We start from the raw sequence: 55,196 nt of genomic DNA on the forward strand, positions 1-55,196 counted from the left end.
GGGAACCAAGTACCACGTGGTCGTTTCGACGGATGGGCTTCCGCTAGCGGCGTTGCCCTCCGCGGCCAACGTGCATGACACCCGGCTCTTCCCCGACCTGCTCCGGTTGGCCATGGTGGTCTGCGCCAGGATCGCGCGCCTGTATGCGGACGCCGGATACGACAGCGCCGACAACCGATGGCTCTGCCTGCGTGAAGGCATCCAACCCATCATCCGCAAGATCGGCCAGCCGCACGGCTCCGGCCTCGGCCAGGTCCGCTGTATCGTCGAGCACGCCAATGCTTGGTTGCTCAACAACAAACGCCTGGATCGCCGCCATGACAGGAAGGGCGCCATCGTCGATGCGCTGCTCACAGCAGCCTGCATATTTGTGGTCGCGGCTCGCCTCGTGGAGTTCTGAAAACGGCCCCTTAATGGATCAGGCCGGAATAGCGTTGATCGCCCGGCAGCGGCCTTCGAAATCCGCCGTCACGAAGTCGGGCTTCTTGAGAAGCCCCCTCAGCCAAGCCGACAGCGTGCACAGGTCTTCCAGGCGCACGGCTTCGTGCAGGGTGCCTTCCGGAAAATGGATCTCGAAGGTTTCGGCGATGTGGTCGAGCACCTGTTCGAGCTGTTCGGCGCTGAGCCCGATGCCGCCGTCCAGAAGCGCGGCGCGCGTGAGGGTTTTTTCATCGACGCCGTATTCGTCGCGAATCAGCTTCACGATCCAGCGGAAGAGATGCATCCAATTGGTGATCCCGAGGATCGCGTCCGACATGCCCGGTTCCTCATTGCGCGAAAAGCCATGATAATCTGGCACGCATTCTTTGCAAATTCATTGCGTGAAAATGACGCTTCCGGCCGGCCCGGGGCGGGCTGGTAGAGTGCGGCGCATGCGTGCACCGTCCCTGAACCTCGCCCTCTCCATGACCCTGGTCGGCCTGTCGGTTCCGGCGTCGAAGGTGGTCGTGGCCCATGTCCCGCCGCTGCTGACCGCCGAACTGCGCTTCGCCATGGTGGCCTTGCTGCTGGCTCCCTTCGCCTTGCGGGGCGGGCGCGGGTCCCTGCCCGCCTCGGCACGGGATTGGACGAGCCTGTCGCTGCTGGCGCTGTTCGGCATGGTGCTGTTCAACCTGTTCCTGCTGTACGGCCTGCGCGCGACCAGCGCGGTCGCCGCCGGCATCATCACCAGCACCATTCCGGCGATGACCGCCCTGTCCGCCGCCGTGATCCTGCGCGAGCGGGTGTCGGGCGGCAGCATCGCCGCCATCGCGCTGGCGGTGCTGGGCATGACGGCGCTGAACCTGCGGCCGGGCGGCGGAGCCGAGCCACATGATTCGTTGGCGGGCGACACGCTGGCGGGCAACGCGCTGGTGGTGGGAGCGGTGGTGTCGGAGGCGCTCTACGGCGTCTTCGCGCGGCGACTCGGCGGGCGGGTGCCGCCGCTGACCCTGACCTTCCTGGCCAACGCCCTGTCGGCCGTGATGATGGCGCCGGGGGCGCTCGCCACGTCAGGTGGGTTCGAGCCCGCGCAGGTTCCGGCCTGGGTCTGGGTGCTGTTCGTGGCGTCGGGGCTGGCGAGCGGCTTGGTCGCCGTGGTCCTGTGGATGCGCGGGATCGCCCATGTGCCGGCCAGCCGGGCCGGCCTGTTCACCGGCCTGATCCCCGCCGCCGGCGTGCTGGCCGCGGTGCTGTTCCTCGGCGAGGAGTTCACCATCGCCCACGCCGCCGGGCTGCTGTGCGTGCTGTTCGGCATCGCGCTGGGCACCGGAGCGCTGCGGCTGCCTGCGCGGCCGGGCTTTACAGCGGGTCGTTCCGGTCGCGGCGATCGTGCGGGACCGCGTGGCCGATGATCGCGCTGAAGCCGAACAGCAGGAGCAGCACGCCCGTCACGATCTCGATCCCGCAGACCAGCCGGACCGCCCCCGTCACTGGGTGGATGTCGCCGTAGCCGACCGTCGCGAATGTGACGAGCGAGAAGTACAGGCCTTCCGGGAAGGTGAGGTCGCGCCGCACGCCGTCGACGATGAAGTTCGGCTCGATCATGAAACGGTCCATGATGGTGTAGAGCGCGCCGAACATGATGATGCAGAGCGAATAGAAAGTCAGGAAGGCGAAGGCCGGGAGCACCAGCCGCGACGCCTGCTGGAAGAATCCTTCGAACAGCAGACCGGCGTCGAGCAGGAAGATCGCGATGTCCCGCGCGACGAAGGCCACGATCGCGCCGATCGCCGTCATGGACAGCAGGAAGACGAATGTCAGCGTCTCCGGTGAGACGTCCCGGCCGGGGAGCAGGAAGGTCAGCGCGCCGACGCCCCAGACCGGAGCCATCCACAGGAAGATGCGGTCAAAATGCCCGCCGTCGCGCAGGCGGCGCGACATCACGATGGTCCGGATCGTGCCGGCCCGCCACCAAGCGCCGCTGAGGAAGCAAGCGAGCGGAATCACGAAGGCGATGGCCTGGACGTGCGGCTGGATGTCGTGGAAGTTGCTTTCCAGGAAGAAGACGAAGACGCAGGCGTAGACGCCGATGAAGTTCGCCAGCGCCAGGCTGAAGAACTGGCTGCCGGGAAAGAGATAGTGGAACGCCCCGACCACCAGGCCAACCGACCCCAGGAGAACGAAGGCGAGGTCGCCCGACACCGAACGGATCGACAAGGCGATCATGCCCAGCAGCAGCGCGGTCAGGACCGCCCCGCTGACCCAGGAATGGTGCGCGGCGTTGCGCGGCATGTGCGCCGGGCCGGCGGTCTTGGTCCGGCGGTCGGGTACGATCTGGTCCATGGGCGAATCGGGCTGGGGGCGAATCGGCTTGCGGCGGTTTATCCTTTATAGCGCCATGGGCTTTCCGTTTGGCAGGATTTTCGCGCGACGGGAGGCGGTTGCGCGCATGGTCACAAGCCGGCGGCGCAGTTTCTCCGCCTCAGGTTGAGCGCACCGCCACAGCCCTTTCCCATACCGGGCATCGCCCCCCGTCATGTCGCCGTCACGCCGCCGCCGGGCGGCTTGGCGCGGCCCCCGCGACCCGCCCAGCGCTGCCGGCCGGGACCGTCCCGTACCACGCCTTCCAATAGACGCCGAACCGGTCGATGACGTCGGACGGCCGGTCGGCGTAGAGGCGCATCCCGATGGGCATCGCCTCAAGGCGAAGCTCCCGGCAGCGACGGTCGACCAGGGCGGCCAGCGCCTCCGCCGTCGTGGTATCCAGGTCGCTGGAAGAGGCGATGTCGCGGAGCACCACCAGGTCGTGGTCATGCCCGACCAAGTCGCTCACCCGCTCCAGCTCGTCCGACAGGGCGTCGAGCGGCCCCGGCCAGAGCGGGCACAGGATGCGGGTGTGGTACCAGAAATACTTCACCTGCTTGCGCCAGTCGTGCCAAGCGTGGGCGTCGGATTCGGAATCGAGCGCGCGGAACAGGCGGCGGCCTTCGCGGTAGACCCGGTGCAGGCCGGGACGGAGCATGGCCATGCCCTTGCCGTTGCTTTTGCCGGAGAAGTGCCAAGCGGCGATCTGCTCCCGCGCGCCGTCCAGGCGCTTGGCGACATGGGCGGGCATGTCGCCCCGGTCCATCTGCTCCGCCTCGATGGCGCGGCAGCGCTCCACCAGGATGGCGCGCAGGCGGGCGAAGGCTTGGCCGTCGAGCTGGTCCGCGAAGTGGGCGGTCAGCTTGTCGAGCGACTCGATGATGGCTGCGGTGTCGCGGACGGCGGACAGTTCCCTCTGCGCGTCGCGGACGAACAGGTTCTCGCGCCGGTAGGCCTCCGCGCCGAGCGCGCCGCGCGCCAGCCGGAGCAGCGCGCGCAGCTTCTTGCAGGCCTTGCGCGCCTCATGCACGCCCTTGTGCCGGCCCATTTGCCGGCCCTCGCCGGACTCCGTCAGGGAGCGCGCCGCCTTGTCGAGCTGTTCGAGCGCGATGCGGCGGACGCCGTCGGCGACGGGTTCGTCCCGCCTGATGCAATAGCCCATGATCGTCCCCTCCGAATGACTGCGGCTGTACGACAGCCGCGGCCAATCGGAGGTTCCGCAAGAGCCCCGCCGCTCACCAGCCCCCGGTCGCGAGCCAGCGGTCGACCATGTCCAGCCGGTCCCAGCCCCAGAAGGGTTCCTCGTCCACGATGATGAAGGGGGAGCCGAAGACGCCGCGGTCGACGGCGGCCTCGTTTTCCGCGCGCAGGCGGTCCTTCACGTCCTGGTCCTGGAGCGCCGCAGCGATGGCCGTGCGGTCGAGTCCCTGGGCGCCGGCGATCTCCACGATGGTCGCAGCGGGGCCGATGTCGCGCCCCTCCCCCCAATGGGCGTGGAAGATGTTGCGGGCCAGCAGCTTCGCCTGCTCCGGGTGCTCGTCGGTCATCCAGTAGAAGGCGCGCGACGCCGCCACGCTGCTGGCGGGGGCCGAGTCGGGGTAGGTGAAGGGCGCGTTGGTCAGCCGCGCGATCCGGCCGACGTCGTGGACCAGATACTCGCCGCGCAGGGGCTGTTCGAGGTTCGGTTTCATTCCCGTCACTTTGAAGATCGCGCCGAGCAAGATGGGGCGCCATGTGACGGTGCGGCCATGCGCCGCAGCCAACTCCTCAATGCGGCGGCTGGCGAAATAGCCGTAGGGCGAGGAGAAGTCGAAATAGAAGTCGATGGGTTCGGGCATCCACGGTCCTCCCGGAAATGGCTTTCCGGAAAGGCTATCCCGCGGCGGCGGCCCCGTCCATCCGGCGGGAGGTAGGAACGATGCCTCCGAAGGGGCAGAGGTCGGTCAGACCGTCTTCACCTTGGCGTCGAAGACGTAGCCCGCCCCGCGTTCCGTCTTGATGATGCGCGGCTCCTTCGGATTCGCCTCGATCTTGCGGCGCAGGCGCAGGATCAGCACGTCGATGGAACGGTCGAACACCTCCGCCCCGTCCGCGCGCGTCAGGTCGAGGAGCTGGTCGCGCGTCAGCACGCGCTGCGGGCGCTTCACGAAGGCGGCCAGCAGGCCGAATTCCGCCTTGGTCAGTTCAACCTCGCGCCCGTCCTGGCCGCGCAGGCGCTGGGCGGTCAGGTCCAGCTCCCAGTTCGCGAACTGCACCACGGCGCGCAACTCGTCCGGGCTGCGGGGCGGCCGCCCCTCCCCCGACACGCGGCGCAGCACGGCCTTGATGCGGGCCAGCAGCTCCCGCGGGTTGAAGGGCTTGGTCAGGTAATCGTCGGCGCCAAGCTCCAGCCCGACGATGCGGTCCACGTCCTGGTCCTTGGAGGACAGGATGATGACGGGAATGTGCGATTCGGTGCGGATTTGGCGCACGAGCCCCAGCCCATCGCCGTCCGGCAGGCGCAGGTCGCAGACGACAAGGTCGATGGGGTCGCCTTCCAGCGCCACCTTCGCCGTCGCGGTGTCGGGGGCAGTCGTGACGCGATAGCCTTCCGACGCCAAATACGACGCCAGAAGCTCCCTAATGGGTTCGTCATCATCGACCGCGAGAATATGCATGCCCGATACCTCCCGACCCCTTCTTAACCCACTGTAGAGGCTACACGCAATCGGTTACAACCCCGTAACAGGCACGCGTCCTGCGACCCATGGGTGAATCGGTTGAAACATCCTGCACGTCGACCGAAACGAAACAGCAGGGTTCTTGAAATCTCGCGTTCACACGAATGGGTTTTACTCCGCCCCGCACCGAAACGCCGCAAACTCGCGGGAACGCCGGGGAATTGACACCATGTCCGTGATCGACCAGTGCCTGGAGCGGATGGCTCATCTCGATCGGGCCGATCGCCTTCTGAACGAGATGCGCGTCTATAACGCGCGCCAGCCCGTCCGCGAAGCGATGGCGCAGCACCGCGCGCTGCTGAACGAGGCGCGTCGCCACATCGAATCGGCCCGGTCGCTGACCGGCGAGGCCTGATCCCCGCATCCGGCGAAGCAAGACGTCGAAGGCAGTCCGCGCATGCACCCGGTCCACACTCCGCTGGCCCACACCCCTTGCCAAGGCTGCGATTGCGAGCGGCACGCCGACCGTCCGGCGCGGCGCTCCGTGCGCCGCCGGGCGCGGGAGCGATTCGGCATCGGGCAGCGGCGGGGCGGCGACGCCGGCCGGCCGGTGCCGGCCTGCCCGTCCCTGCACTCTTCCCTGCCCCCACTCCGGCCATCGACGCGCCCGGCCGCCGCCCAGTCCGCCGCCCGCCCCGAGGACTCGAACGGGCTCTGGCGTGCGATGATGAACCGCTGGCTGCCGGTGGACCCGGCTGACTGATCGGGCCATTGCCATTGCGGTCATCGCCGCGCGGTGACCTCGATCTCGATCTTCATGCGCGGATCAGCCAGCGGGCACTCGATGGTGGTGCTGGCCGGCTGGATGTCGCGGAACTGTTCCGCCAGGATCGGGGCGACCCGCGCGAAATCGGCGGCGTCCGCCAGATACACCCGCACCCGCACCACGTCGGCCAAGTCCGCATCCGCCCGGCGCAGGATCGCGCGGATGTTGCGCATGGTCTGGCGGGTCTGCTCCGCCACGTCGTCCGGCATGGCCCCGCCGTCCTGGTCGTATCCGGCCGTGCCGGGAATGAACACCCACCGCCCATTCACCAACGTTCGGGCCACCAAAGCGCGGGCGAATCCGCCGGCAACCCCGAAGGCACCGTCAAGAGGCGCGGTACCGGATGGATCCTTGAATTGCCCCATGCTGTTTCCCCCCGAATGCGGCACCGGGTGCGGCGTTATCGTTTTTGTCGCTTACGAACAGCATGACACAATCGTCGGCGCGGGCCAGCGTCCATTCGCCCTCTCTTTCGGCGAATTCCACGGAGTCACCGCAGCTTTCGGCCGTGCGGACCTTCCGGAACGTCATAGGCCCCCACCGCCCCATTCTTTCCCAATTGGGAGCGTAAGCCGGGCCTTGGAGGAGTTCTGTCCATCACGGGAGTACCCGCATGTCCGGGATCACCAAAGCCGCCGCTGCCCTGGCCGCCCCGCTGCTCGTCGCGTCCTACGCGGCCCTGCCCGCTTTCGCCGCGGATCCGCCCGCAAATGGGCTGACGTTGAAGCGCGTGCTGCTGTCCACCGGCGGCGTCGGCTATTTCGAGCATGAGGCGCGGGTGAGCGGCGACGCCGCCCTGACGCTGGAAGTGCGCCGCGACCAGGTGGACGACGTGCTGAAGAGCATCGTCGTCTACGACGACCGCGGCGGCGTCGGCACGGTCGACCTCGCCGGGCAGGAGCCGCTGGAGACCGCCTTCCGCGAGCTGCCCTTCACGCCGGACGACCTGACCTCCCCCACCGCGCTGCTGAACGCGCTGAAGGGGGCGGAGGTGCGCGCCGCCGGATCGCGGGAGCTGTCCGGGCGCCTGCTGTCGGTGACCGAGGAGGCCGTCCAGCTGCCGAACGGCGGCGGCGTGACGACGCGGCACCGCGTCAGCCTGATGACGGCGGAAGGGCTGCGCCAGCTGGTCCTGGAGGACACCGACTCGCTGCGCTTCGCCGACCCACGCGTGCAGGCGCAGCTCGACAAGGCGCTCGCCGCCGTAGCCGACTCGGCGGGCAAGGAGCGCCGGCGCCTGACCATCCGCACCACCGCGCCGAAGGACAACGCCGGTGCGGAGCGCACGGTGCGAGTCGCCTATGTGGTTGCCGCTCCGCTGTGGAAGGCCACCTACCGGCTGACGTTGCCGGAGGTTGGGGCCGGAGCGAAGACCGGCAACCTCCAGGGCTGGGCCGTGCTGGAGAACCTGAGCGGCGACGATTGGAATGGCGTGGAACTGTCGGTCGCCTCCGGCAACCCGGTGACCTTCCGGCAGGCGCTCTACTCCGCCTATTTCGTGAACCGGCCGGAGGTGCCGGTGGAGGTGCTGGGCCGCGTGTTGCCCAAGCCCGACGAGGGCGCCGTCGCCGCCGACCGCATGGCCAAGGCCGAAGCCCCGGCGCCCCGCGCCCGCACGGGCGGGGAGATGGCGCCGCCAGTCGCCATGGCCGCGCCGATGGCGCCCAGCATGGGCGCGGGCGCACCGCCGCCGCCGGCCCCAATGCCGATGCCGACCCCAACGCTGATGCCGCAGCGCGCGGCCGAGCCCTTCGCCGCCGAGAGCAGCGAGGCCACGGCGCAGGTGCTGTTCCGCTACCCGCAGCCGGTCACGCTGGCCAACGGCGGTACGCTGATGATGCCGATCGTTGCACGCGCGGTGCCGGCTGAGCGGCTGTCGCTGTACCAGCCCGGCACCCAGCCGCGGAATCCGCTGGCTGCGCTGCGGCTGACCAACGACTCCGCGGCCGACTCGGCGACTGATGCGCCAACGGGTTCCAACGGAAGCGGCCTGCCGCCCGGCGTGCTGACGCTGTACGAGATGGTTGGTGGCGCCCCAGCCTATGTGGGCGACGCGCGGCTGGCCGCCCTGCCCGCGGGCGAGAGCCGCCTGCTGAGCTTCGCGGTGGACCAAGCGGTGACCGTCGACCGGTCCGACCAGCCGAGCCGCACGCTCTCCCGCGCCAGCCTCGCCGACGGCGTGCTGCAGCTGACGGTGACGGAGCGGCAGACGACCACCTACCGGATCGCCGGCGCCGCCCGCGAGGACCGCACGGTGATCGTCGAACACCCGCGCCGCGCCGGCTGGGATCTGGTGGAGCCGGCGAAGGCCGCGCCGGACACGACGGCTGACGCCTACCGCCTGCCGGTCTCCGTATCGGCCGGCAAGACGGCAACGCTGGCCGTGGCGCTGGAGCGCCCGCGGTTGGAGCGAATCGGCCTCGCCGACCTGGCGCCGGAGCAGGTACTGGCCTACGCCGCCTCCGCCGAACTGCCGCCCCCGGTGCGCGAGGCGCTGGGCAAGGTGGCCGCCCTGCGCATGACCGTCGGCGAGAAGGAGCGCCGCGTCGCCGATGTGGAACGCGAGCAGGCCAACATCGCCAAGGAGCAGGAACGGCTGCGCCAGAACCTGTCCACGCTGCCGCGCGACAGCGACCTGTTCAAGCGGACCATCGGCAAGATGGGCGAGCAGGAAACCCGACTCGATGCCCTGTCGCGCGACCTCGGCGTTGCCCGGAAGGAGGCTGAGGCGGCGCGGACAACCCTGCGGGATCAGGTGCGGGGGATGAAGTTCTGAGGGTGGGTGTGGTTGTGTTGGGTGGGAAGTCGTCGCGTTGGGCCCCATCCTAACCCTCCCCCACCTTCGGCTCTCAGTGAACGCCAAAGGCGTTCGCCTGACGCCGTCAGCGCATGCAAGCATGCGCGAGAGGCGAGGGAGGGAACTCCGCCGCGCTTCCCTCAAAGCCCTCCCCCGCGAAGTGGGGGAGGGTTGGGTGGGAGCCCAGCGCAACCACTTTTCGCGCCCAACTCAACCACTCCCCCTCACACCGGCAACGGCGACACCCCGAACACCCACTGGTGCAGGTGCAGGAAGGCGGCGTAAAGCACCAGCGCCAGGATAACGCGCCACCAGCCGATCTCACGCCACACGAAAGTCTGACGGCCGGCCATAATGGCGGCGAAGGGAATGTTGGAGGTGCGGGCGGCGAAGCGGTCCCAGGCGGGGCCGAGGCGACGCGCCAGCTTGGCGTCGATCAGCGCGCTGCCGGCCAGCGCCAGGACGGCCAGCGTGCCGAACAGGATCAGCGCGGCGAGGTCGCCGTTGGGGACGATGTGGGCCAGCGCCCACAGGCCGACACCCCACAGGAAGGGGTTGCGCGTCACGCGCAGGATTCCCCGCACCGGGTCCTTCTCCCCAGCCAGCAACGCCTCCTGCCCGACGGCGGTCGGGTTCGGGGTGGAGAAGCCGGCGACGAGCAGCAGGAGCGACAGCGGGACGACCAGCAGCGGCACCCAGGCCTGCCAGCCGGCCACAGACCACAGCGGTTCGTAGGGGGCGTTGTTGTAGGCGGCACCCAGCCACCAGAAGGCCAGCGCGGAAATCAGCGAATAGAGGCCGAGGTAGGGCTTCTCCCCCAGCCGTGACGTCAGGGCACCGCGCAGCGGCGTGCTGGAGATGCCGAAATGCGTGATCAGCAGGAACAGGCCTGCCGCGGCGACGTGGGCGATGCTGCCGGTCATACGGGGCTCCCCGGTGGAGACGAACCCGCCCAGCTTACGCCAATCGCCGCCGCGGCACGCGGTCAGCGTCGGGTCACGCGCCCTTTTCGACCGTGGTGGCGCTGCAATAGGCCCAGTCCTCGCCCTGCAGGCCGAAGAACATGGCCACCGGCTGCTTGCCGGACCGGTCGATGACGACGCGGAAGCGGCTGCCAGTGCAGGCGCCGGCGGCCTGCTTCTGGTAGGGCAGCTTGACGTGCTTGGACTTTAGGCAGCCGTCGGCGACCTTCGGCGGGTTCGCCGGGCCGTCAACCTTCTTGCCGTTCAGGACCATGTAATAGTTGGTCGCCTGCCCGCCCTTCACGTCGGCCTTGATCTCGATCTTGCCGAATCGGGACTTGTAGAGCCCGGCGTCCTGCTCCCCGTCCGGCGCGCCCGGCGGGATGGTGCGGAAGGAGATGGCGGCGCAGGACGGCGGCTCCTTCTTCTGGGCGTGGGCCGGGCCGGCGAGGGTGAGGGTGGCGAGCCCGGCGACCAGCACGGCCCCGCAAAGACGCGACAGCGACATTCGAACCTCTTGTTCATCGGAAGACGGGACGGTAGACGCGACGGAAGACGCGACCGGATTACCCCATACAGCGGAACACTCAGGCGGGCGACTGACAAAAGACGGTCTGCTGCATGATCGCACAGTCCTTCTCCACCCCACCGTCGAGCATCGACACCTCGACACTGGTGACGGCCAGGGTGCGGCCGGCCTTCAGCACGCGGGCGCGGGCGATCATCACCTCCCCCTTGGCGGGGGACATCAGGTTGATCTTGAACTCCACGGCCAGCACTTCGCTGCCCGGCGACGTCAGCGACAGGGCGGCGTAGCCCCCGGCGTTGTCGGCCAGCGTGGACACCATGCCCGCGTGGAAATAGCCGTGCTGCTGCGTCAGCAGTGGGTTGAAAGGCATCCGCATCTCGCAGAAGCCGGGCTCCACGCGGGTCAGCTCGATGCCCAGGGTGCGGCAGATCGGCTGGCGTTCGAAGCTGGCGCGGCAGCGCGCCTCCCATTTGGGATCGCGTGGTTCGAGGCGCTTGGTCACGGAAGGGGCCTTTCCGGTTGTGGAAACGGGTGCGGCCCCTACCCTGCGCCAGCCTTACGTCCCGATCAAGCCAAGCTGAGGGCTGGACGGCTCCGCGAAGGCCCGCTTCGGCATCCGCCCGGCGAGGTGCGCCCCGCGGCCGGCGACCACCGCGTCGCGCATCGCCGCCGCCATGCGGACCGGGTCGCGCGCCTTCGACACGGCGGTGTTCAGCAGCACCGCGGCGCAGCCCAACTCCATCGCCAACGCGGCGTCGGACGCCGTGCCGATGCCGGCGTCCAGCACCACCGGCACCGGGCTGCGCGTGCAGATGGTCTCGATCGCGTGCGGGTTGCGGATGCCGAGGCCGGAGCCGATGAAGGCCCCCAGCGGCATCACCGCCGCAGCGCCCAGGTCGGCCAGCTTGCGGCAGGTGACCGGGTCGTCGTTGCAGTAGGGCAGCACGGTGAAGCCGTCGGCCACCAGCTCCTCCGTGGCGCGCAGAAGTTCCTCCACGTCCGGATAGAGCAGTTCGCGGTCGCCGATGACCTCCAGCTTGATCCAATCCACGCCCAGCGCCTCGCGCGCCAGTTGGGCGGTCAGCACCGCCTCCTTGGCGGTCAGGCAGCCGGCGGTGTTGGGCAGCAGCCCGACCCGACCGCCGAATCGGCTGGCCAGCACGTCGGTGAGGCTTTCCGAATAGCCGTCCAGGCTGATGCGCCGGATGGCGACGGTGGCAAGCTCACTGCCACTCGCGTCCAACGCGTCGAGCATGACCTGCTGGTTCGGGTAGCCGGCGGTGCCCAGGAACAGCCGCGAGCCGAGGTTGCGGCCGGCGATGGTGAGGGTGTCGGTGTGCATGGGAATGCCTCAGTTTCCCTCTCCCCCCTGGGGAGAGGGTCAGGGTGAGCGGGCGCTCGGAGGGCGGATGAGCGCTGTGCGGAGCGCTTTCACCCGCCCTGGACGGGGCGGATGATCTCCAGGGCGTCACCGGGGGAGAGCGGAGTCTGGTCCCAGCGGCGGGAGGGGACGACGGCGCCGTTCAGGGCCACGGCGACTCCGGGCGTGCCGGGGACGATGCCGCGGCCGGACAGGAGGGCGGCGACGGTGTCGGCGGAAAGGACCTCGTCGCTGCCGTTGACGCGGATGGTGCCCATCATGCCACCACTCCTTTCGGCTGGAAGCGGTCGAGCGCGAAGGGGCGGATCACCGGGTCGCTCTCGCCGGTCAGGATCAGGCGGGCGATCGAGTCGGCGGTGACCGGGGTCAGCAGGATGCCGTTGCGGTGGTGGCCGGTGGCGAGCACCAGCCCTTCCACCTCCGTAGGGCCGAGAATCGGCGCGTCGTCGCGGCTGCCGGGGCGGAAGCCGGCCCAGGCCTCCTCGATGGGCAGTTCGGCGATGCCCGGCAGGGCGCGCCACGCACCCTCCAGCAGGGCGAACTGGCCGCCGGCGGTCAGCCGGTCGTCGAATCCGCGCTCCTCCGTCGTCGCGCCGATCAGCAGGCGACCGTCCAGCCGCGGGATCAGGTAGGTGCCGGGCGTCCACACCACATGGCGCAACAACGGCAGGCGGGAGTCCATGCGCAGGCAGACCATCTGGCCCTTGACGGGACGGACCGGCGGGCGCGCGGGCGGGGGAAGTCCTTCAATGCCGGCGGACCAGGCACCGGCCGCCAGGACGATGCGGTCGGCCTCGACCAAGCGGTCGCCGACCCACAGGCCAACGACCTGGCCGCCTTGCCCCTCGATGCGGGTGACCGGGGCGTTCTCGTGCACCTCAACTCCGGCGCGCAGGGCGGCCGCGTGCAGGGCGGTGGCGAGCTTGCGGTTGTCGACCTGGTGGTCCTCCGCGCAATAGAGCGCGCCGGCCACGCCGGGCTGGAGGTAGGGCTCGCGCCGGCGCACCTCCGCCCCACTCAACCATTCCACCGGCAGACCGAGGCCGGCCTGGAGGTCGTGGAGGAAGCGGACCTTCGCCGCGTCGTCGGCGGTCTGCGCGATGACCATGGTGCCTTCGCGGCGCAGGTCCACGGACTGACCGCTGGCATCCTCAAGCTCCGCCGCGAAGACGGGCCAGAGCGCCTGGGAGGCGCGGGTCAGCGGCAGAAGGCTTTCCTCGCCGGGCTCCGTCTCCACGCAGGCGGCGAGCATGCCGCCGGCCGCATGGGTGGCGCCGCGGCCGGCAAGCCCGCGGTCGAAGACCTGCACGCGGCAACCGGCGGAGGCCAGCCGCCACGCGATGGACAGGCCGATGGCGCCGGCACCGACGATCGCGACCGAGGGGATGGCGACGGAAATAGGACGTGAAAATGCCGTGGATCGCATGCGGCGGCTCCCTTCGCTGGCATTATCCAGACAGGTTCGATGGGTGTGATCTCAGCCGCACGAGCGCATCCCGCGCGGCACCCCAGCCAATGCGACGATAATCCAAAACCACCTGTGGTTTGGCAAGCCCGAAATCAGCCTACAGGAGGATCGCGGCGGCGAGCCCCAGGAAGGCGAAGAAGCCGACCACGTCGGTCACCGTGGTCAGGAACACGGCACTGGCCACCGCCGGATCGACGCCCAGCTTGTCGAGCCCCAGTGGCAGCAGCGCCCCGAACAGGCCGGCGACGAACAGGTTGATGACCATGGCGCAGGCGATCACCACCCCGATCATGGGCGAGAACCAGATCCAGGCGATCAGCCCGACCGCCACCGCGAAGACCACGCCGTTGATTAACCCGACCAGCACCTCCTTCCCCACCACGCGGAACGCGTTGGAGGAGGACAGCTCGCGTGTCGCCAACGCGCGCACCACGACCGTCAGGGTCTGGGTGCCGGCGTTGCCGCCCATGGAGGCGACGATGGGCATCAGCACGGCCAGCGCGACGATCTGCGAGATCGTGCCCTCGAACAGCGAGATGACGCCCGACGCGATGAAGGCGGTGACGAGGTTGACGGCCAGCCACCAGACGCGGGAGCGGGCGATGTCGCCGATGCCGCTGAACACGCCGGTGTCGCCGACGCCGCCCAGCTTGCGGATGTCGTCCTCCGCCTCCTCGTCGATGATGTGGACGACGTCATCCACGGTGATCACGCCGATCAGCCGCCCGCCCGCGTCCACCACGGGGGCGGACACCAGCGCGTACTGGCGGAAGAGGTTCGCCACCTCCTCCTGGTCCATGGTGGCGGGGATGGTGTCCACCTCCTCCGTCACGATGTCGGCGATACGGACGGAGCGCTTCTGGCGCAGCAGCCGCGACAGCGGCACGGCGCCGACGACCCGGTGCATGGGGTCGACGACGAAGATGTCGTAGAAATCCTCCGGCAGATCGTCGGAGGCCGCGCGCACATAATCGATGGTCTTGCCCACCGTCCAGAACAGCGGCACCGCGACGAGGTCGCGCTGCATCAGGCGGCCGGCGGTGTATTCATCGTAGGTCAGGTTCTCCTGAACCAGCGCGCGGTCGGCAGCCGGCAGGTTCTCCAGCACCTCCCGCCGGGTCTCCTCGTCCAGGTCCTCGATGAGGTCCACCGCGTCGTCGGTGTCGAGGTCGGCGACCGCGGCGGCCAGCTCCTTCGGCTCGAACAGCCCGACGATCTCCTCGCGGAGGTCGGGGTTCAGGTAGCTCAGCACCTCGCCGTCGAAGTCGGGGCGCAGCAGGCCGACCAGAGCCTCGCGCTCGTCGTGGCCCAGCTGCTCGATCAGGTCGGCGACGTCGGCGGGGTGCAGTTCCCCAATCTCGGCGCGCAACGCCTCGCGCCGGTGGTCGCGCAGGTGGGCGACGACGTCCTCGACGAACTCCGGCTCGACGCCGTAGCGACGCTCCTCCTCGCCCTCCTCACTGAGCTGGTGGGGGCGGAGTTGATGAGGGCGTTCCGCCGCCCGTTGCGGCTCATCGTCCGGGATGCGATTCGGCTCCTGGGGGTCGGCGTGCATGGCGGACACCCTCCCTTAGCGATGGCAACGCGACGCGACGGCATGGCCCAGGGGCTGGCCGGCCATGGCGCACCGGGGTTTGCGGGTTGGGGGAGCCCCCGCGCGGGTCGTCGCCGGGGCGCCCACGAAATATAGGTGCGCCTCCGCTTTGTCCAGCATGGCAAACGCGGCCCGCGCGCCCGGCCCCTCCTTCGCGCAATGCTTGCACATGCGGAAAAGTTAGGGCACCCATAATGGGGTTCCCCCAGCCAGCGGACGGTCCGATGGAATACGCCTACACCGAGGTCGACGGCCAGGAAGGCATTCTGCTGTCGGGGCGCTTCACCTACGACGACAGCCCCAAGTTCCACGCCCTTCTGGCGGATTGGGACGTTGCCGCCCGCCCGGACGTGCATTTGGACCTGCGCTACCTGACGTTTCTGGATTCAACGGCCATCGGCATGCTGTTCATCCTGGCCAACCGCTGCCGCGACGCCAAGGGACAGGTGGTGGTCCACAACGCGCAACCCTATCTGGTGCAGACCCTGCGCCGCGTGGCGCTGGACCAGTACGTCACCTTCTGCTGACAAGGCAGCCAGACACGAAAAAGCCCGCTCGGCCGTTCGGCCTGCGGGCTCTTCGAACCATCCCAACGATGTGGGAGAGTGGTGCGGTCGAGAAGACTCGAACTTCCACGGCATCTCTGCCACAGCGACCTCAACGCTGCGCGTCTACCAATTCCGCCACGACCGCACGAGGCTGGTAGCACCGTTGACAGGATTGCTCTTGCCAACAGGTGGAGCGGGGGAATACCAGATCCCCAACGCCCGATCAAGCGGCGTCTCGCGCAGCCCGTCAAGAAAGTCTCCGTTCCGTCATGACCGCCCTGCCCCAGACCGACCCGAACGCCCCCACCCCCGTAACCGCCGGTATCGAATGGCGGATCAGCGACTCGCCCGTCCCCTACCCGGAGGCCCTGGCGGAGATGGAGGCGCGCGTCGAAGCCATCCGGGCCGGGACCGCGCCGGAACTGGTCTGGCTGCTGGAGCACCCGCCGCTCTACACCGCCGGCACCAGCGCCCGCCGGGAGGACCTGCTGGAGCCCGACCGTTTCCCCGTCTACGACGCTGGGCGCGGCGGCCAGTTCACCTACCACGGGCCCGGCCAGCGCGTGGCCTATGTGATGCTGGACCTGAAGAAGCGCGGCGCCGACATCCGGGCCTTCGTCCACGACCTGGAGGAGTGGCTGATCCGCACGCTGGCCGCCTTCAACATCAGGGGGGAGCGGCGCGAGGGCCGCGTCGGCATCTGGGTCGACAAGCGGCCCTACGGCGGCGTGCCCGGCCAGGAGGACAAGATCGCCGCCATCGGCGTGCGGGTGCGGCGCTGGGTCAGCTTCCACGGCGTCGCGCTGAACGTGGAACCGGACCTGTCCCACTTCTCCGGCATCGTGCCCTGCGGGATCAGCGAGCATGGCGTGACGTCCATGGTGGCGCTCGGCCACCTCGTGACCATGGAGGACGTGGACGCGGCGATGATCGCCAGCTTCGCCGAGGTGTTCGGCCGAGGTCCGGCGGAGGAATGATTGCAGGGCGGCGCGATCACTTCTTCTTGGCGGGGGGCTGGCCGTCGTTGAGGATGCGCAGGTCCTCGTTGGTGATGGAGATCACCGTGCAGCCGGTCGAGTCGCCGTTGCGGAACAGGTAGATCAGCTTGCGGTTGGCCTGCTTCTTCGGGTCGTACAGGTTCAGCCCGTGGCCGAAGGCGACGCCCAGCACGTCGCCCTTGAAGATGGCCCGGAAGCGCATGGGCATCACCTCCTGAAACTTCCGGGCGGCGCAGAGGTCGCTCAACGCCTTCTCGAAGCGCCCGGCCTTGCGCCAGTCCTGGGTGGAGCGAATCGTCACCCATTGCGGCGGGTACGGGTAGCGCACCACCGGCGGAGCCAATGGAAGATCGTAGCCGCCGGGCGGCACCGGCGCTTGGTGCCCGTCCTCCGTCCGGTTCAACGGGCTGTCGGCCAGCGCGGGGAGAGCCGCGAGGGCAACGAGGAGAGCCGTAAAATTCCGTATGGCGACCGACCGGGTCCTTTCACCACAGAGACACAGAGGGCACAGAGAGAACCGGAGCATCGTCGGCCGTTTGGTTGGGCGCATTCCGAACCAGCGCGTCACCAGAATTATCTCTGTGTCTCCGTGTCTCTGTGGTTAACAACCTCCATATCGACACCCTCCCTCACAGCGTCCCGCGCTGCTCGAACGGCAAGGAGCCCGGGTCGCGGGCGGATTCGATGGCGATGTCGCGGACGATGGCGGACGACGGGCCGCGGCGACAGGCCTCCAGCATGCGGTCCACGGTGTCGGCGGGGCCGGCGAACAGCGCCTCCACCGTGCCGTCGCTGCGGTTGCGCACCCAGCCGTCGAGGCCGAAGGCGGTCGCCGTGTCCACGGTCCAGCCGCGGTACCACACGCCCTGCACCTTGCCGTGGATGCGGGCCAGCACCGCCTTGCGTTCGGTGCGGTCCGGTCCGGGTTCGGCCCCAGGTTCAGCCATGTCCAGGCTCCATATCGTTCTTGCGCCCCCACCACCCCATGACGTAGGCCGCGTGGAGCGCCAGGGGGGCTCCCCAGGCGACCAGGGGGAAGAGGAACCAGGGATATCCGGGGTCCAGCACGGCGTTCACCGGCACGAGGACCACCATCGCCACGAAATAGGCGATCAGATGGTTGAGGAAACCGCGCAGGCGCCTTTTTCGTTCCGCATCACCGAGTTGATCAGCACCTTGTTGATCCGCGTCACTCAAATCCGGCCTCCGCGATCAGCAATCACACAGCGATCAAGCCGGGCCGCGGGGAAGGTGCGCACCGCCCCGGAAACCAGGCCCGACGGCCGGAATATCGGCCCTCCCCCGGCGCCTGTCCATCCTCGTGACGGCAAAGGGCGGCGGGCGGAATGATCGTCCGCCCGCCGCCGGTCATCACCAGCTGCTGTTGGAGGTCGAGAAGTTCAGGGCGCTGACGGTGTTGTTCTTGTCGTACTGCACCATCAGGGCCTCGCTCTGGACCTGCTTGCGCCGGTAGCTCGTGAACGTGTGCGAGTACAGCTGGCTCGACGTTCCTTCCGAACTCGAGGAGTTGGTCGTCGGGGCGCCCAGGACCTGCATCACCTGCGACTTCGGCGTTCCCTTCGGGAACATGGCGTTGACCGTGGCCTCGCTCGCACCGGACAGAACCATGGGCCCCTGGTGCTTGTCGGCCAACGCCCCACCGGGGTTGTACATGCTCTGCTCGTCGTACATCGGCACCGGGACGCAGCCCGCAACAGCGATGAAAGACGCGGCAAGGGCAACAAGGGCAATGGATTTCTTCATATCGGCACCCCCTATCCAATTCTTCACGAGGTTCGGACGCCCCTGGTCCCGCGTCGCGACTCCACAATTGGCATAGAAGCACCACTATCGATTTTTCACAACGATTTTACAGCTGTTTCCAGAGTAAAAACACCGCAACCGACCCGTCACTCTTGCGTTTGAACTCCGCAATGCTTGGCTGTGTGCCTTTTGATCACGCCGCACCCCCAGCATTGCCGCGGCGTTCCGCCTCCTCGTCCAGCAGGGCCTTGCGGGACAGCTTGCCGATCATCGTCTTGGGCAGCTGGTCGCGGAACTCGATCACCTTGGGCATTTCGATGGGCGACAGCTTGTCTTTCAGGAAGTCGATCAGTTCGTCGCGAGTCAGGGTCTTCCCCTCGTCCACGCGGATGTAGGCCTTGACCGTCTGGCCGCGGTATTCGTCGGGCAGGCCGGCCACCACGCATTCGGCCACGGCCGGGTGCAGATAGATCGCCTCCTCCACGTTGCGCGGGTAGACGTTGAAGCCGCTGCACAGGATCATGTCCTTGATGCGGTCCACGATGAAGGTGTAGCCGTCCTCGTCCATGTAGCCGACGTCGCCGGTGTGCAGGCGCCCGTCGATCAGGGTCATGGCGGTCTCCTCAGGCTTCTTCCAATAGCCCTGCATCACCTGCGGGCCGCGGATGCAGACCTCCCCCTTCTCGCCGGGCAGCAGGACGCGGCGCGGTTCCTCCAGGCTGACGATCTCGATCACCGTGCCGGGCAGCGGCAGGCCGATGGATCCTGCCTTGCCCGGCGCGGTCATCGGGTTGCCGGTGGCAACGGGCGAGGATTCCGACAGGCCGTAGCCTTCCACCAGCACGCAGCCGGTCGCCCGCTCGAAAGCCTGCTTCACCTCCACCGGCAGGGGCGCGCCGCCGGAGAAGCAGTAGCGGATGCAGGAGAGGTCGTAGTTTGCCAAGTGCCGGTGGTGGTTGATGGCGGTGTAGATGGTCGGCACCGCGGGGAACAGGGTCGGCCGCTTCTTGTGGATCGTCTGCATCACCTCGTCCAGGTTGAAGCGCGGCAGCATGACGATCTCCGCCCCGAACCGGATGCTGAGGTTCATCACCACCGTCATGGCGAAGACGTGGAAGAAGGGCAGCACGCCCAGCATCCGCTCCTCGCCCGGCTTGGCGCCGACGAACCACAGCCGGCACTGCTCCGTGTTGGCGGTGAGGTTGGCGTGGGTCAGCATCGCCCCCTTCGGCACGCCGGTCGTCCCGCCGGTGTATTGCAGGACGGCGATGTCCTTGGCCGGATCGACCGGCACGGGCTGCGGCCGCCCGTCGTTGGCGACCAATTGCTTGAAGGGCAGGTGCCGGTCGTCCGTGGGGATGCGCGCCACCTCCGCCCGCTTGGCGATTGGGAACAGCCAGTTCTTCGGGAAGGGCAGGATGTCCGCCATCGGGCAGACGACCAGCCGCTTCAGCCGCGATTCGGCCAGCATGCGGGCCATCTTGTCGTAGAGAACCTTGAGGTCCAGGGTGACCATCATCTCCACGCCGCTGTCGGCGATCTGGTGCTGCAGCTCCCGCTCCGCGTAGAGGGGGTTGAAGTTCACCACGATGCCGCCGGCCTTCAGCACGGCGAAGAAGCAGATCACGTAGTAAGGAGTGTTCGGCAGGAACAGGCCGACGCGCACGCCCTTCCCCACCCCGGCGGCCTGGAAACCCTTGGCCGCGCGATCCACCAGCGCGGCGATCTCCCCATAGCTGCTGCGCTTGCCCAGGAAATCGAGCATCGGCCGTGTGGCGAAGCGGGTCGCCGATTCGTCGAGCAGGGCCGTCAAGGGTTGCGCCGGCAGCGGCGCGTTCCAGTCCACCTCAGGCGGATAGCCGCGTTCCCAGAGATGCTCCGACAGGTTGCGGGCCGCTTCACCCATGCGCTTCTCCCTCGTCGTTCTTTGTGCGTCCTTTTTTAACCGGCGCCCCGGACGCGGGGTTTTGCGCCGATTGTAACCGCTCTTCGGGCGAAATGGTCCGCCAAGTTCGGGGCCGCAAGGCCGGCGGACGACCGCGACGGGCACCGCCGCCGGTGGTTGACGGAAAATTACGCTGGTGACCCTATTGTTGATGTGGCTAAATTCTTCGCGGCGGGCCCGCCGGCGGGAAGCACCGGGACGGATCGGCATCGCCGGAGCGGCATGACCGCGCGCGATGCCCTGGCCGAAGGATGTCAGCCCTTGTCCCGGTACGACCCAACCCCGCCCTTCTCCGGACCATCGCTCAGCGAAGGCGCCCGCACGCGGGCCACCGTCCGATGGTTCAACGCCACCAAGGGATTCGGCTTCGTGTCGCCGGAGGACGGGACGGGGGACGCCTTCCTCCACATTTCCGTCCTGAACCGCATCGGCCGGCATGAGATCGGCGATGGGGCGGAACTGCTGTGCCAGATCCTGCCCGGCGGCAAGGGCCCGCAGGTCGCCCACATCCTGGAGGTGGTGAGCGAGGGCGTGGTCGGCGGGGCCGGCCAGCAGCCGCCGGCGGCAGACCGGCGCGCAGCATCCACCGGGCCGGAGACGGAGGTCACCGGGACCGTGAAGTGGTTCAAGCCGGAGCAGGGCTTCGGTTTCGTGACCGCCGACGACGGCGCCAAGGACGTGTTCGTGCACAAGAGCGTGCTGCGCCGCTGCAACCTGCTGGAGCTGGCGACCGGCCAGCGCGTGCACCTGCGGGTGCGGGAGGCGCCGAAGGGCCGCGAGGCCTCCTGGGTCGTCCTGCTGTAGGGCCGGCCGTCATGACGCGGCGCGGACTGACGCCCTTCCAGCAAACCGGCGGCGATTTTGCCGGAAACGCCGACCGGCGCGCCCCCAGGGCGGATGGGCTGCGGGCGGATGGGCTGCGGGCGGATGGGCTGCGGGCGGACGGCAGCTTCTTCGATCCGGAGTTCCAGGCCTATGTGGTGTCGGTGGTGCTGGGGCATCACCGCATCTCCAGCCGCGCCGACGACATGCTGGTGACCACGCTGGGATCCTGCGTCGCCGCTTGCATCCACGACCCCGTGGCGCGGGTCGGCGGCATGAACCATTTCCTGCTGCCGGGCTCGCCGGTCGGGGACGGATTCGGCGTCGCCACCCGCTACGGCAGCGTGGCGATGGAGCGGCTGATCAACGATCTGCTGGCCCGCGGCGCGCGGCGCGAGCGGCTGGAGGTGAAGCTGTTCGGCGCCGCCCGCGTCATCGACACCAGCCTGGACGTGGGCGCCGCCAACCGGGATTTCGCCCTGGACTACGTGCGGCGGGAGGGGCTGGCGCTGATCAGCGAGGACCTGGGCGGGCCGACGGGGCGCCGCGTGCATTTCTTCCCGACCACCGGCAAGGTCTTCCGCCGCCTGCTGCGGCCGGAAACCGAACGCGAGACCGTGCACCAGGAGCTGGATTTCCTGAAGGCGCTGAAGGGCATCGCCGTGGAAGGGGAGATGGAGCTGTTCGACCGGGGGTAGGCGCGGGGTGATGGCCCAACGCGAGGACTTCACCGCGACCGCAGCGCGTCCGCAGCCTCCATCACCATCCATTCGGCCTGGTCGCCGTCCTCACCGTCGGTGAAGACGGCGATGGTCAGGGGGACCGGGCCGGGGACGTGGTAGGCCGTGGGAGTGCAGCCCGGGCCGCCACCGGTGTGGCCCCAGCAGGGGCCGGCCTGCGGGTCGCGCTCCACCATCAGGCCGAGGCCGTAGCCGGGCTCCACCCAGGGGCGGCCGCGCATCTGGCCGGGGACGGGCCACGACTCGGTCATGCGGGCGGCGAGGCGGGGAGCCAGCAGGTCGGTGGTGAAGAGGCCGTGCAGCAGGCGGGCGGTGTCGAGCGCGGTGGCGGCGACGACCCCGTGCGACACCCAGCCGGGGTGGTAGTGGCCGGCCACGGGGACCGGCGGGCCGTCACCGCCCAGGTAGGGGCTGGGGGCGAGATGAAGGCCGGCGAGGTCGGCGCGGGTCGTGGGCACGCACCAGTCGGTCAGGCCGAGGGGGCCGAACAGCTCCCGCTCCAGCAGGGCGGCGAAGGACAGGCCGGAGGCGCGCTCCAGCAGGCGCTTGACCAGCAGATAGCCGATGTTGGAGTAGGAGAATTGCTGTCCCGGCGGGGCGAAGGGTTCGTCGGCGCGGCAGCGGATGAGGAATTCGTCCTCCGTCCAGGGCTCCTCCCCGGCGCGGACGGCGGCGTGGTACTTGGGCATGCCGCCGTAATTGTAGAGCCCGGCCCGGTGCGACAGCAGGTCGGCCAGGGTCAGGCGGGCGGCGGGGGCGAAGTCCGGCAGCCAGCGGTCCAGCGGCGCGTCGAGGTCGATCGCGCCCTGCCCAGCCAAGCGCAGGGCCGCCGCGGCGGCGATGGTCTTGGTGATGCTGTAGGTCAGGAAGCGGGCGGTGGGAGGAGGAGGCGTTTCCCCCGGACGGGCAAGGCCGGTGGTCCAGGAGCGGTCGCCGGCGCAGACGGCCAGCACCGCGGTCCGGGCGGCGGTGGGGCCGGAGCCTTCATCGAGAAGGGGCGCGAGGCGCGAGGCGGCTTCATCAAACATTCGAACACCCTCCCCTCGCTTCGTGCACAAAAGGCAGTCCAAAAAGACGAAGGCCCCCGGATAGGGGGCCTTCGCTCTCGTCAGGTCAGTCGCGCTTGACCGTGTCGGCGGCCAGAGCCGCCTGGGCAGCGGCCAGACGCGCGATCGGCACGCGGTAGGGTGAGCAGGACACGTAGTCGAGCCCGACCTTCTCGCAGAAGGAGATGGAGGCCGGGTCGCCGCCATGCTCGCCGCAGATGCCGAGCTTGATGTTCGGGCGGACCTTGCGGCCGCGCTCCGTGGCGATGGCGATCAGCTCGCCCACGCCATCCTGGTCCAGCGTCTGGAACGGGTCGTGCTCCAGAATGCCCTGGCGCTGGTACTCCGGCAGGAAGGCGCCGGCGTCGTCGCGCGACAGGCCGAAGGTGGTCTGGGTCAGGTCGTTCGTGCCGTAGGAGAAGAACTCCGCCGACTCGGCGATCTCACCGGCCTTCAGGGCGGCGCGCGGCAGCTCGATCATGGTGCCGACCATGTATTCGAACGTCACTCCCGTCGACTCCATCACCTCCTTGGCGACGCGGTCGACGACGTCCTTGAGGATGTCCAGCTCCTTCTTGGTGCCGATGAGCGGGATCATGACCTCCGGCATCACCGTCTCGCCCGTGGTCTTGCAGACGTCGGCGACCGCGCTGAAGATGGCGCGGGCCTGCATCTCGTAGATCTCGGGGTAGGTGATGCCAAGGCGGCAGCCGCGGTGGCCGAGCATCGGGTTCGCCTCGTGCAGCTGAACCACGCGGTGGTTCACCCGCAGCAGGTCGGTGCCGGTGGCCTTGGCGACCTCTTCCATCTCCGCGTCGGTGTTCGGCAGGAACTCGTGCAGCGGCGGGTCGAGCAGGCGGATGGTGACCGGCAGGCCGGACATGATCGTGAACAGCTCGACGAAGTCCTTCTTCTGGAAGGGCTCCAGCTTCGCCAGGGCGGCGCGGCGGCCGGCCTCGTTCTCCGCCAGGATCATCTCGCGCACCGCCAGGATGCGGTCCGGGTCGAAGAACATGTGCTCGGTGCGCGACAGGCCGATGCCCTCCGCGCCGAACTTCCGCGCGGTGCGGGCGTCGAGCGGCGTCTCCGCGTTGGTGCGGATCTTCATGCGGCGGATCCCGTCGGCCCAGCCCATCAGCGTGGCGAAGTCACCCGACAGTTCCGGCTGGATGGTCGGGACCTCGCCCAGCATCACCTCGCCGGTCGAGCCGTCGATGGTGAGGATGTCGCCTTCCTTCACGGTCAGGCCACGGACCATCATGATCTTCGACTTGTAGTCGATGCGCAGGTCGCCGGCGCCCGACACGCAGGCGCGGCCCATGCCGCGGGCCACGACGGCCGCGTGGCTGGTCATGCCGCCGCGGGTGGTCAGGATGCCGCGGGCCGCGTGCATGCCGTGGATGTCTTCCGGCGAGGTCTCGATGCGGCAGAGGATGACCGCCTCACCCTGGCCGGCCTGGGTCTCCGCCTCGTCGGCGGTGAAGACGACCTTGCCCGAGGCCGCACCCGGCGACGCCGGCAGGCCCTTGGCGATGACCTTGCGGTCAGCCTTGGGGTCGAGCGTCGGGTGGAGCAGCTGGTCGAGCGAGGCCGGGTCGATGCGGCGCACGGCTTCGGCTTGGTCGATCAGACCTTCGTTGGCCAGATCCACGGCGATCTTCAGCGCGGCCGGGGCCGTGCGCTTGCCGTTGCGGGTCTGCAGCATGAACAGCTTGTTCTGCTGGACCGTGAACTCGATGTCCTGCATGTCGCGGTAGTGCTTCTCCAGCTTGAGGCGGACCTCGTTCAGCTGGTTGAAGACCTCCGGCATGACCTCTTCCATGGCGGGGAGGTCGGACTTGTTGGCCTCCTTGCCGGCGATGGTCAGGTGCTGCGGCGTGCGGATGCCGGCCACCACGTCCTCGCCCTGGGCGTTGACGAGATACTCACCGTAGAAGGCGTTCTCGCCGGTGGACGGGTTGCGGGTGAAGGCCACGCCGGTGGCGCAGTCGTTGCCCATGTTGCCGAACACCATGCACTGCACGTTGACCGCGGTGCCCCAGCTGGCCGGGATGTCGTGCAGCTTGCGGTAGGTGATGGCGCGGGCGTTCATCCAGGAGCCGAACACGGCGCCGACGGCGCCCCACAGCTGCTCCTGCACGTCCTGCGGGAAGGGCTTGCCGAGTTCATGCTCGACCGCCTTCTTGTAGTCCTCGATGACCGCCTGCCAGTCCTCGGCCGACAGGTCGGTGTCGAGGTTGTGGCTCTTGTCGCGCTTGTGGTTGTCCAGGATCTCTTCAAAGTGGTGGTGGTCAACGTCCAGCACCACGTTGGAGTACATCTGGATGAAGCGGCGGTAGCTGTCGTACGCGAATCGGGCATCGCCCGAGCGCTTGGCCAAGCCGGCGGCCGTCGCGTCGTTCAGGCCGAGGTTCAGCACCGTGTCCATCATGCCCGGCATGGAGGCGCGGGCGCCGGAGCGCACCGACACCAGCAGCGGGTTGGCCGGGTCGCCGAAGCTGGCGTCCATGGCCTGCTCCAGCCGCTTCACCGCCGTTTCCACCTGGGCCTTCAGCTCCGGCGGATAGTTGCGGCCGTTGGCATAGAAGTACGTGCAGACCTCTGTGGTGATGGTGAAGCCCGGAGGAACCGGAAGTCCCAGGTTGGCCATTTCGGCCAGATTGGCACCCTTACCGCCGAGCAGGTTCTTCATTTCCGCACGGCCTTCGGTGGCACCGGCCCCGAAGCTGTAGACCCACTTGCTGTCGCCCTGGCTCGCCATCGTGAAATCCTCGTTCACCTCTATGGTCGTCCGGCCGTCGGCTGCGCGCCTCGCCGATGGACGCGTGTCCATCTGGTATGACCGCGCAACCGCATCCGATGGTGACCTTCTATCTCCCCGCGGAAGGAGAACACAAGACGATCCGTTGCATAACGTGAACGCGGCGGTGCGCATCCGTTCTGTATAACACGGAATCCGATGTATTAACCCTGATGGGGAGGACCTGCCGAATTCGCTGGGCGCGCTTGGGCGGATCGGGCGCGGTCGCGCCTTTGCGCGCGGCGGCATCGTGACGGATTTGTGTTCGCCGCCAGTGGGTTGGCAAATTTTGTTTGTTTTCGAATGCTGGGCGGGGGATGGGGATGCCCCGGCACAGCCACCATCCAACCGGCCAACGGCGGCGCGGATCGGCCGGCCGTTTTCATGTCCCCACGGGCGGCGACCGGCTCGAACCGCGCGGTGATGACATTCCCGGCCGCCACCCATTCGGCGCCGGAGCCGAGCATTCCGGGTGCAATTCACCGCCTCAGAAACCACTGAGACGCTTGGTACATAGATATGCACTCATCAGTCGCATTTGATCTGTGTTTGTCACCTTTCGTCATTTGAACGTGATAAATTGCTTCTGTATAGAATATCTCGCAAATAATACTACAATCGGAGGCTTCAATGTCGGGAACCGCGACGGTCATCGTTTTCGTTCCGGGTACGACCGCGTCGGAACTGTACGACGGCACCACGAACGTGTGGCCGAACGTCATGAACAGCGATGACACCATCGCCCAGAAGCTGGAGTACGCCTACGACGTGCTGAACGTCGGCAACCTGTCCGTCGGAAACGTCGTCTCCTCCTACTCGCTGTCGAGCACGGAGCAGGTCCCGTGCTATGGCAGCCTGCTCACCTACCTGACGACCGCGTCGAATTTCCAAAGCGGCACGGCCTTCACCACCTTCACCTACAACACGGCGGTGCAGACCAACAGCACGCCGGTGCCGGTGTCCAACCTGCTGTTCTACATGGTCCCCTATGACTGGCGTCAGGACAACATGGCCTCGGCGAACTGGCTGTCCGGCGCGATCGCGTACCTGGACGCCGCCTACAAGGCGCAGGACCAAGCCTACAACCTCTACCTGGTCGGCCACAGCATGGGCGGGCTGGTTTGCCGCGGCATGCTGGAGTCCGGCATCGTCTCGTCCTCGACGAGCTGGTGGAGCAACCTGCAGTCGCTGACCACGCTGGCCACGCCGCACCTCGGCGCGCCGCTGGCCCTGTCGGCGATCCTGGGGACGCTGGCCGACGCCATGCCCCTGCCCTGGTACGCCAAGCTGTTCGTGAACTGGTTCCTGCAGGAGGCCGTGAACAGCAAGGGCTTCCCGTCCACCTACGAGCTGCTGCCGCCGGATCTGACCAGCCCGAACCAGCAACTGTTCGTGCAGGGCACCGGGGACAACGCCACGAAGCAGTACGACATCTATGACACCAGCGAGACGGTCTTCCAGGCCGTGCTGGCGCTGAAGGGCCTCAAGACCGGCGTGCTGGCCGAGGCGAAGACCTTCTTCGGCAACCTGAACTACACCGCCAAGCCGCCCAAGCCTTACTATTGCTTCGCCGGCATCGATCTGGCGACCTGCGCCGACAGCGGGTCCGACTATGCCTTCACCTTCAACGGCATCGACACGATCACGGCGCAGACCACCCAGAACAGCGGCGACAGCGTGGTTCCGGAGACCAGCGCCAGCTTCGCCACCAACGCGGCGAACGTGGCGGTGACGACCTTCAGCGGCTACAACCACGGCTACATGGGCGGCAGCGACATGACGGACCACCCGAACGCCATCATCACCATGCTGGCGCTGGCCGGCGTGAAGGTGGTGTCGACCACCGAAGCGGTGGCGCAGGCCGCCGTGGAGAGCCCCGTCCAGGAAGTCTTCGCCTGATCTTTTCCCCTGACCGGGGGGGTTGGGAAGGGCATGATCCATGCCCTTCCCGCACGCCCCGTCAGTCCGGCACCAGGCGGCGGTATAGGTGCCAGGTGCCGTGCCCCAGCACCGGCATGACGATGGCGAGGCCGACGAAGGCCGGGATCGAGCCGAGAATCAGGGCGCCGACGACGATCAGCCCCCACAGCGCCATTGGCTCCGGGTTCTTCAGGGTGGCGCGGACCGAGGTGCGGATGGCCGTCGTCACGCCGACGCGGCGGTCGAGCAGCAATGGGAAACTGACCACGCTGATCGCCAGCACCACGGCCGCAAACAGGAAACCGACCCCGCAGCCAAGGATGATCATCGCCCAGCCTGCGCGGGTGGTGACGGTCTGGTCGAGGAAGGCGCCGAACGTGTCGGGTGCTCCGGACGCTGCGAAGGCCGGCCCGATCGTCGCCATGTAGATCAGCTGCGCCGCGACCAGCCAGAGCAGGAAGATCGCGGTCAGGATCAGCCCCATCACCAGCACCGCGCCGAAAGCCGGCGAGGCCGCCACCCCGAAGGCGTCGGCCCAGCTGACGGCGATGCCCTGCTCCCGCCGCCGGCTCATCTCGTAGAGGCCAATCGCCGCGAAGGGGCCGATCAGCGCGAAGCCAGAGGCCAGCGGGAACAGCAGGTGCAGCGCGTCGCCGTTGAACACCGCGACCGCCAGCACGAGGCCGACGACCGGGTAGATCAGGCACAGGAAGAAGACGTCGGTGCGATAGGCCGCGAAGTCCTGGAGCCCCTTCGCCAGCGCGTCGCGCAGGTCGGCCGTGCGGATGCGGCGCACCGTGGGCTCGTAGGCGCTGCGGTCCTCGCCGGTCGGGGAGACGGCGTGGCTCGCCTCGGCCACGGCGTGCGACCAGACTTTGAAATGGGCTGCTCCCCACTCAGCCGGGTTTCGGATGGTCATGCTCGTTCCTCCCGAACAGTTCGTCCGAGGGGTCGCGCGCCTGTGTTCCTGGTTCGCTTGCTGTGGCCGGTCGCTTCAGTCCGGCGATCGGTCACGGAACCGCCGCGACCCGCCATGGGAGAGAGCATACAAATTCAAATAGGAAATGAGCAAAAAAATAAGGGTATGGCAACATCCAAAATCCCAATTCGCCACGCTTGCAAAGCGCACGATCATCTGCTTGGCAAAGCAACTACCAAAGCGCCGCCAACTCAGCTGCAGCTTCACAGCCAAGCTCGATATCCACGTCTATTAACATTTGACCACGGGCAGGTCGTGAAGGACGAGGTATTTTTAAATTCATTTCTTTTCTGAACTCCAATGCCGTGTTCAGACATTTCCGCGCGAGCACATCAATCTCGCTTTGAAGCCGGCACGCGACCGACGCTTCCGGAAAATCCGGAAAAGTGATGGAGTAGCCCGTTTCGACCTCTTCTACGATTGCAGGATATTTTACCATGGTCAGATCCCCATCTTCTTAGCAGAAACACAATTCTTTAGAGCATTAAACAGGGAAGGACTACGATCGCAGAACTTCCAAATTTCAGCGTCGATTTGAGAATCTGTTAACCGAGCATGGTCGCCGGCCATAAACACGGAAAACCTCGAATCATCCACATAAATTATATTTGCACCATGAGAACGCTTCAGACGAACTCGCTCTGCGCCGAAAACACGCCGGAGGCAACCCAACAGGAGGTTGACAAATTCAGCCGCAAGAGGTTTATCAAATTGTGCAGTAAGCAAAACAAGCTCCTGTCAATATAGAAGCACCATTCTTCTTCGCTGATAATCCTTACAACAGAGCGATGACGTTTGCCATATGCAATTGGGGACAATCCGCGCTAATGTGGCGCACCGAAAGAAAATTCATACAATTGAATGTAATGCGAACCTTTATCCCATGAAAAAGCCCCCTGTACAGCAGCACATTACTGTACAGGGGGCTTTTTATAGTCTTTCTGTTGAAACTATCACAATGCAGTGAAGCCGAGGCGATTACCCCTCGATGCGCGAGAAATCCGCCACGGCGTTCAGCGTGGCGCGGATCTGGCTCAGCAGGCGCAGGCGGTTGGCGCGTAGGTCGGCCTGCTCGGCGTTCACCGTCACCTTGTCGAAGAAGGCGTCCACCGGGCCGCGCAGGCGGGCAAGAGCACCCATGGTTCCGGTGAAGTCCTCCTGCGCCAGGAGCGGCTTGGCGGTCGCCGCGGCGTCGGTCAGGGCGCCGTAGAGGTCCTTCTCTTCCGCCAGGGTCAGCAGGGCCGGGTCGACCGGCTGGTCGTAGGACTTGCCGTCCTTCTTCTCCTCGATGCGGACGATGTTGCTGGCGCGCTTGTAGGCGGCCAGCAGGTTCGCTCCCTCCTCGGAGCCGACGAAGGCCTGGAGCGCCTTCACGCGGGCGAGCAGGCGGACAAGATCGTCCTCACCGCCGAGAGCGAACACCGCGTCGATCAGGTCGTGGCGCACGCCCTGGTCGCGCAGCGTGACCTTCAGGCGGTCGGCGAAGAAGGCCATGAGGTCCGAGGCCACCGAGTCGGCCGCGGCGAAGCCGCCGACGCTGTAGGCACCGTGGGCGGCCTTGAACACCTGCGTCAGGTTCAGGCGCAGGCCGTTCTCAAGGATCAGCCGGATGATGCCCAGCGCGGCGCGGCGGAGCGCGTAGGGGTCCTTGGAGCCCGTGGGCTTCTCGTCGATGGCGAAGAAGCCGACCAGCGTGTCGAGCTTGTCGGCCAGCGCCACGGCGACCGACACCGGGGCTTTCGGGCACGTGTCCGAGGGGCCGAGCGGCTTGTAGTGCTCCGCGATGGCTTCGGCGACCACCGGGTTCTCGCCCTCGCCCAGGGCGTAGTAGCGGCCCATGATGCCCTGGACCTCGGGGAACTCGCCGACCACCTCGGTCACGAGGTCCGCCTTGGACAGCAGGGCGGCGCGGGTCGCCGCGTCGGCGTCGGCGCCGATGGCGCGGGCGATCTCCGCCGCCAGGATCTGCACGCGGGTGACCTTCTCCGCCACCGTGCCGAGCTTGGCGTGGAAGGTGATGGCGGCCAGCCGGGGAACGCGCTCCTCCAGCTTGGTCTTGCGGTCCTGGTCCCAGAAGAACTTGGCGTCGGACAGGCGGGCGCGCAGAACGCGCTCGTTGCCGGCGACGATGGCCCGGCCAGCGTCCGCCGTCTGGGTGTTGGCGACCACGACGAAGCGCGGCGCCATCTTTCCGGCCTTGTCCAGCACCGCGAAATACTTCTGGTGCGTGCGCATGGAGGTGATCAGCACCTCCGACGGCACGTCCATGAACTTTTCGTCGATGGAGCCGACCAGCGCGACCGGCCATTCGACGAGGCCGGCGACCTCCTCCAGCAGCCCGTCGTCGGGCGACAGGGTCAGGCCCTCCTTGGCGGCGAGCGCCTCGGCGTCGGCCTTGATCTTGGCCTTGCGCTCCTCACGGTCCAGCACGACGTGGGCGGCGCGCAGCTTCGCCTTGTAATCGGCGAAATCGCTGACGGTGAAGGCGTCCGGCGACAGGAAGCGGTGGCCGCGGGTGCTGTTGCCGAACACCAGCTTGCCCTGGTTGCCGCCGAGGTCGAAGGACCCCTCCAGCACCGTGCCGCCGAACAGCGCGATGATGGAGTGCAGCGGGCGCACCCAGCGCACCGTGCCGGTGCCCCAGCGCATGGACTTCGGCCAGGGGAAGTCGGCCATGACGGCCGGGATGATCTCCGCCAGCACCTCCGCGGTGGGGCGGCCCTTCTTCTCCGCCACGGCGAAGTAGAAGACGCCCTTGCCGGTGTCGCGCTGCTCGCACTGGTCGAGGCTGGTAAGGCCGGCCGACTTCAGGAAGCCGGCGACCGCCTGCTCCGGCGAGCCGACGCGCGGGCCCTTCTTCTCCTCGCGGACGTCGGCCGTGCGCTCGGCCAGGCCGTCGAGGACGAGGGTGAGGCGGCGGGGGGTGGAGTGGGCCTCGGCAGCGGAGAAGGACAGGCCGTTGGCGGCCAGCTTCTCGGTGACGAGTCGCTTGAGGTCGTCCGCCGCACGCGCTTGCATGCGAGCCGGGATTTCCTCGGAAAAGAATTCGATCAGAAGTTCGGGCATGTTACTTGGCCCCCCCGGCGGTCCAAGCCTCGCAGCAGGCCTTCGCCAGCGCGCGCACGCGGCCGATGTAGGCGGCGCGCTCCACGACGCTGATGACGCCGCGCGCGTCCAGCAGGTTGAAGAGGTGCGACGCCTTGATGCACTGGTCGTAGGCCGGCAGGGACACCCCCTTGGCGATCAGCGACTGGCACTCGGCCTCGGCGTCCTTGAAATGCTGGAGCAGCATCTCGGTGTTGGCGTGTTCGAAATTGTGCGCCGAATACTCGATCTCGGCGCGCTTGAAGACGTCGCCGTACTTTACGCCCTGCCCGTTGAAGTCCAGGTCGTAGACGTTCTCCACGCCCTGCACATACATGGCCAGCCGTTCCAGCCCATAGGTCAGCTCCACCGCGACGGGGTCGCACTCGATGCCGCCGACCTGCTGGAAGTAGGTGTACTGGGTGACCTCCATGCCGTCGCACCAGACCTCCCAGCCCAGGCCCCAGGCGCCGAGAGTCGGGCTCTCCCAGTCGTCCTCGACGAAGCGGATGTCGTGGAGCGACGGGTCGATGCCCAGCACCTTCAAGCTTTGCAGGTAGAGGTCCTGCGCGTTGGCCGGCGAGGGCTTCAGGATCACCTGATACTGGTAATAGTGCTGCAGCCGGTTCGGGTTCTCGCCGTAGCGGCCGTCCTTCGGCCGGCGGGAGGGCTGCACATAGGCCGCCTTCCAGGGTTGCGGACCGAGCGCCCGCAGGGTCGTCGCCGGATGGAAGGTGCCCGCACCCACCTCCATGTCGTAGGGCTGCAGGATCACGCAGCCCTGCTCCGACCAGAACTGGTGGAGCTTGAGGATCAGGGCCTGAAAGGACAGGCCGCGGCTGTCTTGGGAAGACCCGCTCTGGGAGGCCATCGGCGGTCACTTATGATTGGTGTGGAAAAACGCGCCGCACGATACGCGGCGGTATTCCGGGAATCAAGCGCCCGCCGGGGTTTAAAGCCTCAGCGCCCGTAGGGACAGCCTGGGCGGCCGCAGGACACGGCGGAACGCGGGGCGACGTAGGCGCCGCATTCCGGGCACTTCTCCATGTCCTCGGTCATTGCCCCGCCGGTCGATTGCGGGGCGCGGGGGTTGGCCCCAGGGGAGGAGGAGCCGAACGGGCCGCCGCTGCGGCGCTGCTCGCGTTCGCGCAGGCGCTCGCGCCCAACCTCGCCGACGCGGTTGAACCAGCGCCAGCCGAACCACACCGCGCCGATCACCAGCGCCAGGAACAGGAGCTTCGAAAGACTGAACATGGCGCCAGGATTAGGGGGTGCGGGGGTGCGTGGTCAAGGCTGCCCTTCGGTCAGCCCCCAGCAATCATCCCAAGGCAATCAGCCAAGCGCGATTTTCAACGCAAGCGGCACCAGGACGACGGCGAAGCCCTTCTTCAGCAGGCCTGCCGGGACGCGGGAGGCGAGCCGGGCGCCGAAGGGGGCGGCGAGGACGCTGGCGGCGCTGATCTCCAGGAAGGCCAGCAGGTGCAGGTAGCCGAACTGGCCCGGCAGGTGGACGCCCTCGCGCAGGCCGAGGCCGGTGTAGAGGATGGCGCCCAGCACGGTGACCGGCAGGCCGATGGCGGTGGAGGTGGCGACCGCCCGCGTCATCGGGTGGCCGCGCCCGCTGAGGAAGGGCACCATCAGCACGCCGCCGCCGGCCCCGATGAAGCTGCCGGCCACGCCGATCAGCGCCCCGCCCAGCCGGTAGGCGGTGGGCGGCACGTCGGTTGGGGACGTGGCGCCGGGCTTCGGCGGTTGGGCGCGCAGCATGCGCCAGGCGGTGTAGAGCAGGAAGGCGCCGACCACCGCGCGCAGGGCCTGTCCAGGCAGGTGCGTGGCGACGGCGCTGCCCAGCGCGACTCCGAGCAGGCTCGCCAGGACAGTCGTGCGGAAGACCCGCCAGTCGATGTTGCCCAATCGGTGGTGGGACAGGACGGACGACACCGAGGTCACGGCCACCACCGCCATGGAGGTCGCCAGCGCCGTCAGCGGCGCGTCGGGGGCCGGCACGCCGAGCCAGGGCAGGACCAGCGTCAACAGAGGGACCGCCACCAGCGCCGTTCCGACCCCCAGCATACCCAGGAGCAGTCCGCCGGCCGCTCCACCGGCCAGAAAGATAAAGGCGCTGAGCATTCCGGGGTCCCGTCGAAATAGGTCTTGTCGCGCGGCGGAAAGCCGGCACTTTATGAAAGAAAACCGAGAAAGAGGAGACGAAATCCAATGAACACCGCTCGGGACGCCAACCAGGACGCCAATTGGGACGCCAGCGCCTATCCGGTCATCGTCCGTCCGCTGGCCCCCGAACAGGGCGTCGGCTACACGGCCGAGGTGCCCGACCTGCCCGGCTGCACCGCCGGCGGCACCACCCCGGCCGAGGCCACCGCCGCCGCGCGCGACGCGATCATCGCCTGGATCGCCGAGGCCCAACGCACCGGCCAGCAAGTCCCGCCCCCGTCCGAACGCCTGCGCGAGGTGACGCAATAGGCCTGCGCCCGTAGGTTGGGTGGAGCGCAGCGCACCCCAACATCGTCGGCATGGCGGCGTGTGTTGGGTTGCGGCTGCGGCTGCGGCTCCATCCAACCTACGAAATTTGCGGCGTTACAGACCGTAGCGTGACCACAGGGAGCGTTCCTCCACGGCGGCGAGCGCCGCGGCGGGAAGTTGCGTGGCCAGCTGGTCGGGGAGCGACTCGACGCGGAAGCCGATGCGGCGGAACCAGCGGCGGTCCTCCTGCACCACGCGCAGGCGCAGCTTCTCGCCGAAACGGCCACGCAGGATCGTGCGAAGGTCGCCAATTCCGTCGATCAGGCCAAGCTCCAGCGCCCGGCGGCCCGCCCAGAAGGCGCCGGAGAACAGCTCCTCCTCCGAACCGGCAAGGCGGGCACCGCGGCGGGTGCGGACCATCGCCTTGAAGGCGTCGTGGATCTCCGCCTGAATCGCCTTCAGGTGCGCCACCCCGTCCTCGCGTTCCGGCGAGAAGGGGTCGAGCAGGACCTTCTTGTCGCCCGCCGTGTGGACCCGCCGCTCAATGCCGTGGCGTTGAATGAACTCGTGCGCGCCGAAGCTGGAGGACACCACGCCGATGGACCCGACGATCGAGCTTTCGTCGGCCCAGATCTCGTCCGCCGCACAGGCCAGCCAATAGCCGCCGGACGCCGCCGCGTCCTCGCAGAAGGCGAAGACGGGCACGTTCTTCTCCGTCGCCAAGTCGCGGATGCGCTTGGCGATCAGGGCCGACTGCACGGGCGAGCCGCCCGGTGAGTTGACGACCAGCGCCACCGCCGCCTGTTTCTTGACCGCGAAGGCGCGCTCGATCAGCCCGGCCATGCCGGCGAGCGTCAAGCCCTGGCGCAGCGGGCCAACCTGGCCGATGACGCCGGACAGGCGGAGGACGGACACGATCGGCCCGGCGTCGCGCCAGGGGCCGAAAGGAAGTTTGGCGAGGAGGTCATGCATGCTCATCGCCGGTTGAAATGGTGACGCTGACGGCAGAGTTAAAGCGCCAGCGGCAGCATGTCGCGGAGGATGCGTTGCGCGGCGGCGGTGTAGGACCCGTCCGCATCATGCAGAACCAGGCCGGCGGTGAAGCGGGCCGGTGCGCGGCCGCCCTTGCGCGCCGACAGCAGGATGCGCCGGGCATCCTCACCGGGCTTAGGCCACAGGGGCACGAGGATCAGGGAACCGAATCGGGCGCCATGCAGGGCGGCCAGGATCTCGTCCAGCCGATCGGCGCGGTGCACCAGGGTCAGCGCCCCACCCGGCTTCAGCATGGCGGAGGCGAAGCGCAGCCAGTCCGCCAGCCCCGCCTCCCCCTCCACGTTCGCCGCGGCCTTCCAGGGATCGGGCGGCGGGCTGGCTGCCCCGGCGCGCAGGTAGGGCGGGTTCATCATCACCCGGTCGAAGCCGCCGGGCGCGAGGTCCGGCGGCGGGGCCAGCAGGTCGCCGTCCATGACGGTGACGCGGCCAGCCGCATTGAGGGCAACATTGCACCGGGCGAACTCGGCGGCCTCCGCGCGCTTTTCCAGCCCGACGATGACAGCGCCGGGAACCCGCGCGGCGAGGCACAGCGCGGCGGCGCCGGTGCCGGTGCCGACGTCGAGCACGCGGTCGCCGGCAACGGCGGCGGTGAAGGCGGCGAGCAGAACGGGGTCGATGGCGGCGCGGTAGCCGGATTCCGGCTGGATCAGGCGGACGCGGCCGTCCAGAAGGGTGTCGATGGGCTCGGTCATGGCATCGCGTCGGGAGTGGAGGTCAACCACAGAGACACGGAGACACAGAGAGCTTTATTGAAAACACGCTGCCTGCCTCGTAGATGCAGAAAGACGAACACTCGACCGGAACACACTCTGTGTCTCCGTGCCTCTGTGGTGAGTCGCATTCGTCTCTACCACCACTCCAACTTACCGCCATCCTCACACCCCCAACTCTTCGCCAGCGTCGCGCAAAAGGCGGCAGGCCTGGGCGTGGTCGTCTTCCGGGACCATCAGGCGGCGCGGGATCGCGCCGATGGATCCCTCCAGGATGCTGGTGTGGGTGTCGAGCACGACGGCCTCGATTCCGGCGTCGGCCAGCAGCGCCAGAAGCCAGCTGAGGCGGACCGGATCGGTGGTGCGCAGAAGTTCCTTCATCACATCTCGACATTGCGGCGCCCTGCGGACTTGACCGAAGAGGCTATGCCGTTATGCTCCCTGCCGGAAATCGTCACGTCAATCATATTGGAGTCGACCTTGGCGGTCGTGACCAACCTCGAGCCGAAACGGCGCAAGTCTAACCCGCTCGACGATTTGACCGCCCTGGTGGCCAACGACCTGAGCGCGGTCAACGACATCATCGTCGCGCGGATGCACTCGTCCGTGGAGCTGATCCCGCAGCTGGCCGGCTACATCATCGCGGCCGGCGGCAAGCGCCTGCGCCCCGTGCTCACCCTCGCCGCCGCGGAGCTGTGCGGCTACAAGGGCGACGACCACAAAATGCTGGCCGCGGTGGTGGAGTTCATCCACACCGCCACGCTGCTGCACGACGACGTGGTCGACGAAAGCGACCTGCGGCGCGGGCTGGCCTCGGCCAACGCGGTGTTCGGGAACAAGGCCAGCGTGCTGGTCGGTGACTTCCTGTTCTCCCGCGCCTTCGAGCTGATGGTCGAGGTCGGGTCGCTGGACGTGCTGCGCATCCTGTCCAAGGCGTCGGCCGTCATCGCCGAGGGCGAGGTGCTGCAGCTGCGCACCACCAACGACACGGAAACCAGCGAGCAGGCCTACCTGGAGGTCATCAAGGCCAAGACGGCCGAGCTGTTCGCCGCCGCCTGCCGCGTCGGCGCCGTGGTCGCCAAGCGGCCGCAGGCGGAGGAGCTGGCGCTCTACGACTACGGCATGAACCTGGGCATCGCCTTCCAGCTGGTCGACGACGTGCTGGACTACTCCGCCAAGCAGGCGAAGCTGGGCAAGACCGTCGGCGACGACTTCCGCGAGGGCAAGATCACCCTGCCCGTCGTGCTGGCCTTCCGCCGCGGCAACGACGAGGAGCGGGCCTTCTGGCGCCGCACCATGGAGGATCTGGACCAGCAGGACGGCGACATGGAGCGCGCGCAGGAGCTGATGGTCCGGCACAACGCGCTGAAGGACACGGTGGAGCGCGCCCGCCATTACGGCGCCATCGCCCGCGACTCGCTGGGCCTGTTCGCCGACAGCCCGGTGAAGCACGCCCTTCTGGACGTGCTGGACTTCGTCATCGAGCGGGATTTCTAAGCGCACTCACTTTTTCGGGTCGGGGGGCGATTTTGGCGTTGCGCCCCCCGGTTCCAGCGGCTATATACGCGGCCCACGGCGACGCTGGCGACGGCGCCGCCGACAGGAACGGAGAGTAGCTCAGCCTGGTAGAGCACTGCTTTCGGGAGGCAGGGGCCGGAGGTTCGAATCCTCTCTCTCCGACCAACACGGCAAAGGGCCGGTACGGAAACGTACCGGCCCTTTCGCATTCCGGGGGTTCGCTCCTCCTCGGAAAAAAACATTCGTCGTCCATCGCTTATGGCGTTGCAGAGTGCGGGCAAAGGGGCTATACACCCGCCCCACGGCGACGCTGGCGACGGCGCCGCCGACAGGAACGGAGAGTAGCTCAGCCTGGTAGAGCACTGCTTTCGGGAGGCAGGGGCCGGAGGTTCGAATCCTCTCTCTCCGACCAACACGGCAAAGGGCCGGTACGGAAACGTGCCGGCCCTTTCGCTTTTGAACCATTCCCTCCACGGCCCTGTTGACGTTGGCAAGGACGCGAACGACCGAGGAGGGAACCGTGGAAGAGATGATCAGCAGCCGTCCGCACGGGGCTGGCGGGCCGTACGGGACCGACGTCGAGCCGAGCCGCGTGAGGGTCCCGCAGGCGTTGCGCGACGAACTCCTGGAAGCCGGCTTCCGCCCGCGCGACACCGGCGACGGCATGGCCTGGAACCGGCGGGACGGCGACGGCACCCACGTGATGATCTCCGCCAACGGCGCCTTGTCCGGCGACCCGCACCGCGGGGAATGGACGGCCGGGCGCTACGGCGACACGGGCGGATTCATTGAGGTGACCGGGTTGACGCTGCGCGCCGCACTGGACGCCGTTGCCATCCTGCCCCGTCCGGTGCGGGTGGACGGGTCGCTGGCCGAAGCCATATACCCGTCACTGGAGGAGGCGATGAGCGATTTCGCCTGAGCCTGGATTTTCTTACTTAAGCGCCTCATCAATCTCCACCTGATAGCCGTTGGCGAGGCGGTTGGTCTCGTTGGCCATGCCGATCACGGCCATCAACTCGCCGAACTGGGCATCCGTCATGCCCGCCCTGCGCGCCGCCGCTTCGTGCGAGCGGATGCAGTAGGCGCAGCCGTTGGTGACGCTGACCGCCACGAAGATCATCTCCTTCACCAGCGGATCGAGCGCGCCCGGCCCCATCACCTCCTTCAGGCTCTCCCAGGTCCGCTTCAGGGTTTCCGGGTGGTGAGCCACCATCTTCCAGAAGTTGTTCACGTCCGGAACGTTGCGGGTTGCCTTGATGTCGTCGAAGACGGCGCGGACCTCGGGGGCGGCGTCGGCCGCATCGATGGGCTTCAGGGGCATGGCGGGTGACTCCTGCGTCTCACGGATGGTTGATGCTGCGACATTTTCGCCGTTTCCGGGCGCGCCGGCCACAGGCGAATGGCCGCGCCACCGCCCAAGGGGTGCGACAGAGTCCGTGGAAATTACAGTTTCTTCAGGTGGTTAAACTGCGGCACGGCGATGCGCAGGGGGGCCAGCGCGCGGGCGATGCGCGGGGTTGATCAAGGATTGCTGCAATGCAAACGGCGATTGCGGGGCGTTGACCGAAATGGATCCCCGGTGGTAATAACCGGACAAATGCTGCGGTCATAAATGTCGGGGAAGCCCCCGAACAATAAGAAGACTAAGCAACTGTCACCGGTCGAGGAAACCATGCACAAAGCGGCACTCCGGGGCGCTTTAATACTGGCGCATGTCTTGTTGGCGCAGACGGTCCTGGTGCAAGCCGGGCCGGCCTTGGCGGCCGACACGTCGGCCAACACGGCGGCGAACGACGCCGCGCAGGCGCCGACCTTCGTCGCAGGCACCGTCCCATCGGTGCGCCGGACCGACGCGCCCACCCTGGCCGCCGTCGCGAAGGACGCCCGCTGGTACCAGAAGGCGCTGTCCGGCGTGGACTCGCCCTACCCCACCAGCCTGAAATTCCTGGACGACCAGGGCAACTGGTACACGCCCTTCACGCAACCCGGAATGACCGGGCGCTACGACCTGCGGCGCTGGCACCGCTGAGGCGGTTGCCGCACCCGCCCCTCGGTGGGGCCGCCCGCCCAATCAGAACGACAAAGCGACATCACCCAATCCGAGCCGGCGGACCCCGGCCCGGAAACGCCACAACACACCCCAATGGAGGAATCCCCAATGAAAGCAACGATGAAGAAGACCCTGCGCACCGCCCTGATCGCCGCCGCCCTCGTCGGCGGACTCGCCACCACCTCCGCCGCCGTCGCCCAGGGCATGAGCGGCATGTCGGGGATGGGTGGAATGTCCGGCATGGGCGGGATGAGCGGCATGTCCGGCATGGGTGGCATGTCCGGCATGGGTGGAATGTCCGGCATGGGCGGGATGAGCGGCATGTCCGGTATGGGCGGAATGTCCGGTATGGGCGGAATGTCCGGTATGGGCGGAATGTCCGGCATGGGTGGGATGAGCGGCATGTCCGGCATGGGTGGGATGAGCGGCATGGGCGGGATGAGCGGCATGTCCGGCATGGGCGGAATGTCCGGCATGGGCGGGATGAGCGGCATGTCCGGCATGGGTGGAATGTCCGGCATGGGTGGAATGTCCGGCATGGGCGGGATGAGCGGCATGTCCGGCATGGGTGGAATGTCCGGCATGGGCGGGATGAGCGGTATGTCCGGTATGGGCGGAATGTCCGGTATGGGCGGAATGTCCGGCATGGGCGGGATGAGCGGCATGCAGGCTAAGCCGTAATCCGACACGCGGGGAGATGGCGCGCCGGGGGCTTGGGAGGGCTCCGGCGCGCCGCTCCCGTCGGGAATTCGTCAGGAAAGGCCGGGCGGACGCCCGGCCGGGACCCCGAACCGCCGAAGGGCCGGCCGCATGACGTCCAACCATCCAAAAAGCGATCAACCCGTGAAGGCCATCCACCCGGTGGTCTATTTCCTGGGTTTCTTCCTGGTCTTCGGGCTCGTCCAGTTGGCCTTCCCCGCGAAGAAGGTCGACCAGCCGGTCAAGGCCCCCGCGCAGGCGGCGGCCCAGGCGGACAGCGCCCAAGCCACCAAGCCGGCGCCCACACCGGTGTCGCCGACCGCGCAATTGCTGCTGGAGGCGGCGCGCGCCGTTCCCGCGGCCCCGCCGAAGCCGGACCCGCAGCCTCTGGTGGCCAAGGCTCCGGCCCCCGTCGCGGCGCCCGCACCAGCCCCAGCCGCCCAGCCCGCCCCAGCGCCGGAAGCGGCCAAGGCGCCGCCCGCCCCCGCCTTTCCCAAGGCGGTGCTGAGCGCGTCGGGCGAGCCGGACTACGGCAAGGCGCTGTGGAACCCGCTGCATTTCAAGCCGGCCATCGACACCGCCACCAACGAGCAGTGCCTCGCCTGCCATCAGGAGGTGCTGGAGCCGAGCGTGCGCGCCGCCTCCCCCGCCGGGGTAAAGTCCGCGGACGCGCAGGCCTGGTACCAGACGCTGGACACCTACATCGGCGCGCAGGACAGCTTCCATCGCCGGCACCTCAGCACGCCCATGGCGGAGCGGCTGATGAACCTGCAATGCACCTTCTGCCACCAGGGCTCCAACCCGCGGGAGGAGGCTCCGGTCCCCCCAACGCCGACCAATGCCGGCTACACGCTGCGCAAGCAGGTGAACCCGGAAACGACCTGCCTCGCCTGCCACGGCCAGTTCCCCTGGCAGAACATGGAAGGCCTGCCCGGCCCCTGGCACGAGGCGCGCGAGAACTTCGAATCAGCGGACGCGCCCAACGGCTGCCTGTCCTGCCACAACCCGGAAGGCGGCTTCCGCACCGAGCGGCACAAGGTCAGCTACCTGAAGGCCGAGGCGATCGAGCAGGCGGCCACCGAGAACGCCGACACCTGCTACGGCTGCCATGGTGGGCGCGCCTGGTACCGGATCAGCTTCCCCTACCCGCGCCACCCCTGGCCCGGGATGCCGGAGGACACGCCCGACTGGGCGAAGGCCCGCCCGGCCAACTCCGACCCGCGCTACGCCCTCCAAAATCCTGGGCCTAATAAATGAGAGGCGAGATGGACGCGAAAACGATCCTGGGGAACGCGCTGAACGTCTCGCGGCGCGACGTCCTGCAGGGGGCCGCGGGCACGGCCGCCACGGCCGCCGCCGGGGCCAGCCTGTTCCGCGCGGTGGAGCCGCGGGAGGCCAAGGCCTTCGCCTACAGCCCCTACCCCACCGACGACGAGCTGGTCACCGTGCCGACCAGCTGCGCCCACAACTGCGGCAGCCGCCACATGCTGGTGGCGCACAAGAAAGGCGACGTGATCGTCCGCCTGTCCACCGACGACGGGCGCTACCAGGGGCCGCAGGGCGGCTTCGGCTATGACACGGAGGAGATGCCGCAGCTGCGCGCCTGCCTGCGTGGCCGCTCCTACCGGTCGCGGCTTTATTCGGCGGAACGGCTGCTCTACCCGATGATCCGCGTCGGCGAACGCGGCGAGGGCAAGTTCAAGCGCGCCTCCTGGGACGCCGCGCTGGACTTCATCGCCGGCAAGATGCAGGACCTGAAGCAGAAATACGGCCCGCACGCCCTGCTCGACCAGAGCTACGCCGGCGCTTCCTATGGCGTCTTGCACAAGTCCGACCAGATCGAGGGGCTGCTCGGACGCTTCCTCGGCATGTACGGCTGCCGGACGTCGAGCTGGTCGGTGCCCTCCTACCAGGCGACCACCTTCTCCAGCCGCATGACCTTCGGCACCATCGAGGATGGGAACGAGGACGACACCTTCGCCCATTCCAAGCTGATCATCATGTGGGGCTGGAACCCGGCCTACACCTTCCACGGCGGCAACACCTTCTACTACATGCGCTTGGCCAAGCAGCGCGGCTGCCGCTTCGTGCTGATCGACCCGCAATATTCGGACAGCGCGTCGGCCTATGATGCCTGGTGGATACCGATCCGGCCGGCGACGGACGCCGCCATGATGGCCGGCATGGCCTTCCACATCTTCACGAACGGCTTGCAGGACCAGGACTTCATCAACCGCTTCACGCAGGGCATGGACCCCGGCACCATGCCGCAGTGGGCGCAGGGGCAGGAGAGCTTCAAGGACTACATCCTGGGCACCCGTGACGGGCAGCCGAAGACGCCGGAATGGGCCAGCGCCATCTGCGGCGTGCCGGCCACCGACATCGTGAAGCTGGCCGACCTCTACGCCCGCACCAAGCCCGCCGCGCTGAAGGCCAGCTGGGCGCCCGGCCGCAATTCCAACGGCGAGCAGTACAACCGCATGGCCGCGGCCCTCCAGGCGATGACCGGCAACATCGGCAAGCTGGGCGGCTGCGCCGAGGGCGTGGGCAAGGCCTGGCACGCGGAGGGCATCGCCTACCCCTACGACGAGTTCTCCAACGTCTGGTACGCCTCCATCAAGTCGGACCGCTGGGCGCATCTGGTCCTGAACTACCCGAACCTGAAACGGGAGGAGATCGGGCTCTGGCCCCGGTCGGACAACCTGGACGGGGTGATCCCCAACGTGCGGGGCATCTTCTGGCAGGGGTCCAACTGGTTCAACCAGCTGCCCAACATCAACAAGCAGATCGAGGCCATGAAGAAGCTGGACCTCGTCGTCTGCAACGACGCCACCATCACGCCGTCCGGGCTTTACGCGGACGTGCTGTTCCCGGTGGCGACCCATTTCGAGCGGCACGACGTGGCGCTGCCCTGGTACAAGGGCCACTACTACATCCACCGCCCGAAGGTCATCCAGCCGCTCGGCGAATCGAAGACCGACTTCCAGATCTACACGGAGCTGGCCCACCGGCTGGGCTTCGGCGAGCGCTACAACCCCCGCGCCAGCCGCGAATACTTCCATTACGACGACGCGGTGGACGAAGCCTACCTGAGCGCCTGGTGGGAGAAGGTGCAACACCACCAGGGCGCCGACATCAGCTGGGAGGAGTTCAAGGCGCGCGGCACCTACAAATTCAAACTGCCGCGCCTGCACGTCGCCTTCCAGGACCAGATCGAGAAGGGCGTGCCCTTCCAGACCCCCAGCGGCAAAATCGAGATCCTGTCCACCCAGCTGGCCCAGGTGACCGACTGGACCCGCACGGCCTGGGGCCACCCCATCCCGGCGATCCCCAAGTGGACGGAGCCCTTCGAGAGCCTGAACCACACGGAAAAGCGGGCGGAGCACCCGTTCCACCTGATCACGCCGCACGCGCGCTGGCGCACCCATTCGATCTTCAACAACATCCCCTGGCTGCGCGAGACCTACGAGCAGGAGGTCACCATCAACGCGGCCGATGCTGCGACGCTGGGGATCAAGACCGGCGACACGGTGGAGGTCTACAACGCCCGCGGCCGCATGGTGCTGCCGGCCTATGTGACTGAGCGCGTGATGCCCGGCGTGGTGGTGGTGCACGAGGGCGCCTGGCTGGACCTGGACGGCGACGGGGTGGACCGCGCCGGCAACCCGGACGTGCTGACGCTGGACGAGCCGAGCCCGGCCGGCGGCTTCGCCTACAACACCATCCTGGTGAACCTGCGCAAGACCGACCTGAACCACCGGCCCGGCTGGGACCAGCTCGCCACCTCGCGGGCGCACGTCTTCCGCCGCAGCACGTAAGGGGGGCCGACCATCATGGAAGAAGAGAAGAAGGCCCGCGTCCAGGTGGCCGTCGCCGCGCGCAAGCGCAAGGGCTACACGCCGGTGACGCCGGACATGCAGCTGGGCTTCGTCCACAACAACGTGGACTGCATCGGCTGCCGCGCCTGCGAGATCGCCTGCAAGGACAAGAACGGCCTGCCGCCGGGGCCGCGCTTCCGCCGCGTGATGTATGTGGAGGGTGGGAAGTTCCCGGAGGTGTTCGCCTACAAGGTGAACATGTCCTGCAACCACTGCGCGGAGCCGGCCTGCCTGCCGACCTGCCCCACGGGCGCGATCTTCAAGCGGACGAAGGACGGCATCGTCGACATCGACAGCAGCCTGTGCATCGGCTGCCGCCGCTGCGAGGCCGCCTGCCCCTTCGGCGCGCCGCAGTTCGACCCGATCAGCAACACCGTCATGAAGTGCAACCTGTGCGTCGACGAAATCGACGCCGGGCGCAAGCCCTACTGCGTCATGGGCTGCATGATGCGCGTGCTGGACGTCGGCCCGATCGACAAGATCCGCGACGGGTCCTACGCCACGAAGGCTGTGGGACCGGGCGAGCGGGTGGTTCGGCAGGTGCGCAACATGGCGAACCCGGAGCTGACCAACCCGTCGATCGCGTTCGTCGCGCATCCGAAGGGGAAGGTCGAAGGGTGACACATACCCTCTCCCAGCCCCGCTGGGAGAGGGGTTCTTCGAGGAGCACGCGCGTGGACGGAATCACTCCTTTGGCCGAGGCGTCCCCGGTGGTCGTCGCGTTCGGGCGGGCCACGGCGGCCGACGTGCGTCGGTTGGCCGGGCTGCACGACCGCGAGCCGACCGTCGACCTCCTGGAGGAGCTGCGCGCGCAGCCCCTCCAGGATCTTTTCGGGCTGACGTTCGACCGGCCGGACATCGTGCAGGCGCTGGCGCTGCTGGGAGAGGCGCTGGACGGCCTGCCCCGCCCCGCCGACGCGGCCGCGCTGGACGAGCTGGCCGCCGACTTCGCGGCCATCCACTTGACCAACGCGCTGCGCGCCTGCCCCATCGAATCCGTCTGGGTGCACGAGGAGCCGTTGCGCCGGCAGGAGGCGATGTTCCGCGTGAAGGCCTGGTACCGCCGGTTCGGCCTTGTGACCGACGACCCGCGCGACCCCGACCATCTGGTGCTGGAGCTGCATTTCCTGGCCGATCTGCTGGAGCGCGCCCAGGGCGCGGAGGCGGCGGATTTCCTCGACCAGCACCCGCTGCGCTGGGTCCCCGCCTTCTGCGGCCGGGTCGCGGCACGGTGCCGCACTCCCTATTTCGCAGGCGTCGCGCTGCTCACGGGCGGGTATTTGGATGCGTTGCGCGACCTGCTGGCGCAGGGCTTCGACCGACCCCGGCCGGTGGAGCAAGCCATGGAGTCGCGGCGCAAGGAGACCTGCGGTTGACGAAAAACACGGCCGGCTCGCCGGCCATCGGACGGCGCCCGAGCACCCCGCCGACCATCGCGGCGGAGCGCTGCGTGCACAACAGGGCGGTCGTGGCGAGCTGCCGCGCCTGTGCCGACGCCTGCCCGCGCGGCGCCTGGGTCGTCGACGGCGATGGCGTGTCCATCGACCTGCCGGTCTGCGACGGCTGCGGCCTGTGCGCCGCGGCCTGCCCGCAATCGGTCATCGCCCACGGCCACCGGGTTGCCCGCCGCCGGGAGCGCACCGGGACCGGGCGCGGCCTGCCCGTGGGATTTGCCGCCTGTTCGCGCACCGGCCTGCGCAACGCCCAAGAGAATGGGCATGAGGATGGGCATGAGGATGGGCATGAGGATGGGCATGAGGGCGTGGAGGGCGTGCTCCCCTGCCTGAACGTGCTGAGCCTCGCGGACCTTGCGGCGCTCTATGGCGGCGGGGTTCGGCGGCTGGTCGTCGCGCGCGGGGCCTGCGCCTCCTGTCCCACCGGCAGCAGCACGGCGGTGCGGTTGGAGCGCGCAGTGGCGGAGCTGAACGTGCTGCTGGAGGGGCGCGGCCTGCCGCCGTTGCTGCTGACCCGCCGTTCCGCCACGCCCTGGCGCGCCCAGCTGGCCTTCGACACGGTCTCCGACCGCGAGGACAGGACCGGCGATGGATCCAGGGAGGAGTCCGGTGAGGTCAGCCGCCGCGGCCTGTTCCGCCTGTCCGGCTTGCGGCGCCGGGACGGGGGCGACGCTGAGACCGGCACACCGGCCCGGATGCCGGCCGGAACGCCGCCTGGACGGCTGCTGCCGCCGCCGGCCTCCCCGCGGCTGGCCGACGCGCAGCCCTGGCCCTGGGTGCCCTCCATCGACGCGTCGGTCTGCGAGGGCTGTGCCAGTTGCGCGCGGCTCTGCCCGACCGGGGCGATCCGCCTGGACGGTGGAGAGGCCGCGGCCTTCCGCATCGCCGCGGAGGACTGCACCGGCTGCCGCCTGTGCGTGGACGTCTGCAAGCCCGACGCGCTGATCCTGGAACGCTTGGCACCGCGGCGGCAGACCGCCGTGCCGCTGCAGGCCCGGCGCTGCCCGTCCTGCGGGGTCACCGCGCGGCTGCCAGCCGCGCGGCCGGGAACGGAAAGCCTATGCCCGGTGTGCCGCCGGACCGCCCACCGGAGGCAACTGTTCCAGGTGCTGGACGACACGCAGGACGGGGTCGACGACGCGGCTGACGATCCGGCGAACTCAACCGCTAACCCGTAGGGCATAGACCTGCCGGAAAGTCCGGCTTGCCGAATTGCCAGCGCGACGCCATAGCTTAAGCACCCCGGAGGCTTAGGCCGTCGGGTTCCGTTCCATCCTGCCCGGTACCCGCCTTCCGCCGATGCCCACACGGTTCCTCGACGCACTGGCCAGTGAATCGGCTGGAATGCTGCGGCTGCTGCGGGCGATGCTCGTGGCGTCGGTGCTCGTTCCTTCGGTCCTGTTCGCGGTCATCGCGTGGCGCGACTACCGCGCCGTGGTCGCCGAGACCGAGCGCAACATGAACAAGACGGTGCAGGTGCTGCACGAGCATCTGCACAAGATTTTCGACACCGTGCAGCAGACGCTGGACCGCGTCGACGAACGCACCCAGGGGATGAACTGGGACGAGATCGGCCGGTCGGAGTCCCTGCACGTCTACCTGAAGACGCTGGACGACGAACTGCCGCAGGTCGGCGTCATCGCGCTGATCGACCCCAATGGCTTCACCCGCGCGCTCAGCCGCGTCTTCCCGCTGGAGCCGCCCACCAGCGTCGGCGACCGCGAGTACCTGCGCGTCCAGAGGGAGCGCGACGCCGGCGTTTTCATCAGCGAACCGGTGATCGGGCGCAACACCAAGGCCAGGCAGTTCAACGTCAGCCGCCGCCGCAGCGGACCCGGCGGCCCCGACGGGGCGTTCAACGGCATCCTGGTCGCCGCCCTGCACGCCGACTATTTCAACGACTTCTACAGCCGCGTCCTGCCCGGGGGCGAGGAGTCCATCTCCATCGTGCGGCAGGACGGCACGGTCCTGATGCGCGTGCCGGATCGCGGAGACGCCATTCCCACGCGGCTGTCACCGGCGAACGGGCTGATGCAGGCCACCGCCCGCGGAGCCGGCGAGGGGATGTACCGCAACGTCAGCCAGGTGGACGGGATCGACCGCCTGTACGCCTTCAAGCGTGCGACCCCCTATCCGGTGTACGTGACCTACGGCGTGCCTCAGACGGAGATCATGGCGACCTGGCGGCGCAACATGGTGCTGTACGCCGCCTTCGCCCTGCCGGCCACGCTGGCGCTGGTCTGGATCACCTCCCTGGCCATGCGGCGCGCGCGGAGCGAGGTCGTCGCCATGCGTCGCTGGGCCGAGGAAGTGCGCAACCGCGAAAGCCTGGAGGCCGCGCTGCGCCAGTCCCAGAAGATGGAGGCGCTGGGCCAGCTGACCGGCGGGGTCGCCCACGACTTCAACAACCTGCTGACGGCGGCGCTTGCCAACCTGCACCTGATGGCGCCGCACCTGCCGGCCGCCGGGAACCGCTATCTGGACGGGACGCGGACGGCGCTGGAGCGGGCGAAGAAGCTGACCGGGCAACTGCTCGCCTTCTCGCGGCAGGAGGCGGTGGACCCGCAGGTGGTCGACCTTGCGGACAGCCTGCGCGCGATGGACGACCTGCTGGAACGGTCCGTCCGCGCCGACATCCGGCTGGACTGGGACCTGGCCCCGGGACCGCAGCGGGTGGAGGTGGACCCGGTGCAGCTGGAAATGGCGGTGCTGAATTTGGTGCTGAACGCCCGCGACGCCCTGCTCAACGGTGGGCGAATCCGCATTTCCAGCCGCGCCGGTCCGGACGCCGAGCCCGGCGTGGAGGACCGCGGGGCCGGAACCGTGGTGCTGGAAATCGCCGACACCGGCACCGGCATGCCGCCCGACGTGGCCGCCCGCGCCTTCGACCCCTTCTTCACCACCAAGGACGAGGGCAAGGGCACGGGCCTGGGCCTGTCCATGGTCTACGGCTTCGCCCGGCAGTCCGGCGGAACCGCGCGCATCGAGAGCGCGCCCGGCCGCGGCACGGTGGTGCGCGTCGCCCTGCCGGCGACGGCCAAATGCCCGGCGGCCGATATCCCCGCGCCCGAGGCGGCGGCCGGCGCCACCGGCCCCGTGCGGCTGCTGGTGGTGGAGGACAACGCGCTGGTCCTGATGGCCACCGTCGACGGGCTAGTCCAGGAAGGGTTCGAGGTGCTGACCGCCGACCACGGCGCCGCCGCGCTGGAACTGCTGGAGCTGGATTCCGCCTTCGACGTCATCGTGTCGGACGTGGTGATGCCCTACGGCGTGTCGGGCATCGACCTTGCCCGCCGGGTGCGCGAGCGCTGGCCGCGCATCCGGGTGCTGCTGACCTCCGGCTACAGCCCGGAGTCGCTGACCGGGCTGGGCAGCGACACGGCGGTCCTGCCCAAGCCCTTCACCCCCGACCAGCTCGCCGCCCGCATCCGCGGCCTGCTGCGGCCGGCCAAGGTGGCCTGACCGGACCTCCGCGGCGCTGCATCAGCACGCTGATGAACCTTTCTTTACATCAGCACGCTGATGAACCTTTCTTTACATCAGCACGCTGATGAACATGGGCGCCCAGAGCAGCGCCGACCAGACGACGCCCAGAAAGATGCCGTGGGTCAGGTCGGTGAAGGTCGGCTCGCACAGGCTGTGGATGCGCCAGATGGCTTCGCGCTCGTCGATCCCGCGGTCGTGGAAGGGCCCTGGATCGCGGGGAGGCTGCTGCTGGGCGTCGTTCATGGCCGTTCACTCCGGACGGAATCCGCACGGGAGTGGAACCCCTGAGCGCTCCGCCGGTTCCGCCCGCCCGGGCATGAAAAAGCCCCCGCTTCCCGGAGGAAGGGGGGCCTCACGCCGGCGGTCGCGCCGGTTACTTGGAGCGGATCACCGGGGTCAGCTGGTCGCCCCAGTTGCCCGTCGCATTGTGGTAGCGGGCGGTGCGCATCAGCTCAACCGTCACGCCGGCCTCCACGGCCTTGACGACGGCGTCGTTCAGACGGTGCAGGCTGTTGGCGAGGATGCGGATGGCGCTCTCCTGGTCTTCGGTGAAGCCCGAGCGATCGTCCGGCGGCGCGTCCTGGAAACCCGACTGGTTGCTCATGCGGCAGTCCTTCCCTTGTTATCTGGCCCAAAGCCCGTGGCTGTGAGTGTCCGAAACTGGTTGCCGGACACGAATCTTGCGTCCGGCCCTTACCCTCTTAACACATCTTGCGCGGGGAGCAAGCGCGCGGCGAGACAACCTCCTTCGAAAGAAGGAACACGCGAAACGGGCAAAGGAGCCCCACTCCGCCTGCGGTAATCCGGCCTTTGATCGCCGGCCGTTGATCGCCAAGCATGCCCGCCTTAGGCTCCGCTCCACCGAGAGCCATAACAACCGCCGACAACAACGGAAAGGCAAGACCCATGGCCGAGACTGCGACCTTATCCCGCACCATCGCCTTCCTGGGGCTGGGCACCATGGGCTTCCCCATGGCCGGCCATCTCGCGCGCGCCGGGCACCGCGTCACCGTGTACAACCGCACCGCCGCCAAGGCCGCCGCCTGGGTGGAACAATACGGCGAATTCGGCGGCCGGCGCGCCGACAGCCCGGCCGAGGCCGCCCGCGGGGCGGAACTGGTGTTCCTGTGCGTCGGCGGTGACGACGACGTGCGGCAGGTCGCCGGCGCGGCCATGACCGCCATGGAGCCGGGCACCGTCATCGCCGACCATTCGACCGTCTCGGCCGCCGTCGCGCGCGAGATGGACGCCGCGGCGACGGCGCGCGGCCTGTCCTTCCTCGACGCGCCGGTGTCCGGCGGCCAGGCCGGGGCGGAGAAGGGCGTGCTGACCGTGATGGTCGGCGGCGATGCCGGCGCCTTCGAGCGCGCCCGCGACGCGATGGCCTGCTACGGCCGCTCCGTCACCCACATGGGGCCGTCGGGCGCCGGGCAGCTGACCAAGATGGTCAACCAGATCTGCATCGCCGGGCTGGTGCAGGCGCTGGCCGAGGGCATGGCCTTCGCGCAGAAGGCCGGGCTGGACGGGCATCAGGTGGTGGACGTGATCTCCAAGGGTGCCGCCCAGTCCTGGCAGATGGAGAACCGCGCCAAGACGATGCTGGACGGCAAGTTCGACTTCGGATTCGCGGTGGACTGGATGCGCAAGGACCTGGGCATTGTGCTGGACGAGGCGCGCCGCAACGGGTCCGCCGTGCCGGTCACCGCGCTGGTCGACCAGTTCTACGCCGAGGTGCAGGCCATGGGCGGCAATCGGCTGGACACGTCCAGCCTGATGACGCGGCTGGTGCGTTAGCCGGGCGTCCGTTCGAAGGCACGGGACAGGGCGCGGCGGAGATCGTCGGGGCGGAAGGGCTTGTGCAGCAGCGCGCAGCCCGCCCGCTTCGCCTGCCGCAGACGCGCCGGGTCGGTGTCGCCGGTCACCAGGACCGCCGGAACCGGGCGCCCGGCCTTCTGGCGGACGGCGGCGACGGCATCCAACCCCGTCGTCCGGCCGGTCAGGCGGAAGTCGCTGACCACGGCGTCGGGCAGCCCGCTCCCCTCCCCCATCCGGGCAACCGCCTCTTCCGCCGAGGCGGCGACGATGGTCCGGCAGCCCTGGGATTGCAGGAACATCGACAGGGCGCCGCGCTGCTGCTCCTCGTCCTCGATGACCAGGACAGTGCGGCCGGCGAGCGCCGGGGCATCTGGAGGCGCCACCGGGTCGGAGGACGGAGCCGGGGCGTCGGCCAGGGGCAGCTCCACACGGAACATCGTCCCCTTGCCGACCTCTGAGCGCACCGTGATCCGGTGGCCCAGCAAATTTGCGGTGCGGCGCACGATGGCGAGGCCAAGGCCAAGGCCCTTGTTGCGGTTCCGCTCCGGATTGCCGAGTTGGTAGAACTCCTCAAAGACGAGGTCCTGCTGCTCCGGCGGGATGCCGGGGCCGGTGTCCCACACATCCAGCCACAGGGTCGGCCCGCGCCGCCGGCAGCCGAGCAGAATCTTTCCGCTGCCCGTGTGGGCGATGGCGTTGCTGAGCAGGTTGCGCAGGATGCGTTCCAGCAGCAGCGGGTCGCTGCGCACCACGGCGTTGCAGTCCATCACGCGCAGGCGCAGCCCCTTCAGATCGGCCTGCGCGCTCATCTCCCGCGTCAGCCGCTCGGCCACTTGGCGGACCGGGAAGGCGGTGACGGTGGGCTCGACGGTGCCGGCCTCCAGCGTCGCGATGTCCAGAAGGCCGTTCAGCAGATCCTGGCCGGAATGCAGGGCTTCCTGCACGCGCTCCAGCAGTTCCAACGGGTCCGGCTGGCCGCCAAGGCGCTGGGACAGCACGCCCAGCAGAAGCTCCATCGCCTGGAAGGGCTGGCGCAGGTCGTGGCTGGCGGCGGCCAGGAAGCGCGTCTTGGCACGGTCCGCCCGCTCGGCATCCCGGCGCGCCCGCTCTGCCTCCTCCATGGCGCGCCTAGCCTCCAACTCGTGCATGACGAGGCGGGAAAATTCCGCAAGGTCGCGGCGCTGGTCGGGGCCGAAGTCGTCGCGCGGCTTGTGGTCGATCACGCAGAGCGTGCCGAGGAGATGGCGGTCCGGCGTCACCAGCGGGGCCCCGGCGTAGAAACGGATGTGCGGTGGCCCGGTCACCAGGGCGTTGTCGGCGAAGCGGTCGTCCGCCAAGGCGTCGGGGACGACCATCACCCGCTCTTCCAAAATGCTGTAGGCGCAGAAGGCGAGCTTGCGGCCGGTGCAGGCGATATCCAGCCCGAAGCGCGCCTTGAACCACTGGCGGGTCTCGTCGACGAGGCTGACGAGCGCGATCGGCGCGTCGAAATGGCGGGCGGTAAGGCGCGTGATGCGGTCGAACACCTCTTCCGCGGGCGTGTCCAGCACGCCGTAACTCTTCAAGCTGTCAAGCCGGGCAAGCTCATCCAAAGGCCACGGCGGTTCAATTCTGTCGATCTGCATTCCGCCTCCCCTTTTACAACAGGATAGAGGAACCGGAAGCGCATTCTCAGTCATCAAAAGGTACTGGAAACACAAGCGCCACTTATGACGAAGGTTCCGCCGCGGATCTATTTTCCTGATGATTTGTAGCTTTGTTTTAGGCGAGTGCCGCCCATACGGAGGATGCGCGTGGCGCGAGCAAAGAAAACGGCGCGCAAATCGACCGATTCGCGCGCCGCGAGCACCGTGGATATCCAAACAGCGTCAGATCCGCACGACCTTGCCCGGGTTCATCAGGTTGTCCGGGTCGAAAGCGCGCTTCAGCTCGCCCATGACGGCGAAGGCCTCGCCGGCTTCCTTCTCCAGGAACTCCATCTTGCCGTAGCCGATGCCGTGCTCGCCGGTGCAGGTGCCACCCATGGCGAGCGCGCGGTCGACCATGCGGTCGTTCAGGCGCTTGGCCTCGGCCAGCTCCTCCGGCTTGTCGGGATCGACGACGTAGACGAGGTGGAAATTGCCGTCGCCGACATGGCCGACCAGCGGGGCCAGGAGATAGGACTCCGCGATGTCCTTCTTGGTTTCCAGGATGCAGTCGGCGAGGCGGGAAATCGGCACGCAGACGTCGGTCGGCCAGCCCTTGGAGCCTGGGCGCAGGGCCAGCGCGGCGTAATAGCCGTCGTGGCGCGCCTGCCAGAGCTTGGAGCGGTCCTCCGGATGGGTCGCCCAGGCGAACTCCGTCCCGCAGTTCTCCGCCGCGATGGCGGCCACCATCTCCGCCTGCTCCTGCACGCCGGCGGCGGTGCCGTGAAATTCGAAGAACAGGGTCGGGGCGACGGCGTAGTCCAGCTTCGAATACTTGTTCACCGCATCCATCTGGACCTCGTCCAGAAGCTCGATGCGGGCGACGGGGATGCCGGTCTGGATGGTCTGGATCACCGTGTCCACGGCGCCACGGATGTCCTTGAAGGGGCAGACGGCGGCGGAGATCGCCTCCGGAATGCCGTAGAGGCGCAGGGTCACCTCGGTGACGATGCCCAGCGTTCCTTCCGCACCGACGAACAGGCGGGTCAGGTCATAGCCGGCGGCGGACTTGCGGGCGCGCCCGCCGGTCCTGATGATCCGGCCGTCGGCCAGCACGACCGTCAGACCCAGCACATTCTCCCGCATCGTGCCGTAGCGCACCGCGTTGGTGCCGCTGGCGCGGGTGGAGGCCATGCCGCCCAGCGAGGCGTCGGCGCCGGGGTCGATCGGGAAGAACAGGCCGGTGTCGCGCAGATGCTCGTTCAGCTGCTTGCGGGTCACGCCGGCTTGGACGGTGACGTCCAGATCCTCCGGGCTGACGCGCAGGATGTCTTTCATGCCCGACACGTCGATGCAGATGCCGCCGGCCAGCGCCGCGACGCCGCCTTCCAGCGAGGTGCCGGTGCCGAAGGGGACGATCGGCAGCTTGTGCTTCGCGCAGATCTTGACGATCGCGCTGACCTCCTCCGTCGAGGCGGCGAAGGCGACGCCATCGGGAGGAAAGTTGGGGTGGTAGGATTCGTCCTTGCCGTGATGCTCGCGCACCGCCGCGGCGGTGCTGAACCGGTCCCCGAGCAGGGCCTTCAGTTCGGCCTTCGCCTCGTCGGACAGGGCGACGCGGGGCCGGGTGGACGGGACGACGGACATGGACGAAGACCTCCCCTGGGGGTTCTTGCTTGGTGGTACGACCACGCAAGGCTAAGGCCCGGCGAAAGGGCTGGCAAGCGGGGCGATGCGCAGGCCACCGTTGACCGGGGTGAGCATCGCCTAGGACTTCGCACCCGCAGCAAGGATTCGCCGGCTAAAACTGGGCAAAAAGCGTCTTTTCGGTCGCTTTCCTATGGCTCTTTTCCGAACCGGAGCCGTTACTCTCTTGAACCGTGACGGCCGGAGCCCGCCCACCCCGCACAGGGAATGCGACCGCATGCGCAGCACGATCTTTCACCAGCCATGGTGGCTCGACGTCGTGTCCGGCGGGCACTGGGGTACCGCCATCTCCGAAACGGGTGGGCATGTGCAGGGCTGGCTTCCCTACGGCACCTTCAAGGAACGGGGGATGACCGCCTGCGGCACGCCGCCGCTGACGCGGGTGCTGCACCCGGTGCTGTCGGTGGAGGGCAAGAAGAACGAGTCGCTGAACCGCCGGACGCTGGCCATCGTGTCGGACCTCGTGGCGCAATTGCCGAGCGCGCACATCACCCATTTCGTCCTGGGGCCGGATTGTCCGGACGCGCTGGCCTGGCAGATGAACGGCTTCCGCACGCGGCTGCTGCACACGCTGGTCATCGACACGCGCCGGCCCGGCTTCGACCCCTGGGGCGAGATGCGCGACAAGACCCGCAACGTGATCCGCCGCGCCGAAGAGCGGCTGGACGCCGTGCCGCTGCCGGCCATGGCCTTCCGGACCTTCTATCTGGAGAACCTGGACGGCGCGCAGCCCTATTTCGATTCCGAATTGATCCTCCGCCTGTCCGAGGCGGCCGAGCGTCACGGGCAGGGGCGCATCCTGGGCGCCTTCGACCGGCGGGGAGAGCTGCACGCGGCCGTCTTCTTCATCTGGGACGAGCGGGATTACTATTACTTCCTGTCCACGCGCGGCCGGCGGTCGGCGGAGCTGGGGGCGGTCAGCCTGCTGATCTGGCACGGCATCCAGGACGCGCGGGCGCGCGGCCTGCGCTTTGACTTCGACGGGGTCACCAGCCGGGAGCGGCTTCAGTTCATGATGGGCTTCGGCGGGGCGGTGGAGCACCGCACCGTCGTCGAGAAGGGAAGCCTGC

The 55,196-nt window shown here is 68.2% G+C and carries 57 protein-coding genes, 3 tRNA genes and 1 riboswitch (2 of these 61 cut by a window edge); of the genes, 25 read left to right on the forward strand and 35 right to left on the reverse strand.

Annotated elements, in window-relative coordinates; genetic code table 11:
* Positions 1-400, forward strand: the 3' portion of a protein-coding gene (locus tag M2351_RS11355; protein ID WP_264656175.1) for an IS5 family transposase. 359 nt of this gene lie to the left of the window's left edge; only the last 400 of its 759 coding nucleotides appear in the window; the start codon falls outside the window, past its left edge; its stop codon occupies positions 398-400.
* 18 nt (positions 401-418) lie between these two features.
* On the opposite strand, the gene M2351_RS11360 is transcribed toward M2351_RS11355, so the two are convergent.
* Complete coding sequence (locus M2351_RS11360; RefSeq protein ID WP_264656176.1) at positions 419-757, reverse strand: acyl carrier protein; 339 nt, start codon at positions 755-757, stop codon at positions 419-421.
* Positions 758-872: 115 nt separating this feature from the next.
* Here M2351_RS11360 and M2351_RS11365 point away from each other — a divergent pair, with 115 nt between their 5' ends.
* Positions 873-1,832 (forward strand): DMT family transporter, encoded by a 960-nt coding sequence (locus tag M2351_RS11365; protein WP_264656177.1) that lies wholly within the window; start codon positions 873-875, stop codon positions 1,830-1,832.
* On the opposite strand, the gene M2351_RS11370 is transcribed toward M2351_RS11365, so the two are convergent.
* The 4 genes from M2351_RS11370 to M2351_RS11385 all read right to left on the reverse strand — a co-directional run bounded on the left by M2351_RS11370 (position 1,780) and on the right by M2351_RS11385 (position 5,441).
* Positions 1,780-2,763 (reverse strand): potassium channel family protein, encoded by a 984-nt coding sequence (locus M2351_RS11370; RefSeq protein ID WP_264656178.1) that lies wholly within the window; start codon positions 2,761-2,763, stop codon positions 1,780-1,782. The genes M2351_RS11365 and M2351_RS11370 overlap by 53 nt on opposite strands.
* A 202-nt stretch (positions 2,764-2,965) precedes the next feature.
* Positions 2,966-3,946 (reverse strand): CHAD domain-containing protein, encoded by a 981-nt coding sequence (locus M2351_RS11375; protein ID WP_264656179.1) that lies wholly within the window; start codon positions 3,944-3,946, stop codon positions 2,966-2,968.
* Positions 3,947-4,019: 73 nt separating this feature from the next.
* The gene (locus M2351_RS11380; RefSeq protein ID WP_264656180.1) at positions 4,020-4,622 is read right to left on the reverse strand and encodes a 2-hydroxychromene-2-carboxylate isomerase; all 603 of its coding nucleotides are present in this window, start codon (positions 4,620-4,622) and stop codon (positions 4,020-4,022) included.
* Positions 4,623-4,727: 105 nt separating this feature from the next.
* Positions 4,728-5,441: a response regulator gene (locus M2351_RS11385; RefSeq protein ID WP_209769704.1), complete on the reverse strand. Its 714-nt coding sequence runs from the start codon at positions 5,439-5,441 to the stop codon at positions 4,728-4,730.
* 232 nt (positions 5,442-5,673) lie between these two features.
* Between M2351_RS11385 and M2351_RS11390 the strand changes: the two genes are divergently transcribed.
* Positions 5,674-5,859 carry a hypothetical protein gene (locus tag M2351_RS11390; protein ID WP_264656181.1) on the forward strand — a complete coding sequence of 62 codons (186 nt, stop codon included), beginning with the start codon at positions 5,674-5,676 and terminating at the stop codon, positions 5,857-5,859.
* 42 nt (positions 5,860-5,901) lie between these two features.
* Positions 5,902-6,207, forward strand: coding sequence for a hypothetical protein (locus M2351_RS11395; protein WP_264656182.1), 306 nt, complete (start codon positions 5,902-5,904; stop codon positions 6,205-6,207).
* 20 nt (positions 6,208-6,227) lie between these two features.
* Here M2351_RS11395 and M2351_RS11400 read toward each other — a convergent pair whose 3' ends face one another.
* On the reverse strand, positions 6,228-6,635 hold the full coding sequence (locus tag M2351_RS11400; RefSeq protein WP_264656183.1) for a Rid family hydrolase: 408 nt from the start codon (positions 6,633-6,635) through the stop codon (positions 6,228-6,230).
* 248 nt (positions 6,636-6,883) lie between these two features.
* Here M2351_RS11400 and M2351_RS11405 point away from each other — a divergent pair, with 248 nt between their 5' ends.
* Complete coding sequence (locus tag M2351_RS11405) at positions 6,884-9,046, forward strand: DUF4139 domain-containing protein (RefSeq protein WP_264656184.1); 2,163 nt, start codon at positions 6,884-6,886, stop codon at positions 9,044-9,046.
* A gap of 245 nt (positions 9,047-9,291) precedes the next feature.
* Here M2351_RS11405 and M2351_RS11410 read toward each other — a convergent pair whose 3' ends face one another.
* From M2351_RS11410 to mgtE, 7 genes are all read right to left on the reverse strand, one after another.
* Positions 9,292-9,990, reverse strand: coding sequence for an NnrU family protein (locus tag M2351_RS11410; protein ID WP_264656185.1), 699 nt, complete (start codon positions 9,988-9,990; stop codon positions 9,292-9,294).
* 73 nt (positions 9,991-10,063) lie between these two features.
* On the reverse strand, positions 10,064-10,537 hold the full coding sequence (locus tag M2351_RS11415; protein WP_264656186.1) for a hypothetical protein: 474 nt from the start codon (positions 10,535-10,537) through the stop codon (positions 10,064-10,066).
* Positions 10,538-10,616: 79 nt separating this feature from the next.
* Positions 10,617-11,060: a PaaI family thioesterase gene (locus M2351_RS11420; protein WP_264656187.1), complete on the reverse strand. Its 444-nt coding sequence runs from the start codon at positions 11,058-11,060 to the stop codon at positions 10,617-10,619.
* Positions 11,061-11,114: 54 nt separating this feature from the next.
* Positions 11,115-11,900, reverse strand: a complete 786-nt coding sequence (gene thiG, locus M2351_RS11425; protein ID WP_264656188.1) for a thiazole synthase — start codon at positions 11,898-11,900, stop codon at positions 11,115-11,117.
* 89 nt (positions 11,901-11,989) lie between these two features.
* Positions 11,990-12,199, reverse strand: coding sequence for a sulfur carrier protein ThiS (gene thiS, locus M2351_RS11430; protein WP_264656189.1), 210 nt, complete (start codon positions 12,197-12,199; stop codon positions 11,990-11,992).
* Positions 12,196-13,365, reverse strand: coding sequence for a glycine oxidase ThiO (thiO, locus tag M2351_RS11435; RefSeq protein WP_264656190.1), 1,170 nt, complete (start codon positions 13,363-13,365; stop codon positions 12,196-12,198). The genes thiS and thiO overlap by 4 nt, the downstream gene beginning before the upstream one ends.
* Positions 13,357-13,460: riboswitch (TPP riboswitch) on the reverse strand. Its footprint overlaps the gene before it by 9 nt.
* A gap of 44 nt (positions 13,461-13,504) precedes the next feature.
* Positions 13,505-14,962 carry a magnesium transporter gene (gene mgtE, locus M2351_RS11440; RefSeq protein WP_264656191.1) on the reverse strand — a complete coding sequence of 486 codons (1,458 nt, stop codon included), beginning with the start codon at positions 14,960-14,962 and terminating at the stop codon, positions 13,505-13,507.
* 263 nt (positions 14,963-15,225) lie between these two features.
* On the opposite strand from mgtE, the gene M2351_RS11445 reads away from it, so the two are divergent.
* Entirely contained in the window at positions 15,226-15,528 is a 303-nt protein-coding gene (locus M2351_RS11445) for an STAS domain-containing protein (protein ID WP_264656192.1), read from the forward strand.
* Positions 15,529-15,607: 79 nt separating this feature from the next.
* On the opposite strand, the gene M2351_RS11450 is transcribed toward M2351_RS11445, so the two are convergent.
* Positions 15,608-15,694 (reverse strand) — tRNA-Leu (locus M2351_RS11450).
* Between the two features lie 178 nt (positions 15,695-15,872).
* Here M2351_RS11450 and lipB point away from each other — a divergent pair.
* Entirely contained in the window at positions 15,873-16,526 is a 654-nt protein-coding gene (gene lipB / locus M2351_RS11455; RefSeq protein WP_264656865.1) for a lipoyl(octanoyl) transferase LipB, read from the forward strand.
* Between the two features lie 16 nt (positions 16,527-16,542).
* Here lipB and M2351_RS11460 read toward each other — a convergent pair whose 3' ends face one another.
* The 5 genes from M2351_RS11460 to M2351_RS11480 all read right to left on the reverse strand — a co-directional run bounded on the left by M2351_RS11460 (position 16,543) and on the right by M2351_RS11480 (position 20,217).
* Entirely contained in the window at positions 16,543-16,950 is a 408-nt protein-coding gene (locus tag M2351_RS11460) for a hypothetical protein (RefSeq protein ID WP_264656193.1), read from the reverse strand.
* Positions 16,951-17,176: 226 nt separating this feature from the next.
* Positions 17,177-17,494, reverse strand: a complete 318-nt coding sequence (locus M2351_RS11465; protein ID WP_264656194.1) for an acylphosphatase — start codon at positions 17,492-17,494, stop codon at positions 17,177-17,179.
* Positions 17,487-17,744 (reverse strand): 2TM domain-containing protein, encoded by a 258-nt coding sequence (locus tag M2351_RS11470; RefSeq protein ID WP_264656195.1) that lies wholly within the window; start codon positions 17,742-17,744, stop codon positions 17,487-17,489. Before M2351_RS11470 ends, M2351_RS11465 begins: the two co-directional genes overlap by 8 nt.
* 174 nt (positions 17,745-17,918) lie before the next feature.
* Positions 17,919-18,311, reverse strand: coding sequence for a hypothetical protein (locus M2351_RS11475; protein WP_264656196.1), 393 nt, complete (start codon positions 18,309-18,311; stop codon positions 17,919-17,921).
* Positions 18,312-18,504: 193 nt separating this feature from the next.
* Positions 18,505-20,217 carry a long-chain-fatty-acid--CoA ligase gene (locus M2351_RS11480; protein ID WP_264656197.1) on the reverse strand — a complete coding sequence of 571 codons (1,713 nt, stop codon included), beginning with the start codon at positions 20,215-20,217 and terminating at the stop codon, positions 18,505-18,507.
* Positions 20,218-20,478: 261 nt separating this feature from the next.
* Between M2351_RS11480 and M2351_RS44925 the strand changes: the two genes are divergently transcribed.
* Positions 20,479-21,060: a cold-shock protein gene (locus tag M2351_RS44925; protein WP_319801879.1), complete on the forward strand. Its 582-nt coding sequence runs from the start codon at positions 20,479-20,481 to the stop codon at positions 21,058-21,060.
* 11 nt (positions 21,061-21,071) lie between these two features.
* Positions 21,072-21,776 carry a chemotaxis protein gene (locus M2351_RS11495; RefSeq protein WP_264656198.1) on the forward strand — a complete coding sequence of 235 codons (705 nt, stop codon included), beginning with the start codon at positions 21,072-21,074 and terminating at the stop codon, positions 21,774-21,776.
* A 29-nt stretch (positions 21,777-21,805) separates the two neighbouring features.
* Here the strand turns inward: M2351_RS11495 and M2351_RS11500 are convergent, their stop codons facing one another.
* Together M2351_RS11500 and ppdK are read right to left on the reverse strand one after the other, a co-directional pair.
* Positions 21,806-22,846 (reverse strand): serine hydrolase domain-containing protein, encoded by a 1,041-nt coding sequence (locus M2351_RS11500; RefSeq protein WP_264656199.1) that lies wholly within the window; start codon positions 22,844-22,846, stop codon positions 21,806-21,808.
* A gap of 85 nt (positions 22,847-22,931) precedes the next feature.
* The gene (gene ppdK / locus M2351_RS11505) at positions 22,932-25,625 is read right to left on the reverse strand and encodes a pyruvate, phosphate dikinase (protein WP_264656867.1); all 2,694 of its coding nucleotides are present in this window, start codon (positions 25,623-25,625) and stop codon (positions 22,932-22,934) included.
* 669 nt (positions 25,626-26,294) lie between these two features.
* On the opposite strand from ppdK, the gene M2351_RS11510 reads away from it, so the two are divergent.
* Positions 26,295-27,563: an esterase/lipase family protein gene (locus M2351_RS11510; RefSeq protein WP_264656200.1), complete on the forward strand. Its 1,269-nt coding sequence runs from the start codon at positions 26,295-26,297 to the stop codon at positions 27,561-27,563.
* 61 nt (positions 27,564-27,624) lie between these two features.
* Here M2351_RS11510 and M2351_RS11515 read toward each other — a convergent pair whose 3' ends face one another.
* The 6 genes from M2351_RS11515 to M2351_RS11540 form a co-directional block, all read right to left on the reverse strand.
* Entirely contained in the window at positions 27,625-28,503 is an 879-nt protein-coding gene (locus M2351_RS11515) for a DUF2189 domain-containing protein (RefSeq protein ID WP_264656201.1), read from the reverse strand.
* A 232-nt stretch (positions 28,504-28,735) separates the two neighbouring features.
* The gene (locus M2351_RS11520) at positions 28,736-29,002 is read right to left on the reverse strand and encodes a type II toxin-antitoxin system HicB family antitoxin (protein ID WP_264656202.1); all 267 of its coding nucleotides are present in this window, start codon (positions 29,000-29,002) and stop codon (positions 28,736-28,738) included.
* Between the two features lie 539 nt (positions 29,003-29,541).
* Entirely contained in the window at positions 29,542-31,629 is a 2,088-nt protein-coding gene (glyS, locus tag M2351_RS11525; protein ID WP_264656203.1) for a glycine--tRNA ligase subunit beta, read from the reverse strand.
* 1 nt (position 31,630) lies between these two features.
* Positions 31,631-32,518 (reverse strand): glycine--tRNA ligase subunit alpha, encoded by an 888-nt coding sequence (locus M2351_RS11530; RefSeq protein WP_264656204.1) that lies wholly within the window; start codon positions 32,516-32,518, stop codon positions 31,631-31,633.
* Between the two features lie 89 nt (positions 32,519-32,607).
* Complete coding sequence (locus M2351_RS11535; RefSeq protein ID WP_264656205.1) at positions 32,608-32,901, reverse strand: hypothetical protein; 294 nt, start codon at positions 32,899-32,901, stop codon at positions 32,608-32,610.
* Positions 32,902-32,979: 78 nt separating this feature from the next.
* Positions 32,980-33,777, reverse strand: coding sequence for a sulfite exporter TauE/SafE family protein (locus tag M2351_RS11540; RefSeq protein WP_264656206.1), 798 nt, complete (start codon positions 33,775-33,777; stop codon positions 32,980-32,982).
* A gap of 87 nt (positions 33,778-33,864) precedes the next feature.
* On the opposite strand from M2351_RS11540, the gene M2351_RS11545 reads away from it, so the two are divergent.
* A complete protein-coding gene (locus tag M2351_RS11545; protein ID WP_264656207.1) occupies positions 33,865-34,128 on the forward strand; it encodes a type II toxin-antitoxin system HicB family antitoxin in 264 nt (87 codons plus the stop codon).
* Positions 34,129-34,242: 114 nt separating this feature from the next.
* On the opposite strand, the gene M2351_RS11550 is transcribed toward M2351_RS11545, so the two are convergent.
* The 3 genes from M2351_RS11550 to M2351_RS11560 all read right to left on the reverse strand — a co-directional run bounded on the left by M2351_RS11550 (position 34,243) and on the right by M2351_RS11560 (position 36,272).
* Positions 34,243-35,100, reverse strand: coding sequence for a S49 family peptidase (locus tag M2351_RS11550; protein WP_319801880.1), 858 nt, complete (start codon positions 35,098-35,100; stop codon positions 34,243-34,245).
* 38 nt (positions 35,101-35,138) lie between these two features.
* Positions 35,139-35,873, reverse strand: a complete 735-nt coding sequence (locus M2351_RS11555; protein ID WP_264656209.1) for a tRNA1(Val) (adenine(37)-N6)-methyltransferase — start codon at positions 35,871-35,873, stop codon at positions 35,139-35,141.
* Between the two features lie 183 nt (positions 35,874-36,056).
* Positions 36,057-36,272 (reverse strand): putative signal transducing protein, encoded by a 216-nt coding sequence (locus M2351_RS11560; RefSeq protein WP_264656210.1) that lies wholly within the window; start codon positions 36,270-36,272, stop codon positions 36,057-36,059.
* 99 nt (positions 36,273-36,371) lie between these two features.
* On the opposite strand from M2351_RS11560, the gene M2351_RS11565 reads away from it, so the two are divergent.
* From M2351_RS11565 to M2351_RS11580, 4 genes are all read left to right on the forward strand, one after another.
* The gene (locus M2351_RS11565; protein ID WP_264656211.1) at positions 36,372-37,388 is read left to right on the forward strand and encodes a polyprenyl synthetase family protein; all 1,017 of its coding nucleotides are present in this window, start codon (positions 36,372-36,374) and stop codon (positions 37,386-37,388) included.
* A gap of 109 nt (positions 37,389-37,497) precedes the next feature.
* Positions 37,498-37,574 (forward strand) — tRNA-Pro (locus M2351_RS11570).
* 170 nt (positions 37,575-37,744) lie between these two features.
* Positions 37,745-37,821, forward strand: a tRNA-Pro gene (locus M2351_RS11575).
* Positions 37,822-37,938: 117 nt separating this feature from the next.
* Entirely contained in the window at positions 37,939-38,331 is a 393-nt protein-coding gene (locus M2351_RS11580; protein WP_264656868.1) for a hypothetical protein, read from the forward strand.
* 12 nt (positions 38,332-38,343) lie between these two features.
* Here the strand turns inward: M2351_RS11580 and M2351_RS11585 are convergent, their stop codons facing one another.
* A complete protein-coding gene (locus tag M2351_RS11585; protein ID WP_264656212.1) occupies positions 38,344-38,733 on the reverse strand; it encodes a carboxymuconolactone decarboxylase family protein in 390 nt (129 codons plus the stop codon).
* Between the two features lie 399 nt (positions 38,734-39,132).
* Between M2351_RS11585 and M2351_RS11590 the strand changes: the two genes are divergently transcribed.
* The 8 genes from M2351_RS11590 to M2351_RS11625 all read left to right on the forward strand — a co-directional run bounded on the left by M2351_RS11590 (position 39,133) and on the right by M2351_RS11625 (position 48,955).
* A complete protein-coding gene (locus tag M2351_RS11590) occupies positions 39,133-39,441 on the forward strand; it encodes a hypothetical protein (RefSeq protein ID WP_264656213.1) in 309 nt (102 codons plus the stop codon).
* 129 nt (positions 39,442-39,570) lie between these two features.
* Positions 39,571-40,143, forward strand: a complete 573-nt coding sequence (locus M2351_RS11595) for a hypothetical protein (protein ID WP_264656214.1) — start codon at positions 39,571-39,573, stop codon at positions 40,141-40,143.
* 162 nt (positions 40,144-40,305) lie between these two features.
* Complete coding sequence (locus M2351_RS11600; protein ID WP_264656215.1) at positions 40,306-41,418, forward strand: cytochrome c3 family protein; 1,113 nt, start codon at positions 40,306-40,308, stop codon at positions 41,416-41,418.
* Between the two features lie 8 nt (positions 41,419-41,426).
* Positions 41,427-43,979, forward strand: coding sequence for a molybdopterin-containing oxidoreductase family protein (locus M2351_RS11605; RefSeq protein ID WP_264656216.1), 2,553 nt, complete (start codon positions 41,427-41,429; stop codon positions 43,977-43,979).
* 15 nt (positions 43,980-43,994) lie between these two features.
* Positions 43,995-44,660: a 4Fe-4S dicluster domain-containing protein gene (locus tag M2351_RS11610; protein ID WP_264656217.1), complete on the forward strand. Its 666-nt coding sequence runs from the start codon at positions 43,995-43,997 to the stop codon at positions 44,658-44,660.
* A gap of 53 nt (positions 44,661-44,713) precedes the next feature.
* Positions 44,714-45,415: a TorD/DmsD family molecular chaperone gene (locus M2351_RS11615; RefSeq protein WP_264656218.1), complete on the forward strand. Its 702-nt coding sequence runs from the start codon at positions 44,714-44,716 to the stop codon at positions 45,413-45,415.
* Positions 45,412-46,671, forward strand: coding sequence for an ATP-binding protein (locus M2351_RS11620; RefSeq protein ID WP_264656219.1), 1,260 nt, complete (start codon positions 45,412-45,414; stop codon positions 46,669-46,671). The genes M2351_RS11615 and M2351_RS11620 overlap by 4 nt, the downstream gene beginning before the upstream one ends.
* A gap of 166 nt (positions 46,672-46,837) precedes the next feature.
* Positions 46,838-48,955 (forward strand): hybrid sensor histidine kinase/response regulator, encoded by a 2,118-nt coding sequence (locus tag M2351_RS11625; protein ID WP_264656220.1) that lies wholly within the window; start codon positions 46,838-46,840, stop codon positions 48,953-48,955.
* Between the two features lie 72 nt (positions 48,956-49,027).
* Here M2351_RS11625 and M2351_RS11630 read toward each other — a convergent pair whose 3' ends face one another.
* Together M2351_RS11630 and M2351_RS11635 are read right to left on the reverse strand one after the other, a co-directional pair.
* Positions 49,028-49,222 carry a hypothetical protein gene (locus M2351_RS11630; protein ID WP_264656221.1) on the reverse strand — a complete coding sequence of 65 codons (195 nt, stop codon included), beginning with the start codon at positions 49,220-49,222 and terminating at the stop codon, positions 49,028-49,030.
* 130 nt (positions 49,223-49,352) lie between these two features.
* Positions 49,353-49,583 carry an SMc00767 family acetate metabolism repressor gene (locus tag M2351_RS11635; protein WP_264656222.1) on the reverse strand — a complete coding sequence of 77 codons (231 nt, stop codon included), beginning with the start codon at positions 49,581-49,583 and terminating at the stop codon, positions 49,353-49,355.
* Between the two features lie 302 nt (positions 49,584-49,885).
* Between M2351_RS11635 and M2351_RS11640 the strand changes: the two genes are divergently transcribed.
* Positions 49,886-50,773, forward strand: coding sequence for an NAD(P)-dependent oxidoreductase (locus M2351_RS11640; RefSeq protein ID WP_264656223.1), 888 nt, complete (start codon positions 49,886-49,888; stop codon positions 50,771-50,773).
* Here M2351_RS11640 and M2351_RS11645 read toward each other — a convergent pair.
* Entirely contained in the window at positions 50,770-52,419 is a 1,650-nt protein-coding gene (locus M2351_RS11645; RefSeq protein WP_264656224.1) for an ATP-binding protein, read from the reverse strand. The two genes, M2351_RS11640 and M2351_RS11645, sit on opposite strands and share 4 nt — an antisense overlap.
* A gap of 243 nt (positions 52,420-52,662) precedes the next feature.
* A complete protein-coding gene (locus tag M2351_RS11650; protein WP_264656225.1) occupies positions 52,663-54,066 on the reverse strand; it encodes an FAD-binding oxidoreductase in 1,404 nt (467 codons plus the stop codon).
* Positions 54,067-54,343: 277 nt separating this feature from the next.
* Here M2351_RS11650 and M2351_RS11655 point away from each other — a divergent pair, with 277 nt between their 5' ends.
* Positions 54,344-55,196 carry the 5' portion of a GNAT family N-acetyltransferase gene (locus tag M2351_RS11655; RefSeq protein ID WP_264656226.1) on the forward strand. It continues 155 nt past the right edge of the window, so the window shows 853 of its 1,008 coding nt (coding positions 1-853); it begins with the start codon at positions 54,344-54,346; the stop codon falls past the right edge of the window.

This window comes from Azospirillum canadense (assembly GCF_025961225.1).
In the GTDB taxonomy this organism is placed as follows: Bacteria; Pseudomonadota; Alphaproteobacteria; order Azospirillales; family Azospirillaceae; genus Azospirillum; species Azospirillum canadense.

Coding starts and splice junctions, on each gene's coding strand:
- M2351_RS11475 (WP_264656196.1), bottom strand. CDS start 18,311: ATGAAGAAATCCATTGCCCTTGTTGCCCTTGCCGCGTCTTTCATCGCT.
- M2351_RS11630 (WP_264656221.1), bottom strand. CDS start 49,222: ATGAACGACGCCCAGCAGCAGCCTCCCCGCGATCCAGGGCCCTTCCAC.
- M2351_RS11635 (WP_264656222.1), bottom strand. CDS start 49,583: ATGAGCAACCAGTCGGGTTTCCAGGACGCGCCGCCGGACGATCGCTCG.
- M2351_RS11500 (WP_264656199.1), bottom strand. CDS start 22,846: ATGTTTGATGAAGCCGCCTCGCGCCTCGCGCCCCTTCTCGATGAAGGC.
- M2351_RS11405 (WP_264656184.1), top strand. CDS start 6,884: ATGTCCGGGATCACCAAAGCCGCCGCTGCCCTGGCCGCCCCGCTGCTC.
- thiO (WP_264656190.1), bottom strand. CDS start 13,365: ATGCGATCCACGGCATTTTCACGTCCTATTTCCGTCGCCATCCCCTCG.
- thiG (WP_264656188.1), bottom strand. CDS start 11,900: ATGCACACCGACACCCTCACCATCGCCGGCCGCAACCTCGGCTCGCGG.
- M2351_RS11580 (WP_264656868.1), top strand. CDS start 37,939: ATGATCAGCAGCCGTCCGCACGGGGCTGGCGGGCCGTACGGGACCGAC.
- M2351_RS11395 (WP_264656182.1), top strand. CDS start 5,902: ATGCACCCGGTCCACACTCCGCTGGCCCACACCCCTTGCCAAGGCTGC.
- M2351_RS11520 (WP_264656202.1), bottom strand. CDS start 29,002: ATGGTAAAATATCCTGCAATCGTAGAAGAGGTCGAAACGGGCTACTCC.
- M2351_RS11595 (WP_264656214.1), top strand. CDS start 39,571: ATGAAAGCAACGATGAAGAAGACCCTGCGCACCGCCCTGATCGCCGCC.
- M2351_RS11510 (WP_264656200.1), top strand. CDS start 26,295: ATGTCGGGAACCGCGACGGTCATCGTTTTCGTTCCGGGTACGACCGCG.
- M2351_RS11585 (WP_264656212.1), bottom strand. CDS start 38,733: ATGCCCCTGAAGCCCATCGATGCGGCCGACGCCGCCCCCGAGGTCCGC.
- M2351_RS11530 (WP_264656204.1), bottom strand. CDS start 32,518: ATGGCCTCCCAGAGCGGGTCTTCCCAAGACAGCCGCGGCCTGTCCTTT.
- M2351_RS11535 (WP_264656205.1), bottom strand. CDS start 32,901: ATGTTCAGTCTTTCGAAGCTCCTGTTCCTGGCGCTGGTGATCGGCGCG.
- M2351_RS11610 (WP_264656217.1), top strand. CDS start 43,995: ATGGAAGAAGAGAAGAAGGCCCGCGTCCAGGTGGCCGTCGCCGCGCGC.
- M2351_RS11365 (WP_264656177.1), top strand. CDS start 873: ATGCGTGCACCGTCCCTGAACCTCGCCCTCTCCATGACCCTGGTCGGC.
- glyS (WP_264656203.1), bottom strand. CDS start 31,629: ATGCCCGAACTTCTGATCGAATTCTTTTCCGAGGAAATCCCGGCTCGC.
- mgtE (WP_264656191.1), bottom strand. CDS start 14,962: ATGCACGCCGACCCCCAGGAGCCGAATCGCATCCCGGACGATGAGCCG.
- M2351_RS11415 (WP_264656186.1), bottom strand. CDS start 10,537: ATGTCGCTGTCGCGTCTTTGCGGGGCCGTGCTGGTCGCCGGGCTCGCC.
- M2351_RS11390 (WP_264656181.1), top strand. CDS start 5,674: ATGTCCGTGATCGACCAGTGCCTGGAGCGGATGGCTCATCTCGATCGG.
- M2351_RS11445 (WP_264656192.1), top strand. CDS start 15,226: ATGGAATACGCCTACACCGAGGTCGACGGCCAGGAAGGCATTCTGCTG.
- M2351_RS44925 (WP_319801879.1), top strand. CDS start 20,479: ATGACCGCGCGCGATGCCCTGGCCGAAGGATGTCAGCCCTTGTCCCGG.
- M2351_RS11625 (WP_264656220.1), top strand. CDS start 46,838: ATGCTGCGGCTGCTGCGGGCGATGCTCGTGGCGTCGGTGCTCGTTCCT.
- M2351_RS11465 (WP_264656194.1), bottom strand. CDS start 17,494: ATGGCTGAACCTGGGGCCGAACCCGGACCGGACCGCACCGAACGCAAG.
- M2351_RS11605 (WP_264656216.1), top strand. CDS start 41,427: ATGGACGCGAAAACGATCCTGGGGAACGCGCTGAACGTCTCGCGGCGC.
- M2351_RS11480 (WP_264656197.1), bottom strand. CDS start 20,217: ATGGGTGAAGCGGCCCGCAACCTGTCGGAGCATCTCTGGGAACGCGGC.
- M2351_RS11645 (WP_264656224.1), bottom strand. CDS start 52,419: ATGCAGATCGACAGAATTGAACCGCCGTGGCCTTTGGATGAGCTTGCC.
- M2351_RS11400 (WP_264656183.1), bottom strand. CDS start 6,635: ATGGGGCAATTCAAGGATCCATCCGGTACCGCGCCTCTTGACGGTGCC.
- M2351_RS11640 (WP_264656223.1), top strand. CDS start 49,886: ATGGCCGAGACTGCGACCTTATCCCGCACCATCGCCTTCCTGGGGCTG.
- ppdK (WP_264656867.1), bottom strand. CDS start 25,625: ATGGCGAGCCAGGGCGACAGCAAGTGGGTCTACAGCTTCGGGGCCGGT.
- M2351_RS11380 (WP_264656180.1), bottom strand. CDS start 4,622: ATGCCCGAACCCATCGACTTCTATTTCGACTTCTCCTCGCCCTACGGC.
- M2351_RS11370 (WP_264656178.1), bottom strand. CDS start 2,763: ATGGACCAGATCGTACCCGACCGCCGGACCAAGACCGCCGGCCCGGCG.
- thiS (WP_264656189.1), bottom strand. CDS start 12,199: ATGATGGGCACCATCCGCGTCAACGGCAGCGACGAGGTCCTTTCCGCC.
- M2351_RS11550 (WP_319801880.1), bottom strand. CDS start 35,100: ATGCATGACCTCCTCGCCAAACTTCCTTTCGGCCCCTGGCGCGACGCC.
- M2351_RS11515 (WP_264656201.1), bottom strand. CDS start 28,503: ATGACCATCCGAAACCCGGCTGAGTGGGGAGCAGCCCATTTCAAAGTC.
- M2351_RS11360 (WP_264656176.1), bottom strand. CDS start 757: ATGTCGGACGCGATCCTCGGGATCACCAATTGGATGCATCTCTTCCGC.
- M2351_RS11385 (WP_209769704.1), bottom strand. CDS start 5,441: ATGCATATTCTCGCGGTCGATGATGACGAACCCATTAGGGAGCTTCTG.
- M2351_RS11410 (WP_264656185.1), bottom strand. CDS start 9,990: ATGACCGGCAGCATCGCCCACGTCGCCGCGGCAGGCCTGTTCCTGCTG.
- M2351_RS11545 (WP_264656207.1), top strand. CDS start 33,865: ATGAACACCGCTCGGGACGCCAACCAGGACGCCAATTGGGACGCCAGC.
- M2351_RS11495 (WP_264656198.1), top strand. CDS start 21,072: ATGACGCGGCGCGGACTGACGCCCTTCCAGCAAACCGGCGGCGATTTT.
- M2351_RS11555 (WP_264656209.1), bottom strand. CDS start 35,873: ATGACCGAGCCCATCGACACCCTTCTGGACGGCCGCGTCCGCCTGATC.
- M2351_RS11540 (WP_264656206.1), bottom strand. CDS start 33,777: ATGCTCAGCGCCTTTATCTTTCTGGCCGGTGGAGCGGCCGGCGGACTG.
- M2351_RS11375 (WP_264656179.1), bottom strand. CDS start 3,946: ATGGGCTATTGCATCAGGCGGGACGAACCCGTCGCCGACGGCGTCCGC.
- M2351_RS11560 (WP_264656210.1), bottom strand. CDS start 36,272: ATGAAGGAACTTCTGCGCACCACCGATCCGGTCCGCCTCAGCTGGCTT.
- M2351_RS11650 (WP_264656225.1), bottom strand. CDS start 54,066: ATGTCCGTCGTCCCGTCCACCCGGCCCCGCGTCGCCCTGTCCGACGAG.